Consider the following 57,230-nt stretch of genomic DNA (forward strand, 5'->3'; position numbering starts at 1 on the left):
CTCGCCGTGGAACTGAACAGGTCGGGTCTGGCGGCCGACTGGGCGACCCTGCTGTGGGAGGTGTCCTCGCCCGGTCCGGCGGCCGCACATCCCGGTTCGGTCCGCCGCCCGCACATCCCTCGTGGTCAGTCCGTCGCCCGCGCCGCGTACGCCACGGGGTCGGCCAGCACGTCCTGCATCACCAGCGCCGCCGCACCCCGCGCAGCGTCGCCCGCGACCGACGAGGCGCGCAGCCGCCCGCCGCTCCGGGACCACAGCCCGGACACCACCCTGCCCGTGAGCTCCTCGTCGGCGGGCGCCGACAGCCATGGCATCAGGCCCCGGTAGATCCCGCCGAGCACCACCGCGTCAGGGTCGAGCAGATTCACCGCCCCGGACAGCACCCGGCCCAGCATCCGGCCGGCATCGGCCACTGCAGCCACCGCCCGCTCGTCCCCGGCCCGGGTGCGCCGCTCCAGCTCGGCCACCCCGCTGCCGCGGCCGGTCTCCTCGACCCCGGCCGCCCGCAGCAGTGCCGACTGTCCCGCGTACTGCTCCAGGCAGCCACGCGAACCGCACCGGCACTCCGGCCCGTCCGCGTCGACCACCACATGCCCGATCTCCCCGGCGAACCCGTGCGCGCCGCGCAGCAGTTCACCGTCGATGACCAGGGCGCCGCCGACACCGATCTCACCCGTCAGATACAGAAAGCTCCGGACCTCGTCGAGCCCGCCGAACCAGAGCTCGGCCAGCGCCGCCAGATTGGCCTCGTTCTCCGAACTCACCGGCAGTTCTGTGCGGCCGGGACGCAGCGTGGCGAGCGAGGCCGCGAAGAGTTCCTCGGCCGGAACCTGGTTCCAGCCCAGATTGGGTGCCTGGCGCACGGATCCGCCGGACACCAGACCGGGCAGTGCGAGCGCCACCCCGACCGGGAACAGCTCCTGCTCGGCCGCCGAGTCCAGGGTGCGCGCCGCGATCCCGGCGGCCCGCGCCAGCACCTCGGCGGGCGGGGCGCCGCGGTTGTCGAGGTGCTCGGTCAGCCGGACCCGGCCGGTGCCGGCCAGATCGACGACGCACACCGACACATAGTCGATGTTGACCTCCACGCCGAGCCCGGCGGGACCGGTGCGCGCCACCTTGAGTGCGGTGCCGGGGCGTCCGGCCTGCCCGCTGAACGTCTTGCCCGACTCGGTCAGGAACCCGCTGTCGAGCAGCTGCTCGACCAGCGAGGACACGGCGGCACGGGTCAGTCCCACGCGCGCGGCCACCCCGGCCCTGGTCGCCTCGCGTTCGCCCTCGTCACGGACGGCTCGCAGCACCAGGCTGAGGTTGCTCCGTCGCACGGTGTCCTTGTCGGCCTTGGGCCCCAGCGTCGTGAGGTTGCTCTTCATATCGCTGATGAGCCTATGCGATGCCGTACGTCAGTACGGTCCGGAGCCCGCTCCGGACCCGGCCCGGTGGTCCCCCGCGTGCGGGACCACCGAGCCGGACCGTGCGGCTCACGCCGTGGCGCCGCGCTCCTCGATCATGTCCGCCATCAACACGATCTCCGACTGCTGGCCACGGACCATGCCCGCCGCCAGGTTCCTGATCTCGTCGGTGCCCGCCCCGGCGGCCGCCGCCTGTGCCATCTCCGCACCGGCCCGGTGGTGCACGGTCATCAGTCTGAGATACATCACCTCGGCGTCCTTCCCCTTCGCCGCCCGCAGTGCGTCCAGCTCGGTGTCGGTCGCCATGCCCGGCATCAGAGATCCGTCGCCCCTGGGCTCGCCCGCGTGGCCCATCCACTCCATGGGCGGGCGGCTGGAGCTCTTGGCGCGGCCCCACACGTCCAGCCAGCCGAGCATCATGCCGCGCTGATTGGCCTGGGTGTTGATGATGTCGTACGCGAGCCGCCGTACGTCTTCGTCGGCCGTCCGGTCACGGACGATGAACGACATCTCGACCGCCTGCTGATGGTGGATCGACATGTCACGGGCGAACCCCACATCGACCGAGGTGTCCGCGGGCACGGCTGCCCGGTTCGCCTCCTGCGGGGTGGACGACGAGGTCGGGCGTACGAACATCAGCGCGACCAGCCCCAGAGCCAGCAGCAGCACCGCAGCTCCCGCCGCACCCATCCGCCACGGAGTGCGTACCGAGGACGTCACTGGGCGATCCCGCCGGTGCACGCGGCGCCCGGCTCCGGAGTCTGCGGCCCCTGGACGTACTTGGTGAAGAACTGCGCGACGCGTGCGTCGGTCGCGCTCTTCACCGTGACCTGCTTGCCCCAGGCGCTGAGGATCAGCGGGGCGTCCTGGTCCTTGACCGGGCTCATGAGGGAGTACGGCGTCCTGGCGACGCGCTCGGTGAACTTCTCGATGTCGGCGGGCTTCGCCTTCTCGTTGTACGTGACCCAGACGGCACCGTGCTCCAGCGAGTGGACGGCATTCTCGTTCGGGATCGGCGCGGTGTAGACGTCGGCGTCGCAGTTCATCCACACCGGGTTGTGGTCGCCGCCGACCGGCGGGTTCATCGGGTAGTCGACCTTCTTCTGGACATGGTTCTGGGTGAGCTTGTCCCAGCTCCGTTCGCCTCGGACGGGCGAGGACTTGGCCTGCTCCTCGGCCCGGTCCTGCTTGTCGGCGGCGGACATCAGATAGCCGCCGCCCGCGACGAGTCCGGCGACGACGGCGATGGACGCGGCGATGGTGATGATGCGGCTACGGCGCTCGCGGGCCCGCTCCTTGCGGCGGGCCTCCTCCAGCTTGGCGCGGCGCGCGGCGGCAGGGCTGTGCTGCTTCTTGGCGGAAGGCATGGGGAGTCCTCGGGTTCAACACGATGTACGGAGAGTGGGCAGGCGGAGGAACCGGGCCTGCTTCTAGGTCCGTTGAACCTGGAGACTGAGGCGATCGACGGCGCCCACGGCATCGTTGGAGGGGCCGCGGATACCGGCGGCGCCGGTGAGTCGGCCCACCGGTGCGGCGACCGTGGAGGTGGGGAGTGCGACGGGGGAGGCCTGGGGGGACAGGACGACGGGTGTCGCATGCTCCGAGGCGCCGTGGCAGGAACTGCCGGCGCCCCGGCCGCCCGGAGCCTCGGCCACGACGACGATGCGCGCGGTCGGCGGGGGAGTCGCGCCGGGAGCCGTGACCGGAGTGGGGGTCGCGGGCACCGTCGCGGTCATGGCGTGGTGCGCGGCCGCGTCGGTCTCGGCGAGCGAACAGCACGAGACCACGGTGAGCAGGGCGAGCAGCCAGCCGAGAACGGCAGACACGCGGACGTCACCGCGCCGCGCGTAGGGCCGTTCTCCGAACCTGGTCATCACCGACATCGTAGCGGTGTGTGAAAGTTCAAGAAGTGTGGGGAGCCTGTGGATGCGGCGGTTGACGGTTCCCCTGTCGGACCGGCGGGATAGTGTGCCCCGGTGACAACGCACTCGAACGTATCTGCGGGCTGGTATCCGGACCCTCATGGCGCGCCCCAGCTGCTGCGCTACTGGGACGGCTCCCAGTGGACCGAGCACACCAACCCGGCCGGCGGGCAGCAGCCCCAGGGGCAGGTGCCCCAGCAGCAGGCCGCCCCCCAGTATCAGCAGGCCGCCGCTCAGCCGCAGGCCGCGCCGCAGCAGTTCGCCCCTCAGCAGGTGGCGCAGCCTCAGCAGGGTGGCGTCCCCGGCGGCGCCTCGCTCTTCAACCAGCAGGTCCTGGTCGTGAACCAGAAGGCCAAGCTGATCGAGGTGACGAACGAGTACAGCGTCTTCGACCAGCACGGCAACACGATCGGCTCGGTCATCCAGGTCGGCCAGAGCGCGCTGCGCAAGGTGCTGCGGTTCGTCTCCAGCATCGACCAGTACCTCACCCACAAGCTCGAGATCCGTGACGCGTACGGTCAGCCGCAGCTGCTCCTGACCCGCCCGGCGAAGTTCATCAAGTCCCGGGTCGTCGTGCAGCGCCCGGACGGCAGCCCCGTCGGCGAGATCGTCCAGCAGAACGCCATCGGCAAGATCAACTTCGCCATCATGGTCGACGGTCAGAAGATCGGTGCCATCAAGGCGGAGAACTGGCGCGCCTGGAACTTCGCGATCGTCGACCACAACGACGCGGAGATCGCCCGGATCACCAAGACCTGGGAAGGCCTCGCGAAGACGCTGTTCACGACGGCGGACAACTACGTGCTGCAGATCCACTACCAGCTGCCCGAGCCGCTGCTGAGCCTCGTCGTGGCGACGGCACTGACCGTGGACACCGCCCTCAAGCAGGACGCCCGCGGCCTCGGCTGACCGGCCCCTTCTGCACGGCACGCACCGCCCGCGCATCCGTACATACATGTACGGGGGCGTGGGCGGACGCTTTTCCCCGGGAAGGCCGAACGGCCGCTGCCCGGGACGGGCGCCCCCCGGTGCGACGATGACAGGCATGCCCTACCTGGTGCCGCCCCACATCCCTTCCGGCCGTCTCGCGGACGGTGCGCAGCCCGCCCTGCAGGTCGCCGGCGACCTGCTCCTGCGACCGTGGGAATGCACCGACGCACCCGCCGTTCTCGACGCCTTCTCGGACCCGGCGATCCAACGCTGGCACCTGCGGCGGGCCGACTCCCAGGACGAGGCCCGCGACTGGATCGAACAGTGGCAGGACGCCTGGCACGCCGAGACCGGTGTCCACTGGGCGGTCGTCCGCCCGAAGAACGGTGCGCCGGACGGAGCCGAGGAACTGCTCGGACGGATCTCGCTCCGCTCGCTGCTGCTGGGCATCGGACAGGCCGAATGCGCCTACTGGACCCTGCCCGCCGCCCGCGGCCAGGGCGTCGCACCCAGGTCCGTGGCCGCCGTGACGCGCTGGGCCTTCGACGAGGTCGGCTTCGAGCGTCTGGAACTCGCCCACTCGGTCATGAACGAGGCGTCCTGCCGCGTCGCGACCAAGTCGGGCTTCGCGCTGGAGGGCACCCGGCGGCGGGGTCATCTGCACGCCGACGGCTGGCACGACATGCACATCCATGCCCGGATCCGGGACGACGGGGCGAGCGTGGCCGCCGGTCGGGGTGCCCGTCCCGCCGGGTCCTAGGCGTGGCAGCGTGCTGCCCGTACCGAATGCCACGGTGCGGCAGACGGTCGGGCGGAGCAGTCATCGGCGTTCCAGCGCCCGGTCGGTGAGGAGGCCCGCGGACCCGGTGTACCGGGTGGGGTCGGTCAGTTCCGCCAGATCGAGGCCGGCGAGCTCGGGTTCCTCGCGGAGGACGTCGAAGAGCACATCGGAGAGGTCGGCCGTCTCGGAGCGAGCCCGGTCCGCCGCGCCTGCAAGCACCTCCCTGGCCCGCGCCCGGCCGATCCGACCGGCGAACGCGGCAGCCAGTCGCTCCGAGACGATCAGACCGTCGGTGAGCTGAAGGTTCTCCCGCATGGCGTACGGGACGACCCGCAGTCCGGCCGCGAGTGCGGCGCCGTCGCGCGCGGCGCCGCCGACGAGCCGCAGCAGATCGCGCAGCGGTTCCCATTCGGCGTGCCACGCCCCGGCGGGCCGCTCGTCCTCGGCGGTCAGCGAGCCGTACAGGGTGGCCGCCAGGCCCGGGGCTCGGCGGGCGGCCGCCGCGATCAGCGTGGCGTGCACCGGATTCGCCTTGTGCGGCAAGGCCGACGAACCGCCCCACTCTTCCTCCTCGACCTCGCCGATCTCGGTGCGGGAGAGCGTGAGCACATCGGCGGCCATCTTGCCGAGAGCGCCCGCGGTGAAGGCGAGCGCACCGGCGAGATCGGCGATCGGGGTACGCAGGGTGTGCCAGGGCAACACCGGTTCCGCCAGCCCGAGTTCGCGCGCATAGGCGGCAACCAGAGCAAGCAGGTCGGCCTCCCCCCGCCCGTCGGCGCCCTTCTGCCCCTCGGTGTCCTCCTGTGCGGCGGGAGGGGCGGAGAAGGCGGAGAAGGCCGCCAATGTGCCTGCCGCGCCACCCAGTTGGGCGGGCAGCGACGCCCGTACCGCAGTCAGCCGGTCCCGGGCGTCGAGGATCAGCGCACGCCACCCCGCAGCCTTCAGCCCGAACGTGGTCGGCACGGCGTGCTGGGTGAGCGTGCGCCCCGCCATCTGTGTGTCGCGGTGTGTGGTCGCGTGCCGTGCCACCTCGCCCGCCGCGCGCTCCAGGTCGTCGAGCACCGTTGCCAGCGTCCGTGAGGCGACCAGCATCGCGGCGGTGTCGAGGATGTCCTGGCTGGTCGCACCCCGGTGCACATACGGCCGGGCGTCCTCGGGAACAGCCGCCGTGAGGTCCGCGACCAGGGGGATGACGGGGTTGCCGCCGGAGCGGGCCCGCAGCGCCAGGTCGCGTACGTCGAAGCGGCCGGCGTCCGCCGTCTCCGTCACCGCCCGCCCCGCCTCGGCGGGGGCGAGTCCGCAGGCGGACTGGGCGCGGGTCAGCGCGGCCTCGGCGTCGAGCATCGCCTGAAGGAAGGCGCTGTCGCCGGTGGTGGCCTCGGCGGGGGAGCCGGCCCGCCCGGGGGCGAGCAGGCCGGCATCGCTCTCGTACATCAGCTGAACTCCATGAGGACCGTTTCGCCGGCGCCGTGCAGACGGATGTCGAACCGGTGGGTGCGCCGGTCCGTGGGCGTCGCGATCAGTGTGGCCCGGCGCTCCGTGGCCGGCGACTCCAGCAGCGGACCCGCGGCATGGACGGTGCCGTCAGCGCCCGGAGACGGATCCGGGTGACGGCCCCGGTCCCGGCCGTGATCCGCCGGACACCCCTAGCCTTCCTCGCCCGCCAGGTAGATGCCGAAGACCGCGCCCTGCGGGTCGCGAACCACCGCGATCCGTGGGCCGTCCGGGACGCTCGTCGGCGGCATCATCAGCTTGCCGCCCGCGCCCTGTGCGGTGGCCGCGGTCGCGTCGACGTCCGTCACGGCGAAATAGGGCAGCCAGTTCGGCGGTGCCTCGGGCGGGAACCTGTCGTCCATCACCAGCATGCCGCCGAAGTCGGCGCCGTCCACGCCCCACTGCGGGTACGTCTCCGACTCGGTGACCGTCCAGCCGAAGACCGCCGGGTAGAAGGAGAGCGCGGCATCGGCCTCTCGGGTGACGAGTTCGACCCAGCCGAGCGCGCCCGGCTCGTTCAGCAGGTCGGCGCCCACGAAGGCGCGGCCCTGCCACAGTGAGAACACCGCGCCGGTCGGGTCCGCGACCACCGCGAACCTTCCCTGGTCGAAGACGTCCATCGGGCCGACCAGCTGCGAGCCGCCCGCCGCCGTCACCTTGCCGACCGTGGCATCCGTGTCCTCGGTGGCGAACGAGACCGTCCAGGCGGGCGGCTGACCCGGCTGATAGACCGGGCTGAGTGCGGCGACGCGCTCATCGCCGAGGTGCGCCATCGTGTAGCCGCCGGCCTCCTCGCGCGGGTCGGTCTCGGACCGCCAGCCGAAGAGCGCCGCGTAGAACGCCTTGGCAGCCGCGATGTCGGGCGTGCTGAGCTCGACCCAGCAGGGGCCACCGGACACCGGTTCGGTGAGCTTCATTGCGTTTCCTCTGTTCCCTCTGTCACTGCGTGGACGCGTGGAGGTCCGTGTGTTTTCGCACGCTATGGCCGGCCGGGGAGCGGGGCCAGTGCGCCACGTGAGGAGGAAATTGTTTTACGAGTGTAATATCTGCTAAAGTGTTTGCGTGAGTGATTCATCCATTCGTACCCGGCAGCCCTCCGTCCGCAGACTCCCCGTGGTCGGCCCGTTGCGCCTGACCCGCCCCTCGGACATGTGGTTCAAGCCGGCACTGAGCGTGGTCGTCGCTTCTGCCGTACCGAATCTGGCGCTCTTCGCCTTCGGCCGGCTCGACCTCGTGATGTACACGATGGCAGGCTCGCTCTGTGCGCTGTACGGCCACAGCCTCCCGTACGCCCGCCGCGCCCGTACCGTCGCCGGAGTCGTCGTCGGCATGCTCGTCGGCACGGCGATATCCCTGGTCACGGCCTCACTCACCGACTCGACCGCCGTGCTGATCGCCGTCGGGGCGCTTCTCGCGGCCGGGCAGAAGGTGCTCTGCGACGCCACCCGCATCGGACCGCCCGGACCGGTGATCTTCACGTTCGTCACCTCGGCCGCGCTCTTCGCCCCGCAGCACCTCGGTCAGGTGCCCGGACACCTGGCACTGACCGCGGCCGCGGGCGCGGTCTCCTGGCTGGTCACCGTCGGGCCCGTGCTGCTGCGCCGGGAGGGTCCGGAGCGGCGCGCGACCGCCCGAGCCCTGGCCGCTGCCGCCGCGTACGCGGACGACCCCGGGCACCGCACCCGGCACTCCGCGGCCGCCGCCGTCCACACGGCCTGGCAGACACTGCTCGCCGCCGGGCGCCCCACCCCCGTACGCCGGGAGCTGGAGCGGCTCGTCGTCCACGCCGAAGCCGCGCTCGCCCGGGGAGCCCTGGGTGCGCCGCACCCCGGCGTCCACGCGCGTCGGGTCGGCGACACCGACGGTGGCGGCCACGCCCGTACGGCGGACCGCGACAGCGAGCTCGCCCCTACGGCCGTCGGCACCCGCGCCGCCGACCACGACCTCGAAGCCCGCGTCGCCGGCCCCGACCGGCTCCGCGCCTGGGCCCGCCAGACCCGGGCCCGCGGCCCCGTTCCGACCCCGCCGCCTGCCCCCGGCACCGCCGAGGAGCTCTTCGGGATCGACGCCGAGCGGGCCGCGCGCCGGACCGTGGGCCGAGGCGACGCCCGCCGAGCGGTGCTGCGCGCACTCGCCCCTGGCTCCCCGCTGCTGCCCATCGCCGCCCGCGCCCTCATCGGCTGCGCCCTCGCCGGATATGTCTCGATGGCCGTCGGCGTCGGCCGCCCCTACTGGGCGATCGTCACCGCCGCCTCCCTCTACCAGGCCAATGTCACGCTCTCCTGGAGCCGCGCCCTGCAACGCACCCTCGGCAACCTCCTGGGTGTGCTCGTCTTCGCCGCGGTTCTCCCCGTCTCCCGGACGAGCTCGCTCGCACTCATCGGCTGCTGCCTCTTCTTCAATTTCGCCGCAGAGGCCCTGATCACCCGTAACTACTGGCTCGGCTCCATAGCCGTCACCCCGATGGCCCTCCTCGTGCTGGAGTTCGGCGGCACGCACCCGGCCGGAGAGCTCATCGGCGACCGCGTCCTGGACACCGTCATCGGCGCCGCCGTCGGAATCCTCGCCGCCATGGCCGTCACCAACCGACGGGCCACCGGACGCCTGGAACGGGCCCTCGCCGCCACCGACCGGGCCCGGGCCCACGCCGTACAGACCATCGCCGCCCCGGCGCCCGCGCCCGCCGCCCTCGATGCCGCCCGCCGCAGGCTCACCGGATCGCTCGTCGAACTGCGCGAGGCCGGCGACACGGCAGCCGGCGAATGGTGGCAGCGCGCCCTGCCCGAGGAGCACATTCTCGCGGCCGAGCAGGCCGGACACCGTACGCTCGCGGCGACGGCAACACGGCAGGGGCTGATCGCCCCCGCCTCGGAGAACGGAGCGGTGTGACCGACGACATCGTCGCCTCGGTGGTACGGCAGTGGCACGCCGTCAACCCGGAGCTGGACACCGGACCGATGGAACTCATCGGCCGCATCAACCGCTGCGCCGCCCTGCTCCAGCAGGCGGAGGACGCCCCGCTGCGCGCCGCCGGACTCTCCCGCGCCGAATTCGACCTGCTGGGCGCCGTACGGCGCACCGACCGCGAACTCACCCCCGGCGAACTGGCCAGGGAGACGTTCTCCTCCGGTGCGGCCGTCACCAAGCGCCTCCGGATCCTCCAGGAACGCGGCCTGGTCGACCGCCGCAGCGACGAGCGCGACCGGCGCGTCACACACGTCCGACTCACCGAGGAGGGGCGCGCCCTGGTCGACCAGCTGCTGCCCCGGCAACTGGCGTACGAACGCACCGTGCTCTCCGGTCTCGACGAGCGGACCCGCGGCGAACTCAGCTCGCAGCTCAGCGAATTGCTGGTCCAGCTGGAGGGACGCATCGGCGGGGCCCGGCGCTGACCCACGCACCGGACCCCGCTGCGCCCGGGCGGGTGACGGCTGTCGGACGGCCCGCTCCGGCCGTCGGCCCACCCACGGATGCACGGCCAGGATCAGCAGGCAGACCACTGCGGCGCCCAGTGCGAACTCGTTCATCGCCGGGGCCATCCCCTGATACGTGGCCAGCAGACCGGCGCCGATGGCGGGCAGCCCGAGCCCCGCGTTGACGATCGTGCAGAACGTCGCCAGGACGGCCCCGCAGGCCTCCGGCACCGCCCGGCCCACCAGCAGCCGGCTCAGACCGCCGTGCAGCCCCCGTCCACGACGAGTGCGGTGACGGTCACGAAGCAGGACTCGTCGGAGGCCAGGTGGAGCACGCCGTACGCGATCGCATGTGCCTGCGCACCTCGGAGTGGGACGGAATGGCCCACTCGGTAATCGATGCGGTCTGCCAACTCCTCTACGGCCGTCCCCCTCCGAAAGTTAGTCCTGACAATGTCCCGTACAGCGGTACGTCAGTCGTCACATCGCTCGCGTTCGGGCGCTTCATTACTCCCCGCACACGGCTGAAGGCGGTGCGTGGAAAAACTCGTGAGTGTATTACCGCCGGAGCGCTCGCGCCGGGGGTTGGGTGAATATGCCGAAGCACTGTTTCTATCTGGCTAAGCTCACGCGCAGTGAAGTCGAGTTGATATGAATTCGAGCACTTGTTCCTGTGCGCCCTGGATGCGCGCATACCTCCCGAATCAACCGTCAGAGGTCTTAGATGGTTCGAGTTGAATCACCGCCGATCGACAGAGAAACTCCCGTCGCTCGCGCCGCGTTGCTCCCCGTGCTCCTGATGGCCGGCGCGACTGCCGCAGCCGCGACACTGGTCTCCGAGCCCGCGCGGATAGCAGTTGTCTGGTGCGGAGCCGCCGCCACCGTCGTGGTCGCCTCACTCAGCGTCGTGCTCGTCCGCCGCGGACGCGCGATGCGCAGGCAGCGCGCCGAGTACGAACGCCGTCTCGCCGTCCTTGAACATCGCCTCGCCACCCATGACGAAGAGGCCATTCGGATCAGCAAGGAGCTGCTGCCGGCCGTGATCCACCGGCTCCGGGTGGGTAACTCGCCCGACGAGGTACTGCGCGACGTCGTCGACTCCGACGAGACGTACCGCGATCTTCCCGATGCCCAACGCGCCCTCGTCCGTACGGTGCTGGACATCATCGACAACGAAGAGGCGATGCGTGACTCCGCGCAGCGCGCCTTCGTCAACGTCGCCCGGCGCGTCCAGGCGATCGTCAACCGCCAGGCCTCCGAGCTGCGGGAGATGGAGGAGCACCACGGTCGCAACGCCGACGTCTTCGACGACCTGCTGCGCATCGACCACGGCACCGCGCTGATCGGCCGCCTCGCCGACTCCATCGCGGTGCTCGGCGGCGCCCGCCCCAGCCGCCAATGGCCCAAGCCCGTACCGCTGTTCAGCGTGCTGCGTGGCGCCATGTCGCGGATCCTCGAGTACCCGCGCGTCGATCTGCACTCGATCGCCAAGGTCGCCATCATCGGCACTGCGGTCGAGCCGCTCATCCATGCCTGCGCCGAGCTCCTCGACAACGCCACCCGCTACTCGCCGCCGCAGACCCGGGTGCACGTCACCGCGGTCGAGGTGCAGTCCGGCATCGCCATCGAGATCGAGGACGGCGGCGTCAGCCTCAGCGAGGAGGCCCGCGAACGGGCGGAGAACATGCTCGCCAGGGCGCAGGCCGGATCGAATATGAACGACCTCGGCGAGTCCCCGCGGCTCGGCATGGCCGTCGTCGGCCGGCTCTCCCGGATGTACGACCTCCAGGTCTCGCTGCGGCAGTCCGCGTACGGCGGGGTCCGCGCCGTCGTCATCGTGCCGCGCGCCATGATCACCACCCGCCCCGCACCCGGTATCGCCCACGGCATCGGCGCCACGTCGAGGCCCACCAGCGACATCGACCTCTCGAACATGAAGCACGTCGTTCCGCCGCGCAGCAAGCGCCGCCAGCCTCTCCCCGTGGAATCCCGTCCGGCCACCGGACCGGTCGCCTCCGACTCCCGGCCGGCCGCCCCCGCGTCCGCCATGGGGGACGACGCCCCCGCGGTGACCGAGTGGACCTCCGGTGGCCTTCCGCAGCGCCGCAGCCGCGGCCGCGCACCGCTCGGCTCGCACAATCTCCCCGCGCAGTCGGCCGCCCCCGCCGCAGGGCAGCACAACGGTAGCGACAGCGCCAAGGAGCCGCCGCCCGGACTCTGGCTGGAGGCATTCACCAACGCCGTCAACGGCGTGCCGCAGGAGCCGAAGACCGGCGAAGACTCTGACGATGCGTGGGACAAGGGAGATCTGAAGTGATCCAGCAGCGGGGCAATATGGACTGGATGCTCAAGGAACTGGCCGACGACGTTCCTGACATCCATCAGATCGTGGTGCTCTCCGCGGACGGCCTGCGCATCGCCCGGCACGGCGGCGACCCCGATGTCGCCGACCGGCTGGCGGCCGCCTGTGCCGGACTGCAGAGCCTGGCCGCCGCCGTCGCCTCCGAAATCCCGTACAGCGACGGAATGATGCGGCTCGTCGTCATCGAAGTCACCGGCGGTTTTTTCTACTTGATGGCCGCCGGGACCGGTGCGTACCTCGCGGTCCTTGCCGGAGAGACGGTGGACGCGGGACTCGTCGGAGCGCGGATGCGCGACATGGTCGTCAGGATCGGCGCCCACCTCACGAGCCCGCCGCGTCATGACGGGCAGGCCGGATGAGTTCTCCCCGACGAGAACGCCGAAAGACCGATCCGGCACTGAGTGATCCGGAACGGCTGTACGTGATCACAGGCGATCCCGACGGCAGCGAGCGGGCGGCGCTCGACCTGGTCACGATGATCGTCGCGAAGGTGGAACCGACGCCGACGGTCCAGCCCGAGCAGGCCGTGATCCTGCGGCTCTGCCAGGCGCCGTTATCGGTCGCCGAGATCTCGGCCTACCTCAGCCTGCCGTTCAGCGTGGTGACTTCGCTCCTCACCGATCTCCTCGCGACCGAACTGATCGAATCGCGCGCGCCCATCGTCCGCGCCACACTCCCGGACAGGTCCCTTCTCGAAGCGGTGATGCATGGACTTCAGAAACTCTGACACGATCACCGGCCCCAGGACCGAGGACATCCTGCCCACCACGGCCACAGCGGCCGTGAAGGTGGTGATAGTCGGTGGGTTCGGGGTCGGCAAGACGACCATGGTCGGTTCCGTCAGCGAGATCCGGCCCCTGACCACCGAAGAGACCATGACCCAGGCCGGCGTCGGCGTGGACGACAACTTCGGGGTGGAGAGCAAGACCGCCACCACCGTCGCCATGGACTTCGGCCGGATCAGCATCAGCGACGAGCTGATCCTCTACCTCTTCGGCACCCCGGGCCAGGAACGCTTCTGGTTCCTGTGGAACGGCCTCTTCGAGGGCGCGCTCGGCGCCGTCGTACTCATCGACACCCGACGCCTCGAAGTCAGCTTCGACGTGATCGGGCGTCTGGAGGAGCGCGGCGTGCCGTTCGTCGTCGCCGTCAACACCTTCCCGGACGCCCCGAAGCACCCGGTCGAGGCATTGCGCAGCGCCCTGGACCTGCCGGACGAGGTTCCGATGATCGACTGCGACGCGAGACTGCGCGCGTCCAGCCGCGATGTGTTGATGACCCTGATGCGCTATCTGCACAGCCTGGCCGTCCCGCTCGGCTGACCCCACCGCACCTCACCGCACACCGCGCCGCACCCTGCCCGCCCCCACGCGCACCCCGCCGGACACCCTCTTGGCACCCGCTCGATCCCTCGCCCGTACACATCCGATCTTGGCAGCCTTATCCCTGGAGCGATCGTGACAACCCCTTTCCACTACGAGCCCGGCGCGGCCACGGGGCCGGTTCCACCGCCCGAGTGCCCGGCCCACGGCCTCGGTATCGGACCCGGCGGGCTGCGCCGGTTCTACGGCCCCGAGGCGGAGCGGGACCCCGCAGGGCTGTACGACAAGTTGCGCGCCGAACACGGAACGGTGGCACCGATCCTGCTGCACGGGGACGTACCCGCCTGGCTGGTGCTCGGGCACAGCGAGAACCTGCACATGACCCGGACCCCCTCGCAGTTCTCCCGCGACTCCCGGCGCTGGCGGGCCCTGCAGGACGGCAGTGTCGCCCCGGACCACCCGCTGGCCCCGATCTTCACCTGGCAGCCGGTGTGCGTGTTCGCCGACGGCGACACCCATGAACGGCTGCGCGGCGCGGTCACCGACAGCATGGCGCGCATCGACCACCGCGGCGTGCGCCGTCACATCAACCGCTTCAGTAACCGCCTCGTCAACGACTTCTGCCAGGAAGGCCGCGTCGACCTGGTCAGCCAGTTCGCCGAGCAGCTGCCGATGATGGTGATGTGCGCGATCCTCGGCATGCCCGAGGAGTACAACGACCGCATGGTGCAGGCCGCCCGCGACATGACCCGGGGCACGGCGACCGCTGTCGCGAGCAACGCCTATGTCGTTGCCGCGCTGAGCCGGCTGGTCCAACGGCGCCGGACCGAACCCGCCTCCGACTTCGCCACCTGGCTCGTCGATCATCCCGCGGGAATGACCGACACCGAGGTCACCGAGCATTTGCGGCTGATCCTCATCGCCGCGTACGAGGCCACCGCCAACCTGATCGCCAACGTGCTCCGCATGGTGCTCACCGACCCGCGGTTCCGGGCCAGGCTCAGCGGCGGCCACATGACGGTGCCGGAGGCGGTCGAGCAGACGCTGTGGGACGAGCCGCCGTTCACCGCGGTGTTCGGCCGCTGGGCGGTCGGCGACACGGAGCTCGGCGGCCAGCGCATCAGGGAGGGCGACGCGCTGATCGTCGGCATCGCACCCGCCAACACGGACCCGGTGGTACGGCCCGATCTCACCGCCAACATGGAGGGCAACCGCGCCCACCTCGCGTTCAGCGGTGGCCCGCACGAATGCCCCGGCCAGGACATCGGGCGAGCGATCGCGGACGTTGGTGTCGACGCCCTGCTGATGCGCCTGCCGGACCTCGAACTGGCCGTCGACGAGAGCGAACTGCAGTGGATCGGGAACATCATGTCCCGGCATCTCGTGGAACTGCCCGCGGACTTCGCCGCCCGCCCGCCGCAGGACGACAACGAACCGCCGTCGACGGGCCGGCGCAACCCGGCGCGCGAGAACTGGGAAGTGCAGTCGCCGGTCCCGCACACGCCGCCCGCGTCGGTGCGCACTCCGGCGCCCTCGCCCGTTCCGGCCGGTGCGGGGGCGCAGGCCGCCCCCGGCGGGGCCGGTGCCGTGCAGGGGGGTGGGGTGCAGACCGAGACGGCGCCCGAAAACACGGCCGCGGGGCAGTCGGCAGTCGGCCGGATCCCGCGCCAGCGCAGGCCGGCCGCACCGGCGAGGCTGTGGCGCGCGGTGACGCGCTGGTGGAGCGGCTACTGACCTGGCTGTTCGCGCAACGACCGGCACCGTCGGTACGAGCGCAGTTACGGGCCGGTGGTCCCGGACCTCGGGGTCCGGGACCACCGGCCCGCGCGCTTGCCGCGGTGATGGCAGCGGGCCCGGTACGGAGCTTCGGGCCCGTACCATGCGGAAGCGTGAAGCTGACAATTCTGGGCGGTGGCGGATTCCGGGTCCCCCTGGTGTACGGGGCGCTGCTCGCCGACCACGCCGAAGGCCGCGTCACCGCCGTCACCCTCTACGACACCGACGCCGACCGGCTCACCGCCGTCGCCCGCGTCCTCGCCGATCAGGCCGAGAGGGTGCCGGACGCACCCACCGTTCTCGCCACCACCGAGCTCGACGAGGCACTGCGGGGCACCGACTTCGTCTTCTCCGCCATCCGTGTCGGCGGCCTCGAAGGCCGTGCCGCCGACGAACGGGTCGCCCTCGACGAGGGCGTGCTCGGCCAGGAGACGGTCGGCGCGGGCGGCATCGCGTACGGGCTGCGCACCGTCCCCGTCGCGGACGCCCTCGCCCGCCGCATCGCCCGGCTCGCCCCGCACGCCTGGGTCATCAACTTCACCAACCCGGCAGGCCTGGTCACCGAAGCCATGTCACGCCACCTCGGCGACCGGGTCATCGGCATCTGCGACTCGCCGGTGGGCCTCGGCCGCCGTATCGCCCGGGCCCTGGGCGCGGATCCCGACCGTGCCTGGATCGACTACGTCGGCCTCAACCACCTGGGCTGGGTCCGTGGACTGCACATCGACGGCCGCGACGAACTGCCGCGACTGCTCGCCGACCCGGAGTTGCTGGGCTCGTTCGAGGAGGGCAAGCTCTTCGGCACCGACTGGCTGCGTTCACTCGGTGCGATCCCCAACGAGTACCTGCACTACTACTACTTCAACCGGGAGGCCGTCCGCGCCTACCAGGAAGCCGAGCAGACCCGCGGCGCTTTCCTCCGCGACCAGCAGGAGGGCTTCTACGCCCGGATGAAGGACCCGGCCACCCCCGCCCTGCCGACCTGGGACCGCACCCGCGCCGAACGCGAGGCCACCTACATGTCGGAGAACAGGGAGGTCGCCGGGGCCGGTGAGCGGGACGAGAGCGATCTGGAGTCCGGCGGGTACGAGCAGGTCGCCCTCGCCCTCATGCGGGCCGTCGCCCGCAACGAGCGGACGTCCCTCATCCTCAACGTCCGCAACCGCACCACGCTGTCCGTGCTCGACACGGACGCCGTCATCGAGGTGCCCTGCCTCGTCGACGCCAACGGCGCCCACCCCGTGGCCGTCGACCCGCTCCCGTACCACGCAGTCGGCCTGGTCACGGCGGTCAAAGCCGTCGAACGCGCGGTCCTCGACGCGGCGGCAACCGGCTCACGCGCCACCGCCGTACAGGCCTTCGCACTGCACCCCCTCGTCGACTCGGTCTCGGTCGCCCGCCGACTCGTCGACGGGTATACGAAGGCTCATCCCGGACTCGCCTATCTGAACCGGTCCTGACCGGGACACGGCTGCTCACCCCGGAGCGTCATCAGCATTCGGCGGCCCTCAGCTCGCTGCTCACCAGGAGGTGGAGCTGGGCCTCCAGCCAGGCGGCGGTCCGTCCGCTCTCCGCCTGTCCGTCCAGCGCGTTCAGGAACGCCCGCAGCAATGCCGCCGCGCGGGCCAGCCCGGTCCGTGACAGGGCGGTCGCCGCTTCGTCGATACGGGACCGGGTCGGGGCGGTCGGACGGGACAGCCCGCTGTGGGCCGCGGCGGCGAGTGCGGATATCGCCTCGTCCAGCGCCGCGGTCAGCGGATCCGGTGAGCGGCTTCCGGCCGCCGCCAGAGCCGTGGAGCCGTCACCGGCGGCCAGATCGGGCACGGTCACCCCGGCCGGGGTGAGTACCGCGATCGGGTCGATGACGATGCCGCCGCCGGAGCGGTGCACCGAACCGCTGATATGCGTGGCGCCACTCCTCAGCGCGTCGGCCAGGGCGTCCAGCGCCCCCGGGCACTCCGGGCGGTAGGCGGACGTCAGCACGGCGGACGTTCCCGCAGCGTCCCGGACATGCGCTTCGAGACACTGCTCGGCGGGGTCGTACCCGATACTCCCGACCTCGGACAGGGCGACGACCCGCACCGATTCCGCCTCGACCCTCGGGCGGATCAGCCGCGGCGGCCGCCCACGCCAACTTGCCGTGAGAGCCGACAGATCGCGTACGAGGAGGGGCCCGGGCAGCTCCGTCCACGCGGCGCCGACGGGGGTGATGCTCGTGGTTCCGAGCCGACCCCGGGCGATGGTCAGGGCGCGGCTCGCGGTGCGTCGGACGCTCTCGCTGACCAGGCTGCCGGTGGCCAGCGCGGAGAGCGAAGTGGACAGGACACGGCGGGTGGCCAGCCGGTGCCCGGTGAGCTCCTGGCCGTCGGCGGCCGTCCACTCCCTGCGCAGGACCAGGACGGAGCCCGCGCCGGGGTGCGCGAAATACACCTCGGCGACCAGGGCTTCGGCCGTGCCGCGGACCCGGCAGCCCAGCGCGGTGAGCCGGACCCGGCGCAGCGGGGTGTCCCCGGCCTCCCGGGTGCCGAGCGCACCGGGTACCGCGGCGGCCCGCCGCCGGGCGTGGACCTCGGTGAGCAGGGCGGCGACCAGCTCGGGGCGGTAGTGGGCGGTGCGGTCGGCGTAGGCCGCGAGCTGGCCGGTCAGTTCGGCGACCGCGCCGGCCGGCCAGTGCAGCGAACCGGCGGCCAGCGCGTCACCGGCACGGGCCAGGGCACCTCGGAGCACCGGGCCGGCATGGGCCACCCCCTCCCTCAGCAGCTCGTCGGCGAGCGCCGCCGCCGCGTCCAGTTCGGGGCGGGCCGTGGGCCGGGCGGTGGGGCGCCCGCCGACCTGGACGGTGGTGGACCGGTCCTCGGTCCCCGCTTCGTCGGCGACCCGGAACGCCCAGACCGCCAGCGCCACCATCTCGTCCCGCACCGCGGCGGCCGCGTCCGTCAGCGCGTACGCGATCTCGCCAGGCACCGGGAACCGCACCGTACAGGTGGGCAGTTCGGCCCAGGGCTCCGGACGCTCGGCCGTGGGGCGGTGCACCAGGGCGCCGTAGCCACGTTCGAGGGTGCGACGGGCCGCGGCGAGTGTGCGGGCGCCGAGAGCATCGGCAAGCGCACGGTCGTCGGTGGAGCCGGGGGACCAGTCGATGACGGGGGCGAGGACCGGGGCGCCGTCCGCGCCGGCCCCGGCACCACGTTGATAGGCGAGGACGAGTGCGACGAGGTGGCGGCACACACCGGGTGCGGCGCAGCTGCAACTGCCGTTGTCCAGACCGACACCGGGCGGAAGGACCGCGGTGATGCCGTCGTCGAAGCGAGCACGGATCGTGGTGTCGGGCTCGGACATGAGGCTGGGCGTGGTGCCCGCGTCCAGCTCCTTCGTGGCCCGTTTGACCAGGCCGCGGTTGGCGAGCGCGGCGAGCGTGTCGGGGGTCAGGGCCAGCAGATCGGCGCGGGGCGCGGGCCCGATGGTCGTTTCGGTCATCGGCCCAGCCTCTCGGCGACGAATTCGGCGAGCCGGCCCGGTGTCATCGCCCCGATGTGTGCCCCCGCCTCGGCGAGCCGACCGGCCAGCTCGCGGTCGTAGTCGGGGTTCGCGTCCTCGTCCAGAGCGGCCAGGCCGAGCACCGTGCTGCCCTGCTGCACCAGCCCGCGCACCGTGCGCAGCAGCCGGTAGGAGTCACCGCCCTCGTAGAAGTCGGTGATCAGTGCGACGATCGTGCGGCGAGGGTTCTCCACCAGATCCGCGCCGTACTGCACGGCCCGCGCGATGTCCGTGCCGCCGCCGAGCTGGACCCGCATCAGCAGCTCCACCGGGTCCGACACCTCCGAGGTCAGGTCCACCACATTGCTGTCGAAGGCGACGAGGTGCGTCTTGAGGCCCGGCAGCCCCCACAGACAGGCGGCCGTCACCGCGGAGTGGATCACCGAACCGGCCATCGAACCGGACTGGTCGACCAGCAGGATCAACTGCCACTGGGTGAGATGGCGTTGGGTACGGGAGTGGAAGTGCGCCCGCTCGATCAGGAGGCGTCGCTCCGCCGGCTGGTAGTGGGCGAGGTTGGCCCGTACGGTCTGCCGGAAGTCGAAGTCCCTCGCCAGCGGCACCCGGCTCGGCTTGCGGGAGCGGGTGCCGTGGAACGCCCGGCGGACCTCCGGCTGCAGCTTGGTCAGGAGCTCTTTGACCACCGACGCGACGATGCGCCTGGCAAGCCGCAGTACTTGCGGGTTCATCAGGTGTTTGGTGCGCAGCACGGCCCGCAGCAGTGTGGGGCTCGGCTCCACCCGCTCCAGAACCGCTGGGTCGGTGACGATCTCCTGGATGCCGTACCGCTCGACGGCGTCCCGCTCCAGTCGCTCGATGGTCTCCTTCGGGAAGAGCCGGTGGATGTCGTCGAGCCAGTCGATCGCGGTCACCGGCGAAGGCCCGTCCCCACCGGTGCGACGGGTGCTCGTCCCCGAGCGGCGCACCCCGCGCCTGGCGAGATCGGGGTCACGGCCGTAGAGCCAGTCGAGCGCCGCATCCTGCGCGGCGTGGCCCTGCCCCAGCGGTCCGGTGTGCCGTTCGGCGGCGGCGCCGAGGATCAGCCGCCAGCGCTCCAGCCCGGCGTCGGGCGTCGTCGGTTCGGGTGTCGTGGTCATGATGCGGCTCCCAGGCCGTAACGGGACAGCACGCGGGACACGTTCTCCTCCAGGGCGCCGGCGCGGGCGATCAGCAGCGGGTCCGCGGTGGTCCGCAGCAGACCGCGCGCCGAGCCGCGCACCCCGCGCCGCTCCAGCAACTTTCCGGCGATCCGCTCGCGTTCACGTGGTGGGAAGAACGCGAAGGCCTGGCGCAGTGCGGGCAGACCCGACAGGAAATCGCCGTCGGGCAGCGCACAGACCAGGCTGTCCAGCACATCGACCAGGGACTCCGTGGCGCCGCCGTCTCCACCGCCGCTCTCCACCGCACCCGTCACCTCGTCACGGGCGAGCGCGAACAGCCCGGCCAGCCAGTCGCCGAGCGCATCCGGGCCGGCCGCCGCCACCGTACGCACCGCCTCGGCCGGGTCCGGCGACCTCCCCGGCGCCGTTCCCAGCGCCCGGTGCAGCCCGAATGCGGCTCCCCGAAGATCGATCGGGGCGTCCGGGTCACGGCTGATCCGCTGGGCGATCCCGGCAACTGTCCGCCGCGACGCCGCAAGCAACTCCGGCGCGTGCAGCACCGCATCCCGCACGGCGACCACGGCCCGCAACCGGGGGAAGTCCACCCCCGACGCACCGCGCGCGCCCTCCAGGAGCCACAGCAGCCGTCGCGTCGCCCCGTCGATCACGGCGCCGAGCAAGGGGCCGCGCGCCACCCCGTACACGCGGTCGTGCCGCCACAGGCCCAGAGCCGTGGCGAGCACGTCGCCGAGCGGTCCCGGCGCCTTCAGCTCACCGACGCGGGCAGCCAGTTCGGCGAGCAGTTGCTCCGAGAGGGCGCCCACCCCGCACAGCACGGTGTCGAACAGCACCCGGGCCAGCGCGTCGGCCCCGGCCTCCGCGTCATGTGTCCGCTCGGTGAGCGCGGCCGCTGCCGCCTCCGCCAGTCCCGCCCCGTACGCCCCCGCCTCGACCAGCGCGGCCTCGCGCCCCGGCGACGGCCGCGGCTCCCAGCGCTCGGTGAACACCGGGTCGATGCCGTGCTCGGGACCGGCGGTCCGCCCGTGACCGGGGATCCCCAGCACCCGCAGCCGGTGCAGCACCTGGCTGCGCTCCAGATCGGTGGCGTCGGTGAGGTCGAGGCGGTACGAGGAGCCGTGACCGCCGTCGAGTCCCAGCCGGGCGAGCTGAGCCGCCACATCGTGTACGAGTGGCGGCGCCGGGGTGGCGGGATGCAGCCGCCCTGTGCGGTCGCCGCTGCAGGCCGCCACCATCTCGACGACCGCGGGATGGCTGCCCGTCGACAACGTGCCACGGCTCGTCCACGGCAGCGGACGGTCCAGGTCGTCCGTGATCAGGGCACCCGCGAGACCGTCCAGCACATCGATCCTGGCAGGACGAGGATGGCCGCGCAGCGCGGTGAGCCCCTGGGCCAGACTGCGTGCCGCGATCAGATCGGCGGTGGACACCGGGAACTTCCGGGCCCGCAGCCGCTCGACGACCGTCCGCAGCAGCCCGTCCGCCGCGGCCTCGGGGCCCGCTTCCCACACCTGCTGGTAGTAGCCGGGCGACGGCATGCCCGACTGATACCCGGCGAACGCGTCCAACTGGCGGAACGAGTACGGCACGAGGAAACTCCCCGCCCGTGCCTCCTCCGGAGGAGCGGGCACCTGCGGCCACCCGTCATCCCCGAGTGCCCAACCGTCCCCACCACCGCCGAAAGGAAGTGCGCCGACAGCGCCGACAGCCTCTGCAGCACCGGCAGCCTCGACCACGGAGTCAGCGATTCCGTCGGAGTCACAGATCCCGGCGAGCGCGCGCAGCGCCGGCTGGTGGAAGCCACCGGTCACCACCAGCACCGGCCGCTCCCCGGCCGCAGCCACCGCCGTCCGCACCCACGCCGCCATATAGGCCTCGCGTGCCCGGTCACCCGCATCGGCCTCCGCGTCCCCGCGCACCAGCGCGAAGTACGCGTCGAGACGTGCGGCGAGACCGTCGTCCGGCTCCACCTCGAACAACCGGTCCCACAGCGCGTCCGAGGAGTCCACCGCGAAGTGCCGGCAGAGCCGCTCGGTGGCCTCTGCGTACCGGAGCTCAGCGTCGGCGTACCGGTTGGCGCGCTCGGCGAACGCCGGATGCCAGGCCGGCAGATCGATGAAGCGGACCTCAGCCCCGGCCGCCCGGCCCGCCCGCAGCGCGACCCACTCCGGCGAGTAGTCGCACAACGGCGCCCAGGACGTCGCGGCCCGATGCCCGTCGCGGTAGTGGCTGAACACCGCGACCGGCAGCTCGTGCCCGAGCAGCAGCTCGTCCAGCCGGGCGTTCATCTCGGCCGGGCCCTCCACCAGCACATGGGCGGGGCGCAGCTCCTCGATGGTCCGCTCGACGAGCCGGGCGCAGGCGGGGGAGTGGTGGCGCACCCCCAGGAACACGGCGGGCATCAGTCGGCCAGCAGATGACGTGCGTCGTACAGGGCCTGCCACTGCGGGCCGCGGCGGCGCGGTACCTGCTGCTCCAGGTAGCGGCGCAGCCGGGCCAGGTCCTCCGGGCTGTCCTTGGCAGCCGTACCGGCCAGACACGCCACCACATCGGCCGCGCTGCCCGGCTCGCCGCGCAGGAACCAGCCGCGTACGCCGACGGCATGGGCGACCGAGACCGCCTCCGCCGTACTCATCACGGCCGAGGGCCGGTCCGGGCCCGCACCCGAGCCGCCCGACCCGGCGCCCGCGCGCAGCTCGCGGAACGTACCGACCAGGACCTCCAGGACGTCCCGGTCCGGTGGCGGCTCGACGCCCGAGCGCCGCAACAGGGTGCTCACCTCGGCCTCGACGAGCGCCAGCTCCGTGTCCAGGTCCGGGATCGGGAACACCGTCTCGAAGTTGAACCGCCGCTTGAGCGCCGCGCTCATCTCATTGACGCCCCGGTCCCGGGTGTTGGCCGTCGCGATCACATTGAAGCCCTGCCGGGCGAAGACCATGCCGTCAGGACCGGTCAGCTCGGGGATCGCCACCACCCGCTCGGACAGCAGGGAGAGCAGCGAGTCCTGCACCTCCAGTGGGCAGCGGGTGATCTCCTCGAACCGTACGAGCCGGCCCTCCGCCATCCCGCGCAGCATCGGCGCCGGGACGAGCGACCGTGTCGACGGTCCCTCGGCGACCAGCAGCGCGTAGTTCCAGCCGTACTTGATCTGGTCCTCCGTGGTGGCCGCGCCACCCTGCACCGTCAGCGTCGAGTCCCCGCTGACCGCCGCCGCGATCAGCTCGGACAGCAGCGACTTGGCGGTGCCCGGCTCGCCCACCAGCATCAGCCCGCGGCTCGTCGCCAGGGTCACCAGCGCCCGGTCGACGAGCGACGGATTGCCGACGAACTTCCGGCTGATGCCCGCGTCCGTGTCCCCGATGACGAACCTGCGCGCCGCCCGCAGACTCAACTCCCAGCCCGGCGGCCGCGGATCGCGGTCGTCGGCGCGCAGCGCGGCCAGCTCCCGGGCGTACCGGACCTCGGCCGGGGGCCGTTGCACGGACGGCCCGGCCTCCACACCGGCCGACGGCCCGCCGGACCGGCCGTCCGGTACCGGCTCCGCATCCGTCTTCCGTACGGTCATGACGCGACGCCCTCGGTCAGCTCCGTCAGATCGGCCAGCAGTTCGGAGACGGTCACCGGGTCGAGATCGGCGAACCGCAGCGGATAGGTGCGCAGCGGGTAATGGTCGTTGGGTTGCTCGTCCAGCCACACCGTTTCGAGGGTCTGGTCCGGGAACATGTCGACGACCCCGACCGCGATGCCGCTGTCCAGCGCGATCACCAGATAGACGTTGTCGGCGAGCCGCTTGGAGATCCACCGCTCGACCCCGGCGTCCTGCGGCACACCGCGCTCCCAGCCGCGCCGCTCCAGCCCGAGCACCTTGCCCGTCGGCACCTTGAGCCCCTCGAACCGGGTCAGCCGGTGGCCGCGTGCGTCTTCGTCCGCCGGACGGAACACGGCGCGCCCCAACTGCGGGAACGGCTGCAGGATCTCGTAGTCCGCGAACACCTCGGACCAGTCGTCGAGCTCCTCACCCAGTGCCAGCGGGTGCGCGATCCGTACCGCCGTGCCGTCGGCCGGCTCGAAGGGGTCGTCCTCGACATTCGCGAACGTACGGTCCTCCGCCACTCGGAACGCGGTGGTCACCCCGTCGGTCTCGCTCAGCCACACCAGCCGGCGCACCAGGTGCCAGAGCAGCGGGTGGCGGAGGAACAGCTCACGGAACTCCGCCATCGTCCAGGAACGCTGCGCCACCATCGCGGCCTCCAGGCGCCGCACCTGGTCGGAGGCGACCGTCCGCACATCCTTCTTCAGCGCCATGAACCGCTTGCGCTCCGCGGGGGCCAGCTCCGCGTCGTCCCGCGCACCCGGCACCGGCAGATCCTTGCGGCGCTTGCCGTCGCCGTCCAGCACGTACGGCCGCAGCTGCTCGTCGAAGCCGACGGTGAAACGACGGGTGCCGTAGTCGACGACCGTCGAACCCCCGGCATCCAGTCCGAAGTCGGGCACCAGCCGGTCGGAGAGCTGCTCGCCGGTCAGCCCCAGCCCCGAGGCCACCTCGGCGATCTTCTCCTGGGCCCGTACCTTCAGCGCCTTGAACTTCACGCGCTGCGAGATACCGTGCAGATGCAGCAGCGCCACATCGGTGCCGATGACCGCCAGCACATCGAGACCCTCGACCGCCCTGTGATGTGCGCCCTCGCCCGGCCAGGCCCTGATGACCGGTGTGAGACTCCGTACCGTCCCGTCGTCACCGAGCAGCCCGAGAGCGTGCAGCGCCCAGGACTCCTTGGCGGGCATCCCGGACAGCCTCCACTGCTCGAACAGCGCCCAGGCGAACACGGCGAGCGACTCCGGCTCCGCCGTCTCCCTGAGGACGGCCACCCCCGGATAGGTCTCCCCGGGCCGGGACAGCGCCAGCAGCATCAGCGCATGCCGGACGGACTCCTCCGGCAGCGCGCCGCCGGCCCTGACCCGGATCTGCGGCAGCAGGGCCGGCTCCGCCCACGCGGGCACGACCGGCATCCTGGCGGGCAGCGCCCGCTCCAGCGGGTCGGCCGACAGCAGCTCGTCGATCACGCCTGCTGCACCGGCGCCGTATCCGGCGGCGGCCTCCCGCACCACCGCGTCCCCGTGGAACGCCGCGATCTGCAGCAGCGCCTGCTCGGCAGCACGACGGCCGGCCCCGGCCTTGCCGACCGCGTCCGGCACCAGGTATGCGGCCGCCGTGGCGCCGTGCCGGGTGAACCAGGAACGGGCCGTCGCCGCAGCCGACTTGAGCCGCATCGACCAGTCCGCCATGTGCCGGGCCACCGCAACATCCACGTACGGCAGGAACAGCGAGGCGAGCGTACCCGGCTGGTGGGGCGCCGCACGGAGCAGCACCGGCAGTGCGTCGAGCCCGAAGCGGGCGGCGACCGGCTTGAGTGTCTCCTCGGCGTTCCACAGATCGTCCGGGGCCCATTTGCCGAGCCACGGCCGGACCGTCTCCTCGGGGCCGTGCAGGAACATCCAGGCGGGCTGGAGACTGGTCAGGGTCTCCGCCGCCGCGTACGAAGCGGCCTGCTCCTCCCAGTACTTCGCGCTGCCGTGCGTGCGCTCACGCTCGAGGTTGTGCCAGCTGCGGTAGGAAGCCCACTTCTCCTTCTCGCCCGCCAGCCAGACGATGCCCGGCTCGGCCTCGGCCGTCAGCCCGTCGATGACCGTCGTGCGGGTGGGCTTGCGCGGACGGGACCACGGAGGGGAGACCAGCAGTTCCGGCAGCGTCCGCGAGGAGGCGTCCGCGACCCGTCCGACAGGGTTGAGCAGCGGATCGACCAGCGCGGCCAGGTCGGCGTCGAGCGTGGGGAGCACCGTCTCCACCAGCTCGCGATGGGCGCCGATGTGTTCGGCGAGCAGCAGCCGGGTCGCCTCGGCGGAGCCCGGTCCCGAACCGTCGCGCACGGCCGCGGCGAGCAGCCTCAGCGCGCGCACCGGGTAGCGGTGCGCCGCCTTGAACAGCGCGGCCCGGACATGCTTCGCGTCCGAGTGGGCGAGGAGAAGACCGAAGGCCTCGTCCGACGGGAGCTCCACCAGGGCGTTCGCGATCAGCTTCAGATGGTCGGTGCTGTAGCGGTCGCTCATGCGCCCCGCCAGCAGCGGGGCGACCGCCGGTCCGATGCCCTCCGCGACCGTCCCGATCAGCGCGACCGACCAGCCGACGCCGGGCCGCTCCGCGAGTTCGCCGAGCTGCTCGGACGAGTTGAGCGAACACAACACCATGGAGCGCAGGGTGTGGTCGCTCTCCGCGATCACCTGCGGGTTCGCACAGAGCTCGGCCACCCACTCCGTCTCGCTCGGCACCAGATACGAAACGACGATCCGGCGCACCGTATCGTCGCGGCAGCCGGCGAGCGCGTCGACCGTCGACCGGTAGGCCTCCTCGTCGGCGTTTGCGAGCAGGGCGCGGATCCGGTCGGCGGCCGGCCGGCGCGCGCCCGTCCGGTACCCGTTGCGGTGGTCCGTGAGGGCTTCGAGCCACGGGTCGTACCGCCGCGTTCCCTCCTGGGCCCAGTGCGCCTCCACCGTGAAGAGTTCCACGGTGGCCCGGGCGGCGAACGGCAGCCCGTACGCCTCGGTCCAGCTGTCCGCCCATGCCGCCTGTGTCAATGGGTAGAGGCCGACCACTGCGGCCAGGACAGCCGCCCCGACGGGATCGGGACTGCCGGCCAGATGCGCCCGGGCGGACTCGACGAGCCGGTCGTCGCTGCGCGGAGCCGCCAGAAGCTCGGCGATCCACCCACGCTCCTCGGAGAGCCTGCGCTCCACCGTGTCCAGCGCTTCCTGCGAGGCCTTGCCCGCAGAGCGCCGCACACCCCCGCGCCGCGGGTGCAGCTGGCGCCGCCAGGCGGCCGGCAGCTCGAAGGTGTCCTCGTCGGGCAGTGCACCCACAGCCGCGTCGGCCGCGTCGGCAGCTTGCGCGGGCGCCTGGGCGGCCACCGTGGCCCCGCCCACCTCCCGGTAGCCCTTGCGCTCCTTCTCCGCGATCGTCCTGCGGACCTGCTCCCGCGCGGCGTCCGCCGACGCGTACTCCTTGCTCTGGGTGCGCCCGTCGCTTCCGCACCGCCCGTACCGCACCGTCACCACGGCGCCGTCGGCCCCGGTCTCCCAGAACTTCGATGCACTGCCCTCGACGTACTCCCAGCGCCGCACCGGCCCGCCCCCTTCACACCTGGACAGCCCGCTTCGCGGCGGGCTTCTCGATCAGTGCTGCCACACTAGAACCCGCCACTGACAACGCAGCGTGACGGTGCACCGATCGGGAACAATCCCAGGTCAGGGGCGCAGCGAAGAGGCTGGGGGTCAGCCGGCGGGCACCGCGCGGGGGCCACCGGCCACGGCCCAGGACGGTGTCACCCCGGTGACCTGGCACACCATCAGGAACAGCGGAATGGGCGGGGTGTAGGGGGTACGGCTGTCGGGTGCGTGGATCAGCCGCGGCCGCGTCGCGGGGACGTACGTACCCCTGGCGTACGCGACCTGCGCCGGCCAGTCCAGTTCGAGGTCCGAACCCGCCGGGACGATCCACCACCAGCGGTCGGCGTCCGCGAAGACGCAACCGGTGCGTGGCAGATGGGACAACAGCCGGAAGCCGTATGCGGCCGGGACCCCCACCGCGTCGCAGCCCAGAGTCGCCGACAGCGCGGGCGGCACCGGCAGCTGTACCCCGCCGTCGCCGGCGCCGGGCGACTGGGACTCACGGGAGCGGCGCGTTCCGAGCAACTGGGACATTGCGTTCCTCAACATGACTGCTCCGTGCCGTGCGGCAGTTCTGCCCAGACGATGCGGCCCGAGCCGTCCCCGGCGTCGCGGGACCCCCAGGCGCTGCTCATCGCGTCGACGAGGAGCAGGCCGCGTCCGTGTTCGTCGTCGGCGGTGCGGCGCAGCTTCGGGCCACCGGGCTGATGTCCTTGATCCTGTACGGCTATGCGCAGCCGCCTTTCGAGGCAGTGCAGCTCGCACACGACGCGAGCGCTCGCGGTGTGCACCACCGCGTTGGTGACCAGTTCCGAGACGATCAGGACCGCCGCTTCGTGTGCATCCGCGTCCAGCCGCCACTCGTCCAGCCGGGCCCGCGTCAGCCGCCGCGCACCTGCCACCGATTCCGGGTGGGCGGGCAATGCGAAGCAGTACCGGAGCGCTTCCGTCCCGGGGCTGAGGTCGACGTGCCGGGGGATGAGCGCACTGCCAGGTGCCACGACCGATTCCTCACAGTGGGGGGCTGCGCCACGCTTCGCATTCCGGGGGGAGGGAGCGGGCATGACTAAGTGAACTGGTTCACTCACCAACTCTCCCCCTGTCGCGAACACTTGGCAAGGGGCACTCTGAAAATTCCAGAGTGACTGTGTCTTTGAAGGCATGCGCATGGCACACTGCTCGCAAACAGCGCATCGGGAGGTCTGAAGTGAGCGAACCGCGGTCCGCCCCGACCGTGGGTCAGGTCGTTCTCGGCAAGCGCCTGCAGGACCTGCGGGAGCGTGTCGGCCTGAGCCGTGACCAGGCTGCCAAGGTGCTGAGGGTCGCTCCTGCGACGATTCGCAGGATGGAGACCGCAGAGGTCGCTCTCAAGATCCCCTATGTGCAACTGCTCCTGAAGGCCTACGGGATCGCCGACGGCGAGGCCGACTCCTTCGTCGAGCTCGCAGAGGAGGCCAACAAGCCCGGCTGGTGGCAGCGGTTCCACGACGTCCTGCCCGACTGGTTCAGCATGTACGTCAGCCTGGAGGGCGCCGCAAGCCTCCTGCGCATGTACGAACCGCACTTCGTCCCCGGACTCCTGCAGACCGAGGACTACGCACGCTCGGTGATGCGTACCGGCGCCGTCGGCCAGACCCGGCCCGAGGACATCGAGGGCCATGTGGCGCTGCGGATGGAGCGGCAGGCGCTGCTGACACGCCCGGACGCCCCGAAGCTGTGGGTGGTGATGGACGAGACAGTCCTGCGCCGTCCCGTCGGCAGCGCCGATGCCATGCGCGAACAGACCGACCGGCTGCTCCAGGCGACCGAAATGTCCAATGTGACGCTGCAGATCGCGGAGTTCGCGACCGGCCACCACCCCGGCACCTATGGCCCGTTCGTCCTCTTCCGCTTCGCCGTCCCCGAACTGCCCGACATGGTGTACAGCGAGTACCTGACCGGCGCCGTCTACTTCGACGCGCGCCCCGAGGTGGCCTCCTACCTCGAAGTCATGGACCGCATGGCGGCTCAGGCCGCAACTGCACAACGCACGAAGGAAATCCTCCGGGACTTCCGCAAGGAGCTGTGATGATCGACCCCATATACAACGGCATGCCGGCCGCCGAACTCGGCTCCGAAGGCTGGTCCAAGCCGTGGAGCGGCGGCAACGGGGGCAACTGCGTCGAGGCCATGAGGCTGGCCGACGGCAGAGTCGCTGTACGCCAGTCCGCGGATCCCGACGGCCCCGCCCTCATCTACACCCCCCGTGAGATCGCCGCATTCATCCAGGGCGCCAAGGCCGGTCAGGCAGACTTCCTCCTGACCGGAACCTGACGCGCACGTACCGGACCCTGAAGAGCCGGCGCCTGTTCCGCGCCACACGTCAGTCGCTGTTCGCCGATCCACGGACCCAAGGAGCGCGCTATGACCGGGCACGACCCGCAGCCCATCGAGATCGACACCAGCAAGCCGCATCCCGCCCGGATGTACGACTGGTTCCTCGGCGGCAAGGACAACTACCCGGTCGACGAACAGATGGCCCAGCAACTCCTGGCCCTCGACTCACGGGGCCGTGACATGGCCCGGGTCAACCGCGCGTTCATGCACCGCGCCACCCGCTGGCTCGCCGAGCGGGGCGTACGTCAGTTCCTCGACATAGGCACCGGCATCCCCACCGAGCCCAACCTTCACCAGATCGCACAGCAGACCGCCCCGGATGCGCGCATCGTCTACTGCGACAACGACCCGATCGTTCTCGCGCACGCGGCGGCCCTGCTGCGCTCCACCCCCGAGGGCGCCACCGAGTACATCCAGGTCGACGCCCGCCGGCCGGAGGCCATCCTCGAGAAGGCGGGCAAGGTCCTCGACTTCAGCCGCCCCATCGCGTTGTCCCTGCTGGCCCTGCTGCACTTCCTCGACGACGAGGACGGTGCGGCCGAGCTCGTCGACCGGCTGGTGGCGCAGCTCCCCTCGGGCAGCTATCTGGTGCTCTCGCACACCACCGGGGACTTCAACCCCGAGGGCGCGGCCCAGGCCTCCGCCATGTACAAGGCCCGCGGGATGACGCTGCGTCCGCGCTCGCATGCCGAACTCAGCGCGTTCTTCGACGGGCTGGAGCTCGTCGAGCCGGGCGTCACCCTCTCCGCGGACTGGCATCCGGAGCTCGGCGAGGTCATCGACGTGCCGGGCGACGAGCCGATCCCGGGATACGCGGGTGTGGCCCGCAAGCCCTGACCCCGAGTCCGCGCGACTCACTTCGGCTCAGTGGATCGACAGCAGCCCACAACCCTGCCGTCCCCGCCGTGTTCAGGCCTCCAATGCGTGTCCGGATGTCGCCTCGACATGGTCGGGCACCTCGTCGTGCCGGTCGCCCACCGATGACGTTCCGGACGGCTCGAACAGCAGGAGCGACGCACCGGCCGCCGAATACGGCCGGTGCCACGTGGTGCGCGGGACGACGAACACCGCGCCCCGGTCGAGGGTGACCGTCCGCTCCCCGCCGGCCTCGCGCAGTGCGATGTCCAGGACGCCGTCGAGGACGAGGAAGAACTCGTCGGTCTCCTCATGGACGTGCCAGACATGCTCGCCCCGGACCTTGGCGACCCGCACGTCGTAGTCGTTGACGCGGGTCACGATCCGGGGGCTCCACAGCGCCTCGAATGTCTTGAGGGCATCGCTCAGCAGGATGGGGTCCGGGCCGGTCGTCGCCGTGTGATCGCTCATGCGTCCCATCCTCGGCGGTGGACCACGCTTCGGGTGAGTGCTACGAATCGCACATGGCGCAAGAATCCTCGCACCGGGTCGTGATGATCGTCTCCGCCGGCTCCAACCCGTTCGAGCTGGGCGTGGCCACCGAACTCTTCGGGCTGCGCCGCCCCGAGCTGCCGGTGCCCTGGTACGACTTCGAGCTCTGCGCCGGGACCCCGACCGTGCGCATGCATCACGGCTTCTTCCAGCTCACCGGAGTCGCCGGACTCGACGCCGTCGACCGGGCCGACACCGTCATCGTGCCGAACCGCCCCGACCCGGAGACCGACCCCGATCCGGCCGTCCTCGACGCGATCCGTCGCGCCGCCGGCCGGGGCGCCCGTCTGGTCAGCTTCTGCACGGGTACGTTCACGCTGGCCGCGGCCGGTGTGCTGGACGGCCGCCGCGCCACCACCCACTGGCGCTGGGCCGATGCCTTCGCCGTCCGCTTCCCGCAGGTCCGCCTCGACCCCGATGTGCTGTTCGTCGACGACGGGCAGATCATCACCGCGGCGGGCAGCGCCGCGGCCCTCGACACGGGCCTCCACATCATCCGCGGAGACCACGGCGCGGAGATCGCCGCAGCCGTCAGCCGCCGGCTGGTCTTCGCCGTGCACCGCGACGGTGGCCAGCGGCAGTTCGTCGAGCACCCGCTGCCCGACGTGCCCGACACCTCGCTGGGCCCGCTGCTCGCCTGGGCCGAGGAGCGCCTCGGCACGGAGCTCACGGTCTCCGGCCTCGCCGCGCGCGCCGCCGTCAGCCCCGCCACCCTGCACCGCCGCTTCCGTTCCCAGCTCGCCACCACCCCGCTCGCCTGGCTGACCGAGCGGCGGATCACCTTCGCCTGCCGGCTGATGGAGTGCGGCGAGGAACGCCTCGACGTGGTCGCCCGCGTCAGCGGACTCGGTACGGCGACGAACCTGCGCGCCCAGCTGCGCCGCCGTACGGGGCTCACCCCCACCGAGTACCGTCGCCGATTCGCAGGGACACGGTGACGCACCGGTCCGTTACGGCAGCGTCCCCCCTTGCGCACCTGCCCGGTCCCGTCGCAGGTCACAATGGGGCCATGTCCCGACGCAGCTCACGCCCCCGGCAGACTTCCGCCGCGAGCACCCGGATCGCCCCGGCCACCGCGATCACTCCGGCCTCGCCGTGCCCCTGCGGCCTTTCCGCCACATACGCCGACTGCTGCGGTCGACTGCACGCCGGGGCCGCCGCGCCGACCTGTGAGGCGCTGATGCGTTCGCGGTACGCCGCGTTCGTCGTCCAGGACGCGGCGTACCTGCTCCGCACCTGGCACCCGGACACCCGGCCGCCCGTCATCGATTTCGATCCCGCAATGCGCTGGGTGCGCCTGGAGATCTTGGCGACGACGGACGGCAGCGCTTTCCACACCACGGGCACGGTCACCTTCCGGGCCCACTACACGGACAACGGCCGGCCGGACTCGCTCCACGAACAGAGCCGATTCGTCCGGCACGAAGGCGCCTGGGTCTACTCGACAGCGGTCTTCGCCGACTGATCACTCCGCGGTCCGCCGAGCGGCATCACGCCGAAAGTGCTCACCGCGACCCGGCAGGCGGTGGAGCGAGCAGGCGGCGTCGGTGTCAGGCCGGGGCGGGCACCCGTGACGCACCGGCCGCGTCCGCCGGGGACAGCTCGTGCGTCAGGTCCTCCGCCAGCAGCCGTTTGGCGATGACATGGACCGCGGCCCGCAGCTGCTCGTCGTCGGGGCGGGCGCCGTCGTGATCCACTTGTTCATTGAGCCAGGCGCCCCAGGCGCGGGAGATCGTCGCTGCCTCCCGGCGGCCCGCCTCGGTGTGCGTGAAGAGGTGACCGTCCCCGTTGAGATACCCCTCCTCGATCATCCGGTCGAAGACCGGCACCAGCACCTCGGGCGGAATCCGGTGCCTTGTCGCGATCAGACCGAGGCCCGCATGGCCGACCATCCGGGTGAACAGCTCGACCTGCATCACCGCCCAGGCGCCGGCCATGTCGAGCCGGGTGTCCGAGGCGGCGACGATCCGACGGGCCGTGTCCGGGCCCATACCCCGCAGGATCTTCGCCACCGAGTACTCGAGCAGCTTCGCCGAGTCCCCGTCGTTAGGGGAGGCGAACCCTTCGCCCATGTCGGTCGAGGCGACCCGTGCGGTGTCGCGAAGTTTCACCTCTTTCAGGAAGAGGGCCACGACGAATCCGAGCAGTGCGACCGGCACCGTCCAGAGGAACACGGTGTGGAGCGTGTCCGCGTATGCCTGGACCAGCGGTGCGGACTGCCCGGGCGGCAGGCTGTGCAGCCCCTTCGGGCTCTGCGCCGCCTTCGCCACGAGGGCGGGGTCGCCGCCCGCCCGAGCCGCAGCCGCGATCCCCTGGGTCAGGTTCGGCCCCAGCGCGTTGGCGTAGATCGTGCCGAAGACCGCGGTGCCGAAGGAGCTGCCGAGCGTACGGAAGAACGTCACGCCCGACGTCGCCGTGCCCAGGTCCGCGTAGTCGACCGTGTTCTGCACGGCGATCGTCAGCACCTGCATGGCCAGGCCGATGCCGACACCGAGCACCAGCATGTACAGCGACTCCAGCCAGACCCCGCTTCCCGGACCCATCCGGGACAGCAGATACAGCCCGGCCGCCATGATCAGCGAACCGATGATGGGGAAGATCCGGTACCTGCCGGTCTTGCTGACCACATTGCCGCTGAAGATCGAGGCCGCGAGCAGACCGATGACGAGCGGCAGCGTCCGCACGCCCGACAGCGTCGCCGAGTTCCCGTCCACGAACTGCAGATATGTGGGCAGGAAGATCATCGCGCCGAGCATCGCGAAGCCCACGATGAAGCTGAGGACCGAGCAGACGGTGAAGACCGGGTTCCGGAATAGCCGCATCGGCAGCATCGGTTCCTTCGCCCGGAACTCCACGAGGCAGAAGAGCGCCAGCGCGACGGCACCGCCGGCGAAGAGACCGATGATGACGGGCGACCCCCAGGCGAACTGATTGCCGCCCCAGCTCGTCGCCAGGATCAGGGCGCTCGCACCGATCGTGACCAAGGTGATGCCCAGATAGTCGATGACCGGCCGCCCGGCCGCCTTGACCGCCGGGATCGTCCGGGCGGCGGCTATCACCACCACGATCGCGATCGGCACATTGACGTAGAACGCCCAGCGCCACGAGAGATGGTCGGTGAACAGCCCGCCGAGCAACGGCCCGACCACCGTGGCAACCCCGAAGACCGCACCGATCGCGCCCTGGTACTTGCCGCGTTCACGCAGCGGGATCACATCGGCGATCAGCGCCATCGAGGTGACCATCAGCCCGCCCGCGCCGATGCCCTGCAGCCCTCGCCAGATGATCAGCATCGACATATTGGTCGCGAGCCCGCACAGGAATGAGCCGGTGATGAAGATGATCGCCGAGACCTGGAAGACGATCTTCCGGCCGAAGAGGTCACCGAACTTGCCGACCAGGACCGTCGCCACCGTCTCGGCGAGCAGATACGCGGTGACCACCCAGGACATATGGGCGGCGCCGCCCAGATCCGAGACGATCGTGGGCAGCGCCGTGCCCACGATCGTCTGGTCCAGGGCGGCCAGCAGAATCCCCAGCACGATCGTGATGAAGACGATGTTCCGGCGACGCGGGTCGAGCACGGGCGGCGCGACGGCACTCTGCGCGGCGGGGGCAGTCTCGCTGGCAGTGGTCACGCTTGCACCCTCACATCGGCCCCCGTCCCCCGCATGTGGGGGACGGCCGGACGGGTCAGCGGATCAGCTCGCGTACCGACGTCTTCATCCGGGCGACGAACGCCTCCCGCACCGGCTCCGTCACGCGGTCGAGCGAGAGATACGGATTGAGGTCCTCCAGCTCGACGAGCAGCAGCTCGCCGTCGGCCGTCCGGCAGGCGTCGATCCGCTGAATGCCGTGTGCGAGACCGTTCCACTCCACGAACCGCCGGGCGAACTCCAGATCCACCGCAGTCGGCCCGTACGGCTCCAGCACCCATCGCCTGTCGGTGTGCGGTGCGTACAGCGCGTACTGGAAGTCCCGGTCGATGAAGTAGAAGGACACCTCGTAGCTGAAGTCGATCTTCGGCTGGACGAGCACGGTGCCGACCGGTTCGGCTGCCACCTCGGCGGCGAGCAGCTCCGGTGCGACGAACCGCAGCCCGACCGAGTCCGCCCCCAGCTTCGGCTTGATCACATACTCCGCGGCCTCGGGCAGCAGCCCCAGATCGGCTGCCCGGTCCACGGTCGCGATCACCGGATACTTCGCGGCGCTCAGGTCGACCAGATACTGCTTGCCGGCCATGTCACCGAGGCCGGTCAGCGGGTTGTAGACCGGCACGTTCCGCTCGCGTGCGCGGGCGCAGAACGCGTCGTACGCCTCCTGGTAGTGCAGCACCGGACCGCTGTTGCGTACGACGACGACGTCGAAGCCGTCCAGCAGTGCGGCCGCGTCCCGCGGATGGCAGAGCGCTACGTCGAACTCCTCGCGGAGCCGCGAGGTCAGAAAGATGTCCTCGTCGCAGTAGCGTCGGCCGCGCGCCTCGTAGGCAAGATCGGTGACGAAGAGGACGGACGGGCGCGGACCGGCGGGCATGGCATTTCCCAGGGGGTGTGTGCGAACAGCGGATCGGTGGCATTGCTGCCCGACATTCTCTCCCGGTTCGCTTCACGCTGGTCACCGCGGTCCGACCGGCGGCCGTCGGGACGGCCGATGCGGTGCAGATGTTGTCCGTGGTCCCGTGGATCATGTGCTGCCGATGTCGTTGGCGCTGCAGTCACCAGGAGCTGCCGGGACGCACCGGCAGCCCGGGGTGGTGGGCAGCGAGCACCTTGTTGGCCCGGGCCAGCTCGGACAGGGCCTGCTCGCGGTCGGCCTGGTCCTCGATGCCGAGCCGGGGGCCGCGGAACCTGCGGACCTCGCGGGCGGCGCACTCGGCCTCGAACTCCGCCTGCACGATGTGCGGCGGGATGCAGGAACCGATCAGTACGGCGACCCGGTCCGGGATCGGTACGGGGACGAGGAGGTGCGAGGCGGTCATGGGGGGCTTCCCTCTCGGATGGTTGACCAGGAGGTGGTGCTGGGCGGCCGCCGGATGAGCGGTCGACTTCTCCTTATGTAACGGGACGCAGTTCCGGTTTTCTCGTTGAGAACGTCTCCGTCTGGCAACCGTTCGGGAGTGACCGGCTATTTCCCCTTACTCGAAAGTAAGTTGACTCCTCGTGAGATACGTGCTCGGGTCCGAATCCGCACCGTGTTGCTCAGCGCGGTGTGTCGCTGCTGCGCGCGCAACTGCATCGCACGCAGCACGACCTCGGCCGAGAACCGCGACTCGGGGTCGACGAGTTGTTCGCCGAAGATGGTCTCCAGATTACGCATCCGGTAGCGGACCGTCTGCGGGTGTACGTCGAGCAGTTCGCCCTTCTGCGCCGTTCGCGGTGCGCGGGGCGGCGCACGCTGCGGCAGGCGCCGCCGCAGCGTGTCCGTGTGGTCACCGGAAGCCGCCCTGACCTCCAGATATCCCTCGCGGACAGCGCTTCGAGTTCGTCGGCGTAGGTGAACAGCGCGTCGGCGACGGGATCCCGATCTCTCCCTCCAGCAGTCCGCCGTAGTCAGGCCCTCCGTTACGAAGAGAACTAAGGTGGATTACGGATCATGCAAGAACGCCCCCGGAGGGGCCATGCGCCACCACCGCACCACCCACGTCGACAGCGCCCAGGAAGCCCTGCTCACCCTCGGGCGTCTCGTCGATCAGGCACTGGAGCGGATCAGGATCCAGCGGGCCCGCGTGGAACTGGCCGAGGCGCTGCAGCGCCATCTGCTCCCGCCTCAGCTGCCTCAATTGCCCAATATAGCCATCGCAGCCCGTTACACCCCCTCGCGCGACGGTCTCGATGTCGGGGGCGACTGGTACGACGCCTTCGCGATGACGAACGGTTCGGTCGGGGTCACGATCGGTGACGTGCAGGGGCACGACGTGGAGGCCATCGCCTTCATGGGGCAGGCCCGCACCAGCCTGAGGGCCCTCGCCAGTGCCACGACCGATCCGGGCGAGATATTGGGCCGCACCAACGACCTGCTCATCTCGATGAGCTGCGGTCTCTTCGCGACGTGTTGCTTCCTCACCTTCGACCCGGTCAGCGGCGCCCTCGCCATCTCCCGCGCAGGCCATATCCCGATGGTCTGGGCCACCGCCACCGGCTGGTCCGGCATCGTTCTCGACAGCGGGGGTCCGCCCCTCGGGATTCTCCCCGGCGAGACCTATCCGGTGACGCGACGACGGCTGACGGAGCCGGGATCGTTGGTCCTGGTCACCGACGGGGTCGTGGAAGGGCCGTCCTGCCCGCTCGAGAAAGGGCTCGACGAAGTGGTCCGGCTGGTGCGCGGTGGTTACGACGGAGATCCCGACCGGCTGGCCGGTGACGTGATCAAGGTGGCCGACCTGACGGGGCACCGCGACGATGCCGCAGTCCTCGTCGTCCGCTATGCCGGCACTTCTTCCGCGGGGTAACCGTGTGCGGTCGTCCCACATGTTCCGCGTTGCGACGATGGAGATGTCTTCCGGCGCGTCCTGGCCGGCAGGGCGCTTCCGGGTGGTGTCTGATGACTGGCGTGGTGACCAATCAGGAGCTCCGGCGCAGGGGCGCCGAGACTCTGCTGGTCCTCGCTGTCGCCGCCGTCTACTACGGAGCTGCCCGGCTGGGCCTGCTCGAACAATTGGTGCGCGGGCAGGTCACCCCGCTCTGGCCGCCCACGGGTATCGCCGTGGCCGGTCTGCTCGTCTTCGGACTGCGGATCTGGCCGGGTGTCGCGCTCGGCGCCTTTCTTGCGAATGTGGCCATCGGACCAACAGCTCTCACCGTCCTGGCCATCATGGTGGGAAACACGCTCGCTCCGGTCTGTTCCTACCTGCTGCTGAGGCGTGCGGGCTTCCGCAACGACCTGGACCGGCTGCGCGACGCGCTGGCGCTGGTCTTCCTGGGTGCCCTGGGCGGGATGCTCATCAGCGCGACCGCGGGCAGCAGTGTGCTGGTGCTCTCGGGTGCGCTGCCCGCAGGCGATTTCTGGCCCACCTGGTCGGTGTGGTGGACAGGCGATGCTATGGGCGTGCTGGTCGTCGCGCCATTTCTGCTCGTCCTTTGCAAGGCGCGGTGGCCACGGGGTGTGCCATTGCGGCGGTGGGCCGAGGTAGCGGCCCTGTCGCTCGGCACCCTTGCAGCCGCGCTCCTGGCGACGGCAGGCACCAGCGCCTCCCTGCTCTTCCTCGTCTTCCCGTTCCTGATCTGGGCCGCGTTCCGCTTCGAACGTGCCGGTGCCGCGTCGTGTGCGCTCGGAGTCTCCACGTTGGCGATTCTGGCCGCCGGCAGTGGGACCGGGCCCTTCGCCCACAAGGATCTTTTCACCAACATGGTCACGCTCCAGGCCTTCAACGGCGCCACGGCGCTGACCGCGCTGCTGCTCGCTGCGGTCATCACCGAGCGGAACCGCACCCATGGGGAGATCAAGCGGCTCTGTGCGCGGCTCACGGACATGGTGGCGGCCATACCGGACCACCCGGTGACCGATCAGTGGCAGACGTCCGACGACCCTGAGGACCCCGGAGGCCGGACCGGCGACGGTCAGCCCTGAGGGCTGTCCCGCGCAGGAGGTCTCCGTCCCGCGATGCGCCCGCACGCCCCGCTGGGGCCACCTCCGCCAGGAGCGTGGCACCAGCGGGTCGTTCCGTATGGCAACCAGGCAGTGGCTACTGGACGGCCGGTGCCACGGACCTGCCGTCGGAGGACCCCAGCCCCGGCGACCCCTGCGCCACACCGTCGGGCTCGACGTCAGTGGGCTGACAGCACCTCGGCCAGGTCGTACCCCACCACCTCTTCCAACTGCGCATACGTGCAGCCGCCGGGGGTGCGGTCCGGCCGCCACCGGCGGAACTGGGCAGTGTGCCGGAACCGGTCGCCCTCCATGTGGTCGTACGCCACCTCGCACACCCGCTCCGGACGGAGCGCCACCCACGACTGGTCCTTCTTCGCGGACCACCGGCTCTGCGCACCGGGCAGCCGGGCGCTCTCGTGCGCGGTGGCGTCCGCCCAGGCCGCCCACGGATGGTCGGCGGAGTCGGTCCGTAGTGGCTCCAGCTCCGCCACCAGCTCCTCGCGGCGCTTCATCGGGAAGGCGGCGCACACCCCGACGTGCTGCAGGACGCCCCCGGAGTCGTACATGCCGAGCAGCAGGGAGCCGACGATCGGGCCGCTCTTGTGGAAGCGGTAGCCCGCCACCACACAGTCGGCGGTCCGCTCATGCTTGATCTTGTACATGACGCGGGCGTCGGGGCGGTACGGCAGATCGAGCGGCTTGGCGACGACACCGTCGAGCCCGGCCCCCTCGTATCGCTGGAACCACTCCTGGGCGACGGCCGGGTCCGTGGTCGCGGGGGCGAGATGGACGGGGGCCGAGGCACCGGACAGCGCCGCCTCCAGCACCGCGCGCCGGTCCACCTGCGGGGTACCCAGCAGGGAGTCGTCGCCCACCGCGAGGATGTCGAAGGCGACCAGGCTGGCCGGAGTCTGTTCGGCCAGCAGCCGCACCCGTGAATCGGCCGGATGGATGCGCTCGCTGAGCCGGTCGAAGTCCAGCCGGCCGTCGTACGCGACGACGATCTCCCCGTCGATCACACAGCGCGGCGGCAGATTCTCCCGAACCGCCGTGACGAGTTCAGGAAAGTAGCGGGTGAGCGGCTTGCCGGTGCGGCTGCCGATCACCACCTCGTCGCCGTCGCGGTGCACGATCGCCCGGAAGCCGTCCCATTTGGCCTCGTACTGCATCCCGGGCGGGATTTTGGACACGGACTTGGCGAGCATCGGCTTCACGGGCGGCATCACCGGCAGATCCATGGAGCGATTCTTACCCGGACAGCCCGATCAGGATCCCGATATGCGGCATATGTGAGCCCGGCCTAGCGTGGCCCCATGGGCGCAGCGGGAACAGCGGTGGAGCTGGATGCGGACGGGCGGGCGGTGCGGCTGTCCAGCCCGGACAAGGTGTACTTCCCGGAGAAGGGCTACACGAAGAGGGACGTCGCCGAGTACTTTCTCTCCGTGGGTGCCGGGATCACCCGCGCCCTGCGAGACAGACCGACCACCCTCCAGCGCTTCGTGGACGGCGTCGACGGCGACTTCTTCTACCAGAAACGCGCCCCGAAGAACCTTCCCGACTGGATCCCCACCGCCCGGATCGCCTTCCCCAGCGGCCGGCCGGCCGACGAGATCTGTCCCACCGAAGTCGCCGCCGTCCTGTGGGCGGTCAACCTCGGCACGCTCACCTTCCACGCCTGGCCGGTACGGAGCGCCGACACCGACCACCCCGACGAGCTGCGCATCGACCTCGACCCGCAGCCCGGCACGGACTACGCCGACGCGGTCACCACCGCCCATGAGCTGCGGGCCGTCCTCGACGACCACGGGCTGCGCGGCTGGCCCAAGACCTCCGGCGGCCGCGGCATCCATGTCTTCGTACCGATCGAACCCCGCTGGACGTTCACCGAAGTCCGCCGCGCCGCCATCGCGTCCGGACGCGAACTGGAACGCCGGATGCCGGACCGGGTGACCACCGCCTGGTGGAAGGAGGAGCGCGGCGCACGCATCTTCGTCGACTTCAACCAGACCGCCCGCGACCGGACGATCGCCTCCGCCTACTCCGTACGGCCCCACCCGCACGCCCCGGTCTCCGCACCTCTGCGCTGGGACGAGATCGACGACGCCGAGCCGCGCGACTTCGACATCAGGACGATGCCGAAGCGGTACGCGGAGGTGGGCGATGTGCACGCGGACATGGACGACCACGCCTTCCGGCTCGACGGTCTGCTGGAACTGGCGGACCGTGACGAGCAGGAACGCGGGCTCGGCGACATGCCGTACCCGCCGGAGTACCCGAAGATGCCCGGCGAACCCAAACGGGTCCAGCCGAGCCGCGCCCGGCACGACGAGGACGGGGATGCATGAGCGCGCCCGACCTGGAGCCCGTCACACCGCACGGGGAACATGCCCGGCCCCCGGCCCGCGGTGACCGATGGGCGGCGTTCAAGGCGTCCCCATATCTGCCCGCCGTCGTACTCCTGTTCATCATCGCGGCCGCGGCCGGTCTCTTCGCCGGCTCCTACACGTACGCGATGGCCAACCCGACCCCGCGCAACATCCCGGCCGCCGTGGTCGGCGACCTCGACACCGTGCGCGACAAGGTCTTCCTCGACCGGCTGGAGGGCGCCCTCGACACCTCGCTGGTGCTCCGTGAGTACGCCACCGAAGCCGAAGCCCGCACCGCACTGGAGGAGCAGAAGGTCTTCGGCATCCTGCGGTCCGAGAACGGCGGGGTCGGCCTGGATGTCGCGAGCGCGTCCGGAGCCTCGGTCGCCCAGTTGCTCGCCGAATCCACCCTGAAGGTGGGGGAAGCGGCCCATGTGCCGGTGAAGGTCACCGATGTGAAGCCCCTGCAGCGGGGCGACCCGCGGGGCCTCGCCCTCTTCTACATCTCGCTGGCCGCGGTGATCATCGGATTCATCGGCGCCATCCAGCTGAGTGTGCACGCCAAGGCGCTGCGCCCCCTGGACCGGATCGGGTTCACCGTCGCCTACGCCCTGCTCGGCGGGTTCGCGATCGCCGCCGTGGTGGACTGGCTGCTCGGCTCCGTCAGGCTGCCGTTCCTCCAGTCGTGGATGATCCTCGCCCTCACCATGTTCACCACGGGCATGGTCTTCACCATGTTCAACGCCCTGATGGGCCGCTGGGCGATGATCCCCACCTGGGGCCTGATGGTGCTGCTCGGCAACCCGTCCTCAGGCGGTGCGGTGTCCTGGCCGCTGCTGCCGTCGGTTCTCGGCTTCATCGGTCGCTGGCTCCCTCCGGGCGCCTCGGTCAACGCCCAGCACGCCGCCGTCTACTACCAGGGTCACCAGCGGGTCTTCCCGTACCTGGTGCTCGCCGGATGGTTGCTGGTCTCCTGCACCGTGTTCCTGGTGTGGCGCCACCGGCACCCGCAAGACCGCGACCACATGCCTCAGCATGCGGCCGCGGCCACCTGACATCTCCCTGAGCGGTTACAGCTCCTTGATCCGGATGTCGCGGTACGAGACCACATCCGTGGTGCTGAGGACCTGGAGTCCGATGTGGCCGGAGGAGAACCTGCGGCCGTCGGTGCCTGGGGCGTCGCCCCGCGGCGGCTCGATGACCTGACCGCCGGTGTTGTCGAACTCGTTCAGCAGGACACCGTTGCGGTAGACCAAATAATGCTGGTCCACCACCCTGCTGGTCGCCAAGGCGGACGGCACGGTCCCGGGCTACGACCCGCACGACATGCACGACATGAAGACCGACCCGCCGAAGGCTGAGAAGTCCTGAGGGTCAGCCTCCGGTCGTGCCCGTCGCGAGGCGCAGCTGTTCCTCCTCGACGATGCGCCGGGCCAGGCTTCTCTCCGACACGTCCACGGCGTCCGGTGTCGTCTCGGCGACATCGCTGCGCCGTGCGTACGCGTCGAACAGCCGCTCCTTGCGGGCCAGGATGTCCAGCATCCGCTGGTCGACACTGTCCGTGGCGAGCAGTCGGTGCACCTGGACCGTGCGTATCTGCCCCATCCGGTGGGCGCGGGCCACGGCCTGGTGCTCCATCGTCGGCTTGATCTGCGGCTCGCAGAGGATGACCACCGACGCGGCCTGCATGTTCAGTCCGACGCCCCCTGCCTGGATCTGGCTCAGCAGGACGGCATGGCCGTCCACCGCACTGAACTCGTCGATCAGCTCCTGCCGCCGGGCGGCCGGGAGGTTCCCGGAGACCGGTCCGAACATGCCCTCGCCCAGGGCCTCCCGAACCGTGGCGAGCACCTCGCGGAAGTACGAGAACACGACGACCTTGAGCCCGTTGCCGGCGGCCTCCGTGACCAGCTCGCGCAGCCGGTTCAGCTTCGCCGAGGTCTCGGGGCGGGCGTACGCCGCCCGGCGCATCCGCATGAACTGCCCGGCGGCGACCGCCTCGCGGTAGACGGTGAGATCGGCCTCGCTGAACTCCTCCCACTCGTCGACCTGCACCAGTGCCGGGAGTTCGGTCAGCACGTCCTCCTGGTTGCGGCGCAGATAGGCGGGCGCGACGGCTCTGCGGAAGGCGTGCGAACCCGCGACACCATGGGTGGTGCTGATGGACGGGGCCAGTTCGGGCTGGAGATGGCGGACCAGGCTGCGGAACTCCTCGACGCGGTTCTCCATCGGCGTACCGGTCAGGAAGAGCACCCGGTCGGTGTGTCCTGCCCAGCCGGACACCGCGCGCGAGCGGCGGGTGGCCGGATTCTTGACGTAGTGGGCCTCGTCGACGACCAGCATGCCGGGCCGCTTCCCGCCGTCCCGGGCGGCCGGCAGGGTGTGCAGAGCGTCGAACGTGGTGAGGGCGACCCCGCCGCGCTCGTGCCACTCGGCGAACGCCTCCTGCCGCTCGGGGCCGTGCACCGGCAGGACCCGCAGCGTGGAGCGGGCCCGGACCTCGCGCGCCCAGTTGATCAGCACGCTCGCCGGACACACCACCAGGAAGTGCGTCTCGCCCCGCGCCGAGAGATGCGCGAGCGCGGCAATGGCCTGCACGGTCTTGCCGAGCCCCATCTCGTCGCCGAGAATCACCCGCTTCTGCGCGAGCGCGAAACGGGCGCCGAACGACTGGTAGCCGCGCAGCGAGACCCGCAGGTGCGCGTCGTCGAGCCGCACCCCGCGCACCCGGTCCGCGATCCCGGAGGGGAGGAACCCCTCGGCGGCGTGCCGGTCGGGGCCGGTGCCCGACACCTCGGCGAGCAGGCTGTAGTACTCGGCGGACCGCAGCTCGAAGTCGACCCAGGCCGCGACGTCCGACTCCGGGGCCCGCAGCAGATCGACCGACACCTGCCCGAACAGCAGCGGAAGGCCGCGCTCCGCCGCGTCCGCGACGACGGTCCGTACGGACGCGACCGCGGCGAGCGCCGTCGCGCGGGCCTGCCGGCCGGAGAACAGCATGCGCAGCCGCCCACGGGCCGGCCAGGCCTCCGCCAGCAGCGGCTCCAGCCGGCCGACGAGCCGTCGGGCCGCGTCCACCGCGCGCCGGACGTCCGGTCCGGCCTCGACCATCCGGTGCAGGGCCGTGATCAGGGCGGTGGTGGACTCGTCCGGCGCTTCCACATCGATCCGGACTGCGACCGTGTCCCGGACCGCGTGGGCGATCTGCCCGGCGGCGGCCAGCACCTGGTCGGCGGTCTGCGCACCGACACCGGGAATCTGACGGAGCTCGTACCGGTTGGCCTCGTGGACCTGGCCGACGGTGGCGTAACCGGCCTGCTCGACCGCACCGATGCGCAACCGGCCCTCGGTGACGTCCTTGAGCCGGGAGACCGGGATGGCTGCCAGCTCGCGGTGGATCAGGGAGTCGAGGATCGGGGTGAGTTCGGCGTGTATGGCCTCGACGGCGCGGGCGTGATCGGACAGCACCGCACGCGCCGCGCCGAGCAGCTGCTCGGCGCGCGCGAGCAACTGCCGGGCGGCCTTCCCCGTCGGAGCCCCGGTATCCGTCTCCCCGGCCTCTGTCATGTATGTTCCTCTGTCCGCGCAGCCCCGCTGCCGTCTTGCCCGACACCTGCCCGAGTGAGACATATCGTGCCACGGGCCGATGACAGGAACGGCCGGGCAAGGCAGCGACGGTGGACGGTCAGGGTGCGGGCGGGCGGCGTTCGGCCGGGAAAAGCAGCAGGACCTCCAAAAGCCGCGCACGGGTCCGCGCCCGGGTCAGGAACCACTCGGTGCGCGCCTGCGTGATCAGCGCGGACGTCGCCCCACCGCCGGACCGAACCGCACATGACCTGCGTTGTCCAGCACCGACCGCCGGCGCCCGTAGTGCGGGCGCGGATGCACTGCCTCGGGCACGGCGGCGGTGCGATGTGAGGCGGGGAACTGCGGTGCGGTCGGCGGGGGGCGCGTCGTACGCTCCCGCCGTGAGCCCCTACCCGTTCTGCTACCGGATGACCAAGTACGACCCCGCCGACCGCGACCCGTACGGCAGGTACACCGGCGCCGAGGACTCGGTCAGTGACCACGGGCCGGTCGAGTCCGCCTATCTGGAGTCGGTGGCCGCGTTTGCCGAGGACACCGGAATCCACCACCTGACGATCCGGGAACCGGAGATCGCCGGTTACGTCAACTTCGGCCTGGAGGCGCCGGTCGCCGGGCACGGCCTGGCCGGGCTTTTCCCGCGCGGCCTCACCGGTTACCACGACGGAGCGGAGGTACCCGTCGCGGTCGGACTGGAACTCGTCCGGGCCATGCTCCGCGACAACGGAGCCTGGTGCCGACTGGAGGCGGAGGGCGTATTTGCCGTACACGTCGGGTACGACCAGTACGTCTACGTGTCCAGCAGCGAGCCCTGCGACGGGGCCGTGGCTCGTACCCGCGCACGGGGACTGTTCCCGGAGCGCATAGAAGCGTCCCCCTACATCCCGGACTTCGAGCACCAGTCCGTGGAGCAGCGGCCGTCTGGCAGCTCCTGTACCTGACCGTACCCAGGGGCGGGACGCTGCTCCTCGAAGAAGGCTATGTCGGGAATGCCACCCGCTGGCACCGCGTCACGCGCGCCGGTATCGAAGACGTCCGGTCCGGACTCGCTCCTCGCGCGTGGCTGAATGTGTGGCCGGACTTCCTGTCCCCCGACGTCGATGCCGTGCTCGGCGCGCTTCCCGACGAGTACGGCGTCGAGTTCGTCATGGCGGACGCGGCCGGACGAATCAGCAGCTTCATCGCCCATGAGGCGTCCGCGGCCGAACTGAGAACGATGCTGGCCGGCGCCCGTGCAGTGGGGGCCATGTCCTTTCTCGTCGACGAGCGCGAGCAAGAGCCGCTGTTCACCGCCGTGTTGCCGGACCAGGACGGTGTGCTCCGGGCCCGGTGGAGAACAGATCCGACGCCGAGCGACATCCGCTGGTCCGCCCTCCACAAGGTGACCCGCGGCGAGATCCGTACCGGCACCGTCACCTCGATCGCCCCCTACGGGGTGTTCGTCGACATCGGCGGGACGGAGGGCATGATCAATGCCGCCGAACTGTCCTGGCAGTCCTTCGCGCAGTACACCGATGTCGTCGAAGTCGGCCAGGAGGTCACCGTAGAGGTCCTCGATGTGGATCTGGCCCGGGAGCGGATCTCCCTCTCCCGGAAGGCGCTGCTGGAGGACCCGCTGCTGTCGTTCGTGTCGCGCGTCGGTGAGATCGTCTCGGGGCGCGTCACGAAACTGGTTCCCTTCGGTGCGTTCGTCCGCATCGGAGGCGAAGAGGACGGGTTCGAAGGGCTGGTCCACAACTCCGAGTTGGCCGAAGGAACGGTGGCGAGACCCGAGGACGTCGTGACGGTCGGGGACGAGCTCGTCGTGAAGATCACCGAGGTGGACCGCGAGCGCCACCGCATGGCCCTGTCGCACCGGCAGACTCGCCTCTGATCTCGGGGCGGGGGCGGGGGCGGGGGCGGGGGCGGGGGCGGACGGCGGACGGCGGCGGAACTACGCGCCGAGGTCGACCACCGACCAGTCCGTGCCCCCACGCTCCCGCAGATGGATGCGGGAGCCTCGGCAGACCACCGCGCTCGGGCCCGGCACCTTGCCGTCCGGCCGGACCAGCGACGTCGTCGGCTGCGTCGGCTCGACAGCCGTCCCGGTGATCCGGCCGTGTTCCAGCGTGCTGTTGCCGGTCAGGAAGACGACCCGCTCGTCGTTCACCGCGAGACCGCGTACGCCGCTCACCGATGTGGGGCGCACATGTACGGTCCCGTCGCCGCGGACCTCGATCAGCGGGTAGTGCATGAACGGGCAGGCCCAGGCAGTCCCGCCGTCGACGTTCAGCGCCGTGCAGTCCGACATGTCGATCAGCCCGGGGCCGGGGCTGAACGACCAGAGTGGTTCGCCGGTGCTGCTCCAGCGGCGCAGTCCTGGATGGCTGAGGGAATCCTTGCCGTACACGCCCTCATCGAAATAGCCCACCCATAGATCGCCCGCCTCGTCGGCGATCAGATGCGCGATGGCGTCACCCATCCGGAACGTCCAGGACGACCGGCCCAGCGCGTCGAAGACCTGCACATGCTGCTGGTCGTACGGGGTCAGGGGAAGGGACTCCATGGGTGCTCCTCGGCAGGAATGCAAGAACGCGGAATGTGAACCGATCTGCTGCGGTGGAGAGCAGGGACCGGCGGCGCGTGGGCCGAGGGGCGGAACAGGGGCCGCCTACGAGGCATGGGCCTTTCTGGTCGTCATGAGCCGATCATCCATGAGGGCCGTGCTCCGGCGCAATGGATTCCGGCGTTGCGCGGACCGCGGTTGTCAGTGCCCGGTGCAAGACTCGGAAGGTCAGGAGATACCGCTGCAGTACAGGTACGGGACTCGCTGAAGGAGCCGCGCGATGCTCACCACCGATTTTGTCACCGGATCCCCCAACTGGCTCGATCTCGGCACGCCCGACCTCGATGGGGCCACCACCTTCTACCGAGGCCTCTTCGGCTGGGATTTCATGCCCGGCGGTCCCGAGACCGGCGGATACGGGATGTTCGAGCTGGACGGGAAGTCGGTCGCGGGCGCGATGACCGTCCCGCCGGAGCAGGCGAAGTCGTCCTGGTCGGTCTACTTCCAGACGCCGGACGTCGATGCCACCTCGAAGTCCGTCGAGCAGGCCGGCGGCGTGGTGCCCTTCCCACCGATGGACATCCTCGACTTCGGCCGGATGGGCGGCTTCACCGACCGGGGCGGGGCGTACTTCGGGACCTGGCAGCCGAAGAAGGTCCCGGGCCTCGGCGCGGTGGGCGTTGCGCGCACGCTCTGCTGGGCCGAGCTTTACACCCCGGACGTGCCCGCGGCCGCCGCGTTCTACCGCGCTGTCTTCGGGTGGGACACTGCCCGGACGCCGTTCCCCGGCGGCGGCGGGTCCTACACTGTGATCCGCACCGAAGGCGGCGGCGAAGAGGCCGGATTCGGCGGGGTCGTACCCCTCAACACGGTTCCGACCCAGGCAGTTCTGGGACCGCACTGGCTGCCGTACTTCGAAGTCGACGACTGTGACGCCGCGGTCGCGGACGTCGAGCGGCTGGGCGGCAAGCTGACGCTGGAACCCATGGACATGCAAGGGGTGGGCACGCTGGCCAATGTCGCCGATCCGTACGGGGCACACTTCGCGGTGATCAAGAGCGCCGAGACGCCGGGGAGCTGACCGGAGGCCGTGCGAGCTCCGCATTGATGCGTCGTTGATCAGTCGTTTATCGCGACCGGGCACTGTGTCCGCCATGCTGATCAACACCGTGACCGACCCCGCACTCGCCTGGCAGGAGACAGCGCTGTGCGCGCAAGCGGGACCCGAATTCTTCTTCCCTGCCCCCGGCAGCTCCACACGTGAGGCCAAGCAGTTGTGCAACGCCTGCGAGGGCCGGGAAGCCTGCCTGGAGTACGCCCTCGACAACGACGAGCGGTTCGGCGTCTGGGGCGGCCTCTCGGAGAAGGAGCGGGAACGGCTGCGCAGAGTTGAGCGCAAGCAGGCCTGAACTTCCCCTGTACATGCCACAATTCGGCCCTGCGCATTCCTGAGTCCACAGTCCAGGGGGAGCCGAGTTGAGCGAGTACGACTACATCGTCGTCGGGGCGGGTTCGGCCGGCTGTGTGCTGGCCGCGCGACTCTCCGAGGACCCCACCGTCCGGGTCGCGCTCGTCGAGTCGGGCGGGCGTGACCGAAAGCCGGAGATCCGGATTCCGGCCGCCTTCCCGAAGCTCTTCAAGACCGCGTACGACTGGGACTTCAGTACGGTGAAGCAACCGGCCCTCGGCGGCCGGGAGCTGTACTGGCCCCGAGGCCACACCCTCGGCGGATGCTCGTCGATCAACGCCATGATGTGGGTGCGCGGGCACCGCGACGACTACGACGCCTGGGCCGGGTCCGCCGGTGCGGACTGGTCCCACGATGCGCTCGTACGGTATTTCCGCCGAGCGGAGCGGTGGACCGGCCCGGCCGGCGACGGCACGGTGTACGGCACCGAGGGCCCCCTCTTCATCTCGCCGCCACGCGCCCCCAGCCCGCTGACGGCCGCCTTCCTCGACGCCTGCTCGCTGGAAGGCCTGCCGTTCCTGCCCGAGCTGAACGCCCCCGACCACAGTGGCAGTGCCCTCACCCCGGTCAGCGTCCGCCGGGGCCGCCGCTGGAGCGCCGCCGACGGCTACCTCAAGCCGGCCGGCCGCCGCGCCAACCTCGACATCCTCACCGGAACCCGCATCCGCAGCCTGGCCTTCGACGCCGACGACTCCACTCGCGTGACCGGCGTCGTCACCGAGCGCGGCCACGGCGCGGCCACGCTCACCGCACGCCGCGAGGTCATCCTCAGTGCCGGAGCCATCGGATCACCGCAGCTGCTCCTTCGCTCAGGCATCGGCGACCCGGACCAGCTGCGTGAGTCCGGCATCGAGGTGCGGGCCGCATCCCCGGACGTGGGCCGTCACCTCCAGGACCATCTGTCCTTCGCCGTGACCGTGCACTGCCCGCAGCCGGTGACCATGACCGGAGCCGACAGTCTCGCCAATGTCGGCCGCTTCCTGCTGGCGCGTCGTGGGCCGCTCACCTCGAACCTCGCCGAAGCGGTGGCGTTCATCCGCTCCACCCCGGAACTCGCCGCCCCCGACCTGGAGCTGATATTTGCCCCGGCTCCGTTCATCAACCACGGCCTGACCGCCCCGACCGAACACGGCATCACCATCGGCGTGGTTCTGCTCCAGCCCGAGAGCGCCGGCCGTATCACCCTGGACCCGGACACCGGCGAGAACGCCGACGGCGCCCCAGGTGTCCGCATCGACCCCGGCTATCTGACCGCCGAGTCGGACCTGCAGCGCATGATCGCCGGAGTCCGCCGCGCCGAGTCCCTGTTCGCCGCCGCGCCCCTGGCCGCGCACACATCGGGTCCGATGGGCCCGTACCCCGGCCCGGTCGACGACGCGCATCTCGCCGAGGCGATCCGTACCGGAGCCGAGACGCTCTACCATCCGGTCGGCACCTGCAGGATGGGCGAGGACGCGGAGTCGGTGACCGACCCCCGGCTTCGGGTGCGTGGCGTGGCAGGGCTGCGGGTGGTCGACGCCTCGGTGATGCCACGCATCACCCGCGGCCACACCCATGCGCCCACGGTGGCCATCGCCGAGCGGGCGGCCGAAATAATTCGTGAGGACGCAAGGGTGACAGCTGGTTAGGATCTCCCCAATGCCCGGACGTAGCGCAGAGGCAGGCGCGCCGCCTCGCCGAGGCGGATACGCCGGTTCGAATCCGGCCGTTCCGGCAGGTCGTCCTCTTGGGGCCCCGTAGCGCAGAGGCAGTCGCGTCCGCACTGCATGCGGAAAGACGCCGGTTCGATTCCGGCCGGGGACCACGAGGGGCGGATCGATGGACAGTGGCATCACGGACGCGGAGCTGGCGGCCTTCGACCGGCTCGTCGGCCGGCTCCGGGCGCTGCCCGCCGACGACCCCGCCCGGCTCCGCGCCGAACAGGTCGCCGCCTCGTTCACCCGCGACGGCCGGCTGGGGCGCCGCAGGATACGCGGCGAGCAGCAGATCATGGCCGACGCAGCCGTCACCTCGGCGACGGCGACCGGTGCGGCCGACCGGCGCGAGGACGCCCCGCTGGATTCCGGCGCGGTACCCGTCCGTCCGGCGGGAACGCTGGCGCGGGCCCGTCGTTGCTACATCTGCAAGATCCGGTACCGGCAGGTCGACGCCTTCTACCATCTGCTCTGCCCGGACTGCGCGACGGAGAACCGGTCCCGTCGCGCGCTCTCCACGGATCTGTCGGGACGCCGCGCCCTCCTCACCGGAGGCCGGGTCAAGATCGGCTTCCACCTGGCGCTGATGATGCTGAGGGACGGCGCCGAACTCGTCGTCACCACGCGCTTCCCGCACGACACCCTGCGCCGCTTCCGGGCCGTCGAGGACAGCCCGAAATGGCTCGACCGGCTCACCGTCGCCGCCGTCGACCTCCGCGACCCGCGCCAGGTCCTCGGCCTGTGCGAGCAATTGCGGGAAACGGGTGAGACGCTCGACATCCTGATCAACAACGCCGCCCAGACCGTGCGTCGTCCACCACGGTCGTATGCCTCGCTGGCGGCGGGGGAGCACGGAACACTGCCCGCCGGTGTGCTCCGTGCCCCCGGTTATGCACCCATGACCGCCCTCGAACGCCCCTCCGCGTCGAGCGCACTGGCGCTTGTGCTGTCCGACGCGGGGGAGACCGGACTGCTGCCCCGCACCGACGACGCGGGTCCGCTGCCCGCCGTCGACGAGGCGGGCCTGCTCCCCGACACCGCGCCCGTGAACTCCTGGTCCGCGCGGATCGGTGAACTCGACCCCGTCGAAATCCTGGAGACCCAGCTCGTCAACGCCCTGGCCCCCGCGTTCCTCTGCGACCGGCTGCTCCCCCTCCTGCTGGCCTCCCCGCGGCCGCGCCGCTACATCGTCAATGTGACGGCGGTGGAAGGCCGGTTCGCGGTACGGAACAAGACCGGTGGGCACCCGCACACCAACATGGCGAAGGCCGCACTCAACATGCTGACCCGCACCAGCGGCGCCGAACTCGCCGCCCAGGGCGTCCATATGTGCGCCGTCGACACCGGCTGGATCACCGACGAGAATCCGGTGCCGAAGAAGGAACGGATCGCCGCAGGAGGCTTCCGTACTCCCCTCGACATCGTGGACGGCGCCGCCCGCGTCTATCACCCGGTCGTGTGCGGCGAGGCGGGATCGCCCGTCTCCGGCGTCTTCCTCAAGGACTACCGGGAAGCGGCATGGTGACTCCGCTGCCGCACGCCGGAGTCCCCGCCGTGCATGCCGATGTCCCCGCCGTCCGCAGCGTTCACCGGGACGCTCGTGGCACTTCGTTCCCGGAAGGAACAATCGCCCCATGGTGAAAGCTCTCCTGGACGCCCTCGATCCGCTCCCGTATCCGCAGCGCATGCGGGAACTCGCCGCGCGGGCACGCAGGCTGGCCGCCGACGGCGAGCTGCGCCCGGTCCTGGCGGAGCTGGAGCGGCGTGGACCGTACGAGCGGGGCCTCGCCGTCATCGCCGCGGCCGTCGGCCGGGACAGCGACTGGATCACCGCGCACCTCGCCGACGAGGACACCTTCGTGCAGGGCCACGCCCTGCGGGTCGCGCACAGCCTTGACGTACCGGACACGGCGTACGAAGCGGCGCTCGACGATGCCCCCGAAGCCGGACGCCGCAGACTGCTGCGTGCCGTCGTGGACGGGCACCGCACCGCGCTCGCCGACCGGCTGATCGACGGGGTGCGCGCCACCTGGGGCGACGCCGAGGCGGCCCGTCTGCTGCCGGGCTGCTCCGCCGAGACCGTGACCCGACTGCTGCCGGAGCTCTTCCACGCGGTGTCCTGCTGGTCCGCGTTGGGCCGCCGCCACCCCGGCCCGCTCCTCGACGCCGCGGAACGCGAACTGGCCGCCAAGCCGGAGGCATCGCGTGACGGATGGTGGCAGTGGTACGGGCACGACCGAGGGATCGCCTCGGCCGTCACGCACCGTCCGGAGCGGGTCCTCGACCTGCTCGAACGGTACGGTCCGTCACAACTGCCCGCGCCTCTGCGCCGCCGGCTCGGCATCCTGGTCGCCGCCGAACCCGCACGCGTCGTACGGCTGCTGCTCGGCCACCACGGCTTCGCGATCCGTCGCAGTGGCGCACTCACCCGCACCGTGCTCCGCCGCCTGGCCGACACGGTGCCGGAGGAACTCCTGGTCGAACTGGGCCGCGCCATGGACGGGTTCTCCGAGCAGAACCGGCTGATCAAGGCGCTGCCACCGGGCCGTCGTGGAGCCTTCCACACCGCGGTCGCCGACGGTCAGGGCGACGGCTCGCGGGTGACCGTCGACGCCACGCTGCTCGATGTGCTGCCCCGTACCTCCGTCGTGGACCAGGCGCGGCGGATGGCGGACCGGGCCCGGGACCGCGGCGCCCCGTGGTTCACCGTGCTGCTGGCGGAGTCGTATCTGCCCGTCGGTGAGGTGCGGGAGAAGCTGCTCGCCGCCACCCGGCGGTCTGCCGCGGACGACCGTGCCGAAGCCTGGCCACTGCTGATCCGCAACGCCGGACGCTCCGGCGACCCGGCCGCCGTCGCCGTTGTCCTGGACGACATGGCGAGGCTGCGCAACGAACAGGATCCCGTCAGGTCCGCCGCGCTGCGCGCGCTCCTCGCCGTCCCGCCGGCACTCCTCACCGACGATGTGGAACCGCAGCTGGACCGGTTGGCCGCCGACGTCGTCGAGGCCCGCGACTCCTCCCCGTACACCCGCGAAACGCTGAGCTCCCTCGCTGTCACCGTGCTGCGCACGCACACGGTCACCGGGCAACGTGCCCTGGTCAGCTGGGCGTTGCGTACCCTGACCAGGCTCTCCGGGAACACCGGCGGCGCCGACCTCGGCCGGCTCGACCGCACCCTGCGGCGCGGCCAGGAGCACACGGTCTTCGAGGCGCTGCGCCCCTGGCTGGAGGCGGGCGCCGAGAAATCCGACTACGGTCTCGTCCTCGCCCTCACCCGGGCGGTGGGCCGCCGCGCGGCCGCCATGGAGGACCTGCAGGAACTGCTGTGGCAGGCCGTGCGCTTCGGGACCGGCTCCACCTCGCAGGCCGCCGTCGACCTCTGGCTGCAGCCGCGCGCCGACCGGGACGTCCGCGTCGAACGGATCCTCGCCCGCGAGCCGTCGGCCGCCGTGCTCCCCGCCGTACTCTCCGTCCTCACCCGGCGGCGCACCGATCTGCTCGACCGATTCCTCGGCGACACCCCGCCGTACGGACGGTTCCTCACCCATGGCACGCCGTGGACCGTGCCGGTCGGGCGAGAGGTGCGCCGCTGGGTGCCACGTCAGATGCGGGCCGCCGCCCGTGCGCTGGAGCAGTCGGCGCAGGACGAGAAGTTGCCGCTGCACGCACGGGCGGCGGCGATCGGACAGCTGGCCGCGGTTCCGGAGTCGGGGGCGGAGGCGCTGAGCCGCTGGACCGGTTCGTCCGACGTGGTGCTTGCCGAGGCGGCACTCGCCGCGCTCGCCCGGACCGACCGGCCCGCCGACGTGTTGCCCGAACTGCTCGCACATACCGGAGACGACCGGGCCCGGGTCGCGGTGTACGCGGCGAGCCGCGTCTCGCGCCACGTCCGACCGTCACGGCTCGGTCCGCTGCTGCGCGAGCGGGTGGCGCCCGGTACCGGCAAGGTCACCAGCCGCAAGGAGGCCGTGCGACTCGCCGCGACCCGGCTGCCGGCCGGTGAGGCGGCGGGCGTGCTCGCCGAGGCGTACGCACTGCCGGGCCAGCATCCGGATGTCCGCGCTGCGTGCGTGGCCTTCGGTACGGAACTGCTCGGTGACGAGCGGATGTGGGAAGTGATGGCGGACGCGGCGACCGGCGGCCGGGCACTGCGGACCGCCGTGCTGCGGGTGGGTCCGGCCGAGCTGCCCGAGGCGTACCGGCCGCGTTACGCGCGCCTGGTGCAGCAGGTGTGCGCCACCGACGACGAGGACCTGGCCGCGCTCGCCCACCAGGCGCTGGCCCGCTGGGTGCCGTGGGCGCCCGGGGCCTGCGCGGTGCTTGTCGACGCCCTCACCGACCTGGACCGCCGTCGTGGCTGGCAGTCCGCCGCCGCTGCGCTGACCGGCGCGGCCTCCGCGGCGCCGGAGGCGGCCGGTGAACTGAACCGGGCGCTACGGACACTGGCCACCACCGACACCGCCGACGAGGCGGGGTCCGAACGGGACCGGCCCGCCCGGCAGCGGATCGATCACCTCGTGAACCTGTTGACCGCACGGGCCGTGACGCACCCCGAAGCGTTCCGGGCGGAACGTACCGCCGCCGCCGATATCCTCGCGGCGCACCGCGGTTTCGTACCGCAGGCTGCCGTACTCCTCGCCCACGCGCTGGACCTGGACGCCGGTCCCGACCCGCTGCACTCGGCGCTGGTCCGGCTGGCCCGTCTGCACGAGGGGCGGCCCGTGCTCGCTTCCCGTACCGCGCAGACGCTCGCCACCCGGATCACGTACGTACACCGGAACGGCATCGGAGACACCGACACCCTGCTCACTGTCGCTGCCCGGCTCGGCGCCACCGGAGACACCGCGGAAGGGCTGTTCGCCGCTGCGCTCACCGCGACAGGCGGCGCCCGCACCGCGTGGACCGGGCCCTGGCGCACCCAGCTGAGGCTGCTGCGCCAGCACCCGGTCCCCGACGTGCGCGACGCCGCCTACGCAGAGGTGACGGCCCACGAGTGAGCGGGCTCGTGGGCCGTCGGTGAGCGGTGGGATCCGTGGGTCAGGCGCCCGCGCGGGCGGCCATCCGCGCCTTGCGCGCGGCCAGCTTCTCGTCGAACTTGGCCGCCTCGCTGTCCAGGCCGCCCATGTACAGCCCCAGCTCCTCCTGCGCCTTCAGCCCGTCCGGGCCGAGCCCGTCGATGTCCAGGACCTTCAGGTAGCGCAGCACGGGCTGGAGCACGTCGTCGTGGTGGATCCGCATGTTGTAGATCTCGCCGATCGCCATCTGCGCGGCGGCCCGCTCGAAGCCGGGCATGCCGTGGCCGGGCATCCGGAAGTTGACCACGACGTCGCGCACGGCCTGCATCGTCAGGTCCGGGGCGAGTTCGAAGGCCGCACCGAGCAGGTTGCGGTAGAAGACCATGTGCAGGTTCTCGTCGGTGGCGATGCGCGACAGCATGCGGTCGCAGACGGGGTCGCCCGACTGGTGACCGGTGTTGCGGTGCGAGACGCGGGTCGCGAGCTCCTGGAAGGCGACGTACGCCACCGAGTGCAGCATCGAGTGGCGGTTGTCGGACTCGAAGCCCTCCGCCATGTGCGCCATCCGGAACTGCTCCAGCTTGTCCGGGTCGACCGCGCGCGAGGTGAGCAGGTAGTCGCGCATCACGATGCCGTGCCGGCCCTCCTCGGCGGTCCAGCGGTGCACCCAGGTGCCCCAGGCGCCGTCACGGCCGAAGAGGGAGGCGATCTCGTGGTGGTAGCTGGGGAGGTTGTCCTCGGTCAGCAGGTTCACGACCAGTGCGATCTTGCCGATGTCGGTGACCTTGGACTGGTCCGCCTGCCAGGCCTCGCCGTCCTCGAAGATGCCGGGGAAGTTCCTGCCGTCCGAGAACGGCACGTACTCGTGGGGCATCCAGTCCTTGGCGACCTTGAGATGGCGGTTGAGCTCCTTCTCCACCACCTCTTCCAGGGCGTACAGCAGCTGGGCGTCTGTCCACGCCTGCGAACTGCCGAGGTGGGGAGAGGTGATCGTCACGGGGGCTCCTGGGGACGGGAGAATTACTTACGGCCTCGTAGGTTACGAGACCGTAGGTTAAGGCGGGAGTAAGGCCCCCGCCAAGCCCACTTACCCGAAGTTCGCTTACGTACCGTTATGTACGCAGGTCACGCTGGGTGTGCGGAGAGGTACATCACGCAGTTCCCGAGTGTCGCGAACTCACTGATGCGGGGGTACGGCGGCCGGGACCGCGCCCCGGCGGCGAGCGCTCCCGCCGCCCGCCGCCCGGTCCTCATCCGTCCGCCGATCCGCCCACCCCCTCACATTTCCGCGCGTACCACCTCGGCCGTCGTGTCACGCAGTTCGCCGTCGAGCAGCAGCCAGCGCGTGATCCCGAGCGACTCCAGGAACGGCACATCGTGGCTCGCCACGATCAGCGCCCCCTCGTACGACTCCAGAGCCGCCGTCAGCCGGCGCACGCTCGCCATGTCCAGGTTGTTCGTCGGTTCGTCCAGCAACAGCAGCTGCGGTGCCGGCTCGGCGAGCAGCAGCGCAGCCAGCGCCGCACGGAAACGTTCCCCGCCCGACAGCGTTCCCGCAGGCCGGTCCGCCCGCGGCCCCTTGAACAGAAAATGCGCCAGCTTCGCCCTGATCCGGTTCTCCGTCGCATCCGGTGCGAACCGCGCCACGTTCTCCACGACGCTCAGGCCGTCGTCGAGCACATCCAGGCGCTGCGGAAGAAAACGCAGCGGCAGATGGGCCGTTGTCTCACCGGCTGCCGGTGTCAACTCGCCGGCCAGCGTGCGCAGCAGAGTCGTCTTGCCCGCGCCGTTGCGGCCCACCAGGGCGATCCGCTCGGGGCCGCGCACCTCGAACTCGCCGCGCACCCGCGCCCCGTGAGCGAGTTCCAGGTCGCGCAGTACGAGCACCCCCTGGCCCGGATG

At 71.2% G+C, this 57,230-nt stretch carries 49 protein-coding genes, 2 tRNA genes and 2 pseudogenes (1 of these 53 running past the window's edge); 28 read left to right on the forward strand and 25 right to left on the reverse strand.

Translation table 11 applies throughout. The features are described from left to right. Positions 1 to 125 precede the first annotated feature (125 nt). From ACWCP8_RS30390 to ACWCP8_RS30405, 4 genes are all read right to left on the reverse strand, one after another. On the reverse strand, positions 126 to 1,370 hold the full coding sequence (locus ACWCP8_RS30390) for an ROK family protein (protein WP_451119353.1): 1,245 nt from the start codon (positions 1,368 to 1,370) through the stop codon (positions 126 to 128). Positions 1,371 to 1,478: 108 nt separating this feature from the next. Continuing rightward, a complete protein-coding gene (locus ACWCP8_RS30395) occupies positions 1,479 to 2,099 on the reverse strand; it encodes a DUF305 domain-containing protein (RefSeq protein WP_451119446.1) in 621 nt (206 codons plus the stop codon). 26 nt (positions 2,100 to 2,125) lie between these two features. Beyond that, positions 2,126 to 2,776, reverse strand: a complete 651-nt coding sequence (locus ACWCP8_RS30400; RefSeq protein WP_352269288.1) for a DUF3105 domain-containing protein — start codon at positions 2,774 to 2,776, stop codon at positions 2,126 to 2,128. 63 nt (positions 2,777 to 2,839) lie between these two features. Next, positions 2,840 to 3,283 (reverse strand): hypothetical protein, encoded by a 444-nt coding sequence (locus tag ACWCP8_RS30405; protein WP_352269287.1) that lies wholly within the window; start codon positions 3,281 to 3,283, stop codon positions 2,840 to 2,842. A 102-nt stretch (positions 3,284 to 3,385) separates the two neighbouring features. Here ACWCP8_RS30405 and ACWCP8_RS30410 point away from each other — a divergent pair, with 102 nt between their 5' ends. Both ACWCP8_RS30410 and ACWCP8_RS30415 read left to right on the forward strand, forming a co-directional pair. Beyond that, a complete protein-coding gene (locus ACWCP8_RS30410) occupies positions 3,386 to 4,240 on the forward strand; it encodes a phospholipid scramblase-related protein (RefSeq protein WP_352269285.1) in 855 nt (284 codons plus the stop codon). A 136-nt stretch (positions 4,241 to 4,376) separates the two neighbouring features. After that, a complete protein-coding gene (locus ACWCP8_RS30415; protein ID WP_451119356.1) occupies positions 4,377 to 5,021 on the forward strand; it encodes a GNAT family N-acetyltransferase in 645 nt (214 codons plus the stop codon). 60 nt (positions 5,022 to 5,081) lie between these two features. Here the strand turns inward: ACWCP8_RS30415 and pcaB are convergent, their stop codons facing one another. Next, positions 5,082 to 6,476 (reverse strand): 3-carboxy-cis,cis-muconate cycloisomerase, encoded by a 1,395-nt coding sequence (pcaB, locus tag ACWCP8_RS30420; RefSeq protein WP_451119358.1) that lies wholly within the window; start codon positions 6,474 to 6,476, stop codon positions 5,082 to 5,084. Between the two features lie 212 nt (positions 6,477 to 6,688). Then, entirely contained in the window at positions 6,689 to 7,453 is a 765-nt protein-coding gene (locus ACWCP8_RS30425; protein WP_451119360.1) for a VOC family protein, read from the reverse strand. Between the two features lie 145 nt (positions 7,454 to 7,598). On the opposite strand from ACWCP8_RS30425, the gene ACWCP8_RS30430 reads away from it, so the two are divergent. Together ACWCP8_RS30430 and ACWCP8_RS30435 are read left to right on the forward strand one after the other, a co-directional pair. Continuing rightward, positions 7,599 to 9,425 (forward strand): FUSC family protein, encoded by a 1,827-nt coding sequence (locus ACWCP8_RS30430; protein ID WP_451119362.1) that lies wholly within the window; start codon positions 7,599 to 7,601, stop codon positions 9,423 to 9,425. Further along, positions 9,422 to 9,928: a MarR family winged helix-turn-helix transcriptional regulator gene (locus ACWCP8_RS30435; RefSeq protein WP_352269279.1), complete on the forward strand. Its 507-nt coding sequence runs from the start codon at positions 9,422 to 9,424 to the stop codon at positions 9,926 to 9,928. Before ACWCP8_RS30430 ends, ACWCP8_RS30435 begins: the two co-directional genes overlap by 4 nt. A gap of 275 nt (positions 9,929 to 10,203) precedes the next feature. Here the strand turns inward: ACWCP8_RS30435 and ACWCP8_RS30440 are convergent, their stop codons facing one another. Further along, a complete protein-coding gene (locus tag ACWCP8_RS30440) occupies positions 10,204 to 10,338 on the reverse strand; it encodes a hypothetical protein (RefSeq protein ID WP_451119364.1) in 135 nt (44 codons plus the stop codon). Between the two features lie 335 nt (positions 10,339 to 10,673). Between ACWCP8_RS30440 and ACWCP8_RS30445 the strand changes: the two genes are divergently transcribed. From ACWCP8_RS30445 to ACWCP8_RS30470, 6 genes are all read left to right on the forward strand, one after another. After that, positions 10,674 to 12,266, forward strand: a complete 1,593-nt coding sequence (locus tag ACWCP8_RS30445; RefSeq protein ID WP_352269276.1) for a sensor histidine kinase — start codon at positions 10,674 to 10,676, stop codon at positions 12,264 to 12,266. Continuing rightward, positions 12,263 to 12,670, forward strand: a complete 408-nt coding sequence (locus ACWCP8_RS30450; protein ID WP_030929977.1) for a roadblock/LC7 domain-containing protein — start codon at positions 12,263 to 12,265, stop codon at positions 12,668 to 12,670. The genes ACWCP8_RS30445 and ACWCP8_RS30450 overlap by 4 nt, the downstream gene beginning before the upstream one ends. After that, positions 12,667 to 13,038 (forward strand): DUF742 domain-containing protein, encoded by a 372-nt coding sequence (locus ACWCP8_RS30455; protein ID WP_451119366.1) that lies wholly within the window; start codon positions 12,667 to 12,669, stop codon positions 13,036 to 13,038. Before ACWCP8_RS30450 ends, ACWCP8_RS30455 begins: the two co-directional genes overlap by 4 nt. Further along, complete coding sequence (locus ACWCP8_RS30460) at positions 13,019 to 13,633, forward strand: GTP-binding protein (RefSeq protein ID WP_030980449.1); 615 nt, start codon at positions 13,019 to 13,021, stop codon at positions 13,631 to 13,633. Before ACWCP8_RS30455 ends, ACWCP8_RS30460 begins: the two co-directional genes overlap by 20 nt. A 135-nt stretch (positions 13,634 to 13,768) precedes the next feature. Continuing rightward, positions 13,769 to 15,367, forward strand: a complete 1,599-nt coding sequence (locus ACWCP8_RS30465) for a cytochrome P450 (RefSeq protein WP_352269273.1) — start codon at positions 13,769 to 13,771, stop codon at positions 15,365 to 15,367. Positions 15,368 to 15,522: 155 nt separating this feature from the next. Then, positions 15,523 to 16,869: a 6-phospho-beta-glucosidase gene (locus ACWCP8_RS30470; protein ID WP_451119369.1), complete on the forward strand. Its 1,347-nt coding sequence runs from the start codon at positions 15,523 to 15,525 to the stop codon at positions 16,867 to 16,869. Positions 16,870 to 16,900: 31 nt separating this feature from the next. On the opposite strand, the gene ACWCP8_RS30475 is transcribed toward ACWCP8_RS30470, so the two are convergent. The 7 genes from ACWCP8_RS30475 to ACWCP8_RS30505 form a co-directional block, all read right to left on the reverse strand. After that, positions 16,901 to 18,886: a hypothetical protein gene (locus tag ACWCP8_RS30475; protein ID WP_451119371.1), complete on the reverse strand. Its 1,986-nt coding sequence runs from the start codon at positions 18,884 to 18,886 to the stop codon at positions 16,901 to 16,903. Then, positions 18,883 to 20,043: a VWA domain-containing protein gene (locus ACWCP8_RS30480; protein ID WP_451119373.1), complete on the reverse strand. Its 1,161-nt coding sequence runs from the start codon at positions 20,041 to 20,043 to the stop codon at positions 18,883 to 18,885. The genes ACWCP8_RS30475 and ACWCP8_RS30480 overlap by 4 nt, the downstream gene beginning before the upstream one ends. After that, positions 20,040 to 22,466, reverse strand: coding sequence for a DUF5682 family protein (locus tag ACWCP8_RS30485; protein WP_451119375.1), 2,427 nt, complete (start codon positions 22,464 to 22,466; stop codon positions 20,040 to 20,042). Before ACWCP8_RS30485 ends, ACWCP8_RS30480 begins: the two co-directional genes overlap by 4 nt. Next, on the reverse strand, positions 22,466 to 23,629 hold the full coding sequence (locus ACWCP8_RS30490; protein ID WP_356001874.1) for an ATP-binding protein: 1,164 nt from the start codon (positions 23,627 to 23,629) through the stop codon (positions 22,466 to 22,468). The genes ACWCP8_RS30485 and ACWCP8_RS30490 overlap by 1 nt, the downstream gene beginning before the upstream one ends. Continuing rightward, positions 23,626 to 27,240, reverse strand: a complete 3,615-nt coding sequence (locus tag ACWCP8_RS30495) for a DUF4132 domain-containing protein (RefSeq protein ID WP_451119378.1) — start codon at positions 27,238 to 27,240, stop codon at positions 23,626 to 23,628. Before ACWCP8_RS30495 ends, ACWCP8_RS30490 begins: the two co-directional genes overlap by 4 nt. 150 nt (positions 27,241 to 27,390) lie before the next feature. Then, positions 27,391 to 27,834, reverse strand: coding sequence for a hypothetical protein (locus ACWCP8_RS30500; RefSeq protein ID WP_451119380.1), 444 nt, complete (start codon positions 27,832 to 27,834; stop codon positions 27,391 to 27,393). Next, on the reverse strand, positions 27,828 to 28,286 hold the full coding sequence (locus ACWCP8_RS30505) for an ATP-binding protein (RefSeq protein ID WP_356001872.1): 459 nt from the start codon (positions 28,284 to 28,286) through the stop codon (positions 27,828 to 27,830). The genes ACWCP8_RS30500 and ACWCP8_RS30505 overlap by 7 nt, the downstream gene beginning before the upstream one ends. Before the next feature lie 206 nt (positions 28,287 to 28,492). Here ACWCP8_RS30505 and ACWCP8_RS30510 point away from each other — a divergent pair, with 206 nt between their 5' ends. The 3 genes from ACWCP8_RS30510 (at position 28,493) to ACWCP8_RS30520 (ending at position 30,498) form a co-directional block, all read left to right on the forward strand. Next, on the forward strand, positions 28,493 to 29,353 hold the full coding sequence (locus ACWCP8_RS30510) for a helix-turn-helix domain-containing protein (protein WP_352269262.1): 861 nt from the start codon (positions 28,493 to 28,495) through the stop codon (positions 29,351 to 29,353). A gap of 2 nt (positions 29,354 to 29,355) precedes the next feature. Further along, entirely contained in the window at positions 29,356 to 29,598 is a 243-nt protein-coding gene (locus tag ACWCP8_RS30515) for a DUF397 domain-containing protein (RefSeq protein WP_352269297.1), read from the forward strand. Positions 29,599 to 29,688: 90 nt separating this feature from the next. Continuing rightward, positions 29,689 to 30,498, forward strand: coding sequence for an SAM-dependent methyltransferase (locus ACWCP8_RS30520; RefSeq protein ID WP_266999757.1), 810 nt, complete (start codon positions 29,689 to 29,691; stop codon positions 30,496 to 30,498). A gap of 72 nt (positions 30,499 to 30,570) precedes the next feature. On the opposite strand, the gene ACWCP8_RS30525 is transcribed toward ACWCP8_RS30520, so the two are convergent. After that, positions 30,571 to 30,987 carry a cupin domain-containing protein gene (locus ACWCP8_RS30525; protein ID WP_352269261.1) on the reverse strand — a complete coding sequence of 139 codons (417 nt, stop codon included), beginning with the start codon at positions 30,985 to 30,987 and terminating at the stop codon, positions 30,571 to 30,573. A gap of 53 nt (positions 30,988 to 31,040) precedes the next feature. Between ACWCP8_RS30525 and ACWCP8_RS30530 the strand changes: the two genes are divergently transcribed. Together ACWCP8_RS30530 and ACWCP8_RS30535 are read left to right on the forward strand one after the other, a co-directional pair. After that, positions 31,041 to 32,006 (forward strand): helix-turn-helix domain-containing protein, encoded by a 966-nt coding sequence (locus ACWCP8_RS30530; protein WP_451119383.1) that lies wholly within the window; start codon positions 31,041 to 31,043, stop codon positions 32,004 to 32,006. 71 nt (positions 32,007 to 32,077) lie between these two features. Then, the gene (locus tag ACWCP8_RS30535) at positions 32,078 to 32,533 is read left to right on the forward strand and encodes a YchJ family protein (protein ID WP_356001866.1); all 456 of its coding nucleotides are present in this window, start codon (positions 32,078 to 32,080) and stop codon (positions 32,531 to 32,533) included. Between the two features lie 85 nt (positions 32,534 to 32,618). Here ACWCP8_RS30535 and ACWCP8_RS30540 read toward each other — a convergent pair whose 3' ends face one another. From ACWCP8_RS30540 to ACWCP8_RS30555, 4 genes and pseudogenes are all read right to left on the reverse strand, one after another. After that, entirely contained in the window at positions 32,619 to 34,706 is a 2,088-nt protein-coding gene (locus ACWCP8_RS30540) for an MDR family MFS transporter (RefSeq protein WP_451119385.1), read from the reverse strand. A 55-nt stretch (positions 34,707 to 34,761) separates the two neighbouring features. Further along, positions 34,762 to 35,601 carry a hypothetical protein gene (locus tag ACWCP8_RS30545; RefSeq protein WP_451119387.1) on the reverse strand — a complete coding sequence of 280 codons (840 nt, stop codon included), beginning with the start codon at positions 35,599 to 35,601 and terminating at the stop codon, positions 34,762 to 34,764. Between the two features lie 181 nt (positions 35,602 to 35,782). After that, positions 35,783 to 36,046 (reverse strand): hypothetical protein, encoded by a 264-nt coding sequence (locus tag ACWCP8_RS30550; RefSeq protein ID WP_352269256.1) that lies wholly within the window; start codon positions 36,044 to 36,046, stop codon positions 35,783 to 35,785. A 224-nt stretch (positions 36,047 to 36,270) separates the two neighbouring features. Continuing rightward, positions 36,271 to 36,435 (reverse strand): annotated as a pseudogene (locus tag ACWCP8_RS30555) (helix-turn-helix domain-containing protein); the annotation flags it as partial. 250 nt (positions 36,436 to 36,685) lie between these two features. Between ACWCP8_RS30555 and ACWCP8_RS30560 the strand changes: the two are divergent. Further along, positions 36,686 to 37,516 carry a PP2C family protein-serine/threonine phosphatase gene (locus ACWCP8_RS30560; protein WP_451119390.1) on the forward strand — a complete coding sequence of 277 codons (831 nt, stop codon included), beginning with the start codon at positions 36,686 to 36,688 and terminating at the stop codon, positions 37,514 to 37,516. Positions 37,517 to 37,608: 92 nt separating this feature from the next. Next, a complete protein-coding gene (locus tag ACWCP8_RS30565) occupies positions 37,609 to 38,634 on the forward strand; it encodes an MASE1 domain-containing protein (RefSeq protein WP_451119392.1) in 1,026 nt (341 codons plus the stop codon). Between the two features lie 197 nt (positions 38,635 to 38,831). Here the strand turns inward: ACWCP8_RS30565 and ACWCP8_RS30570 are convergent, their stop codons facing one another. After that, the gene (locus ACWCP8_RS30570) at positions 38,832 to 39,893 is read right to left on the reverse strand and encodes an ATP-dependent DNA ligase (RefSeq protein ID WP_352269254.1); all 1,062 of its coding nucleotides are present in this window, start codon (positions 39,891 to 39,893) and stop codon (positions 38,832 to 38,834) included. A gap of 96 nt (positions 39,894 to 39,989) precedes the next feature. Here ACWCP8_RS30570 and ligD point away from each other — a divergent pair, with 96 nt between their 5' ends. Both ligD and ACWCP8_RS30580 read left to right on the forward strand, forming a co-directional pair. After that, positions 39,990 to 41,000, forward strand: a complete 1,011-nt coding sequence (gene ligD / locus ACWCP8_RS30575) for a non-homologous end-joining DNA ligase (protein WP_451119448.1) — start codon at positions 39,990 to 39,992, stop codon at positions 40,998 to 41,000. After that, positions 40,997 to 42,076 carry an ABC transporter permease gene (locus ACWCP8_RS30580; protein ID WP_352269252.1) on the forward strand — a complete coding sequence of 360 codons (1,080 nt, stop codon included), beginning with the start codon at positions 40,997 to 40,999 and terminating at the stop codon, positions 42,074 to 42,076. The genes ligD and ACWCP8_RS30580 overlap by 4 nt, the downstream gene beginning before the upstream one ends. A 15-nt stretch (positions 42,077 to 42,091) precedes the next feature. On the opposite strand, the pseudogene ACWCP8_RS30585 reads toward ACWCP8_RS30580, so the two are convergent. Beyond that, a pseudogene (locus tag ACWCP8_RS30585) lies at positions 42,092 to 42,298 on the reverse strand (hypothetical protein); the annotation flags it as partial. 97 nt (positions 42,299 to 42,395) lie between these two features. Then, complete coding sequence (locus ACWCP8_RS30590) at positions 42,396 to 44,588, reverse strand: DEAD/DEAH box helicase (RefSeq protein ID WP_451119395.1); 2,193 nt, start codon at positions 44,586 to 44,588, stop codon at positions 42,396 to 42,398. Between the two features lie 401 nt (positions 44,589 to 44,989). Here ACWCP8_RS30590 and ACWCP8_RS30595 point away from each other — a divergent pair, with 401 nt between their 5' ends. Together ACWCP8_RS30595 and ACWCP8_RS30600 are read left to right on the forward strand one after the other, a co-directional pair. Beyond that, complete coding sequence (locus ACWCP8_RS30595) at positions 44,990 to 45,547, forward strand: hypothetical protein (protein ID WP_451119397.1); 558 nt, start codon at positions 44,990 to 44,992, stop codon at positions 45,545 to 45,547. A gap of 128 nt (positions 45,548 to 45,675) precedes the next feature. Then, the gene (locus ACWCP8_RS30600) at positions 45,676 to 46,479 is read left to right on the forward strand and encodes a S1 RNA-binding domain-containing protein (protein ID WP_451119399.1); all 804 of its coding nucleotides are present in this window, start codon (positions 45,676 to 45,678) and stop codon (positions 46,477 to 46,479) included. 60 nt (positions 46,480 to 46,539) lie between these two features. On the opposite strand, the gene ACWCP8_RS30605 is transcribed toward ACWCP8_RS30600, so the two are convergent. After that, complete coding sequence (locus ACWCP8_RS30605) at positions 46,540 to 47,151, reverse strand: hypothetical protein (protein WP_451119401.1); 612 nt, start codon at positions 47,149 to 47,151, stop codon at positions 46,540 to 46,542. A gap of 280 nt (positions 47,152 to 47,431) precedes the next feature. On the opposite strand from ACWCP8_RS30605, the gene ACWCP8_RS30610 reads away from it, so the two are divergent. From ACWCP8_RS30610 to ACWCP8_RS30640, 7 genes are all read left to right on the forward strand, one after another. Further along, a complete protein-coding gene (locus ACWCP8_RS30610) occupies positions 47,432 to 48,232 on the forward strand; it encodes a VOC family protein (RefSeq protein ID WP_352269245.1) in 801 nt (266 codons plus the stop codon). A gap of 73 nt (positions 48,233 to 48,305) precedes the next feature. Further along, entirely contained in the window at positions 48,306 to 48,560 is a 255-nt protein-coding gene (locus ACWCP8_RS30615; RefSeq protein WP_093779462.1) for a WhiB family transcriptional regulator, read from the forward strand. A 67-nt stretch (positions 48,561 to 48,627) separates the two neighbouring features. Further along, entirely contained in the window at positions 48,628 to 50,247 is a 1,620-nt protein-coding gene (locus ACWCP8_RS30620) for a GMC family oxidoreductase (protein ID WP_352269244.1), read from the forward strand. A 14-nt stretch (positions 50,248 to 50,261) separates the two neighbouring features. Next, positions 50,262 to 50,334, forward strand: a tRNA-Gly gene (locus ACWCP8_RS30625). 15 nt (positions 50,335 to 50,349) lie between these two features. Beyond that, a tRNA-Ala gene (locus ACWCP8_RS30630) sits at positions 50,350 to 50,423 on the forward strand. Positions 50,424 to 50,437: 14 nt separating this feature from the next. Next, the gene (locus tag ACWCP8_RS30635; RefSeq protein WP_352269243.1) at positions 50,438 to 51,838 is read left to right on the forward strand and encodes an SDR family oxidoreductase; all 1,401 of its coding nucleotides are present in this window, start codon (positions 50,438 to 50,440) and stop codon (positions 51,836 to 51,838) included. A 109-nt stretch (positions 51,839 to 51,947) separates the two neighbouring features. Next, positions 51,948 to 55,310, forward strand: coding sequence for a hypothetical protein (locus ACWCP8_RS30640; protein WP_451119404.1), 3,363 nt, complete (start codon positions 51,948 to 51,950; stop codon positions 55,308 to 55,310). 40 nt (positions 55,311 to 55,350) lie between these two features. Here the strand turns inward: ACWCP8_RS30640 and ACWCP8_RS30645 are convergent, their stop codons facing one another. Together ACWCP8_RS30645 and ACWCP8_RS30650 are read right to left on the reverse strand one after the other, a co-directional pair. Next, positions 55,351 to 56,325, reverse strand: coding sequence for an acyl-ACP desaturase (locus ACWCP8_RS30645; RefSeq protein WP_352269241.1), 975 nt, complete (start codon positions 56,323 to 56,325; stop codon positions 55,351 to 55,353). A 281-nt stretch (positions 56,326 to 56,606) separates the two neighbouring features. Then, positions 56,607 to 57,230 carry the end of an ABC-F family ATP-binding cassette domain-containing protein gene (locus tag ACWCP8_RS30650; protein ID WP_352269239.1) on the reverse strand. It continues 1,008 nt past the right edge of the window, so 624 of the gene's 1,632 nt are visible here — the last part of the coding sequence; its start codon lies off the right edge, out of view — the gene reads right to left on this strand; the stop codon is at positions 56,607 to 56,609.

This window comes from Streptomyces sp. NPDC002206 (genome assembly GCF_053593595.1).

Excerpts from the sequence above, each read along its gene's own strand:
- ACWCP8_RS30415 (WP_451119356.1), top strand. The coding sequence starts at position 4,377 with ATGCCCTACCTGGTGCCGCCCCACATCCCTTCCGGCCGTCTCGCGGAC.
- ACWCP8_RS30615 (WP_093779462.1), top strand. The coding sequence starts at position 48,306 with ATGCTGATCAACACCGTGACCGACCCCGCACTCGCCTGGCAGGAGACA.
- ACWCP8_RS30550 (WP_352269256.1), bottom strand. The coding sequence starts at position 36,046 with ATGACCGCCTCGCACCTCCTCGTCCCCGTACCGATCCCGGACCGGGTC.
- ACWCP8_RS30590 (WP_451119395.1), bottom strand. The coding sequence starts at position 44,588 with ATGACAGAGGCCGGGGAGACGGATACCGGGGCTCCGACGGGGAAGGCC.
- ACWCP8_RS30640 (WP_451119404.1), top strand. The coding sequence starts at position 51,948 with ATGGTGAAAGCTCTCCTGGACGCCCTCGATCCGCTCCCGTATCCGCAG.
- ACWCP8_RS30445 (WP_352269276.1), top strand. The coding sequence starts at position 10,674 with ATGGTTCGAGTTGAATCACCGCCGATCGACAGAGAAACTCCCGTCGCT.
- ACWCP8_RS30425 (WP_451119360.1), bottom strand. The coding sequence starts at position 7,453 with ATGAAGCTCACCGAACCGGTGTCCGGTGGCCCCTGCTGGGTCGAGCTC.
- ACWCP8_RS30520 (WP_266999757.1), top strand. The coding sequence starts at position 29,689 with ATGACCGGGCACGACCCGCAGCCCATCGAGATCGACACCAGCAAGCCG.
- ACWCP8_RS30460 (WP_030980449.1), top strand. The coding sequence starts at position 13,019 with ATGGACTTCAGAAACTCTGACACGATCACCGGCCCCAGGACCGAGGAC.
- ACWCP8_RS30610 (WP_352269245.1), top strand. The coding sequence starts at position 47,432 with ATGCTCACCACCGATTTTGTCACCGGATCCCCCAACTGGCTCGATCTC.
- ACWCP8_RS30525 (WP_352269261.1), bottom strand. The coding sequence starts at position 30,987 with ATGAGCGATCACACGGCGACGACCGGCCCGGACCCCATCCTGCTGAGC.
- ACWCP8_RS30455 (WP_451119366.1), top strand. The coding sequence starts at position 12,667 with ATGAGTTCTCCCCGACGAGAACGCCGAAAGACCGATCCGGCACTGAGT.
- ACWCP8_RS30560 (WP_451119390.1), top strand. The coding sequence starts at position 36,686 with ATGCGCCACCACCGCACCACCCACGTCGACAGCGCCCAGGAAGCCCTG.
- ACWCP8_RS30485 (WP_451119375.1), bottom strand. The coding sequence starts at position 22,466 with ATGCCCGCCGTGTTCCTGGGGGTGCGCCACCACTCCCCCGCCTGCGCC.
- ACWCP8_RS30480 (WP_451119373.1), bottom strand. The coding sequence starts at position 20,043 with ATGACCACGACACCCGAACCGACGACGCCCGACGCCGGGCTGGAGCGC.
- ACWCP8_RS30405 (WP_352269287.1), bottom strand. The coding sequence starts at position 3,283 with ATGACCAGGTTCGGAGAACGGCCCTACGCGCGGCGCGGTGACGTCCGC.
- ACWCP8_RS30635 (WP_352269243.1), top strand. The coding sequence starts at position 50,438 with ATGGACAGTGGCATCACGGACGCGGAGCTGGCGGCCTTCGACCGGCTC.
- ACWCP8_RS30570 (WP_352269254.1), bottom strand. The coding sequence starts at position 39,893 with ATGGATCTGCCGGTGATGCCGCCCGTGAAGCCGATGCTCGCCAAGTCC.
- ACWCP8_RS30400 (WP_352269288.1), bottom strand. The coding sequence starts at position 2,776 with ATGCCTTCCGCCAAGAAGCAGCACAGCCCTGCCGCCGCGCGCCGCGCC.
- ACWCP8_RS30535 (WP_356001866.1), top strand. The coding sequence starts at position 32,078 with ATGTCCCGACGCAGCTCACGCCCCCGGCAGACTTCCGCCGCGAGCACC.
- ACWCP8_RS30395 (WP_451119446.1), bottom strand. The coding sequence starts at position 2,099 with ATGGGTGCGGCGGGAGCTGCGGTGCTGCTGCTGGCTCTGGGGCTGGTC.
- ACWCP8_RS30580 (WP_352269252.1), top strand. The coding sequence starts at position 40,997 with ATGAGCGCGCCCGACCTGGAGCCCGTCACACCGCACGGGGAACATGCC.
- ACWCP8_RS30390 (WP_451119353.1), bottom strand. The coding sequence starts at position 1,370 with ATGAAGAGCAACCTCACGACGCTGGGGCCCAAGGCCGACAAGGACACC.
- ACWCP8_RS30605 (WP_451119401.1), bottom strand. The coding sequence starts at position 47,151 with ATGGAGTCCCTTCCCCTGACCCCGTACGACCAGCAGCATGTGCAGGTC.
- ACWCP8_RS30565 (WP_451119392.1), top strand. The coding sequence starts at position 37,609 with ATGACTGGCGTGGTGACCAATCAGGAGCTCCGGCGCAGGGGCGCCGAG.
- ACWCP8_RS30475 (WP_451119371.1), bottom strand. The coding sequence starts at position 18,886 with ATGACCGAAACGACCATCGGGCCCGCGCCCCGCGCCGATCTGCTGGCC.
- ACWCP8_RS30530 (WP_451119383.1), top strand. The coding sequence starts at position 31,041 with ATGGCGCAAGAATCCTCGCACCGGGTCGTGATGATCGTCTCCGCCGGC.
- ACWCP8_RS30500 (WP_451119380.1), bottom strand. The coding sequence starts at position 27,834 with ATGTTGAGGAACGCAATGTCCCAGTTGCTCGGAACGCGCCGCTCCCGT.
- ACWCP8_RS30490 (WP_356001874.1), bottom strand. The coding sequence starts at position 23,629 with ATGACCGTACGGAAGACGGATGCGGAGCCGGTACCGGACGGCCGGTCC.
- ACWCP8_RS30545 (WP_451119387.1), bottom strand. The coding sequence starts at position 35,601 with ATGCCCGCCGGTCCGCGCCCGTCCGTCCTCTTCGTCACCGATCTTGCC.
- pcaB (WP_451119358.1), bottom strand. The coding sequence starts at position 6,476 with ATGTACGAGAGCGATGCCGGCCTGCTCGCCCCCGGGCGGGCCGGCTCC.